This is a genomic window from Streptomyces sp. NPDC057950, assembly GCF_042887295.1.
GTDB lineage: Bacteria > Actinomycetota > Actinomycetes > Streptomycetales > Streptomycetaceae > Streptomyces > Streptomyces kaempferi.
Window position 1 is genome coordinate 56,992 of sequence record NZ_JBHVPP010000030.1, and the last position, 53,297, is coordinate 110,288.

Here is a 53,297-nt window from a genome sequence, read left to right on the forward strand (position 1 = left end):
CCCGCCACACGCGCGTACTGCCGCCACAGGGCCACCATTTCGGCCTTCTCCTCGTCACCCACATGCATGCCGAGGAGCATCGGCAGTCCGCGTTCGGCGGCCAGCCGCACACTCGCCGGTGAGGTGCAGGCGACCACGACCTCGGGACCGGGGGAGCCGCTCAGTGTCTCCGAGGGCCGGGGGACGACGGGGACCTCGCGGAAGGCGAACCGCTCGCCGCGGGCCTCCACGGACGGTTCGCGCAGCCAGCGCATCAGCAGGTCGAGTGATTCGGGGAACCCCTTCTCGTACGCCTCCAGGCCCGAGCCGAAGACCTCCAGGTCGACCCAGGGGCCGCCGCGCCCCACGCCCAGCGAGAAGCGGCCGCCCGAGGTCACGTGCAGCAGCGCGGCCTGCTCGCCGAGTGCCACCGGGTGGACGGTGGGCAGTACGCTCACGGCGGTGCCGACGCGGATGCGGCTGGTGCGGCCGAGCAGCAGGGCGGCGAGGGTGACGGCCGACGGGCACGTCCCGTACGGCACGAAGTGGTGCTCCGCCAGCCACACCGCGTCGAGCCCGGCCGCCTCCGCGACCTCGGCCGTCCGCACCGCCCGGTGCAGGGCCTCTCCCTGGCCCTGTCCGGGGAACTGGGCCGCCAGTACAAAACTTCCAACGTGCATGGTGCTTCCTGCTTCCTCGGCTCCGACACGGAGCTCCCCCGACCGGCATAACCGTCCGACACGTGCCGAAGACACGGCCTGTCGGAGGGATTTCCGGATTGTCTGCAGAATGCTCCGACGGGAGGGCGATCCGAGCGGGTTGTGAGGTACGCCTACCCCTGTGGGTGCCGCGTAGGCTGGACGAGGTCCCTGCCCCCTGTACAGCTCCGTGAGGTGTCCTGTGTCCCCGCGTCGCAACCGTTCCAAGGGTTCCGACCCCTCCGGCCGGAGCGCGGAGGACGACCGCTCCGAGCGGTACGGCGGCTGGCAGTCCACGGAGGACTGGCAGGGCGAGGAGTGGAGCGTGCGTCATGTGGCGGGCGCCAGCGCGCAGGGCAAGACCTACCGCTGTCCCGGCTGCGACCAGATGATCCCCTCCGGGCTCCCGCACGTGGTGGCCTGGCCGGAGCACTCGGGCGTCGACGAGCGCCGTCACTGGCACAAGGCCTGCTGGAACGCGAAGGACCGCCGCACCACGCGGGTGCAGCGGTCCCGTAACGCGCCCAGGTTCTAGGCGACTTCAGGTTCCTGTGGGGCTCGGGGCGTCACACGTCCCGGCGGTCCAGGAGGACGAAGGCACCGACGACGGCGGCCGCCGTCACTCCTGCGAGCAGGCCGAGCTGCGCGCCGCCGTGGCCGCTCTCCCTGTCGAGCTGGAAGATCCGGGCGAGGGCGTTCGGGGCGTTGTACTCCTGCATCTTCTCCCCGAGCGTCCGCATGCTCTCGGACATCATCAGGAACGCCGGCATGATCGCGGGTACCAGCACGACGCCGAGCATCGTGGTGATCGCGCCCGCCGAGTGACGCAGCATCGAGCCCACCGCGAGCGCCAGGACGCCGAGCAGCGACACGTACAGCGCGCCCATCACGACGGTGCCGGCCCACGGTACCGGGGACGGTCCGCTGTGCATCCCCTCGGTGATCAGGCCGACCAGCCCGATCGCGAAGGCGGAGACGACGAAGGCCACCGCGAAGAAGATGATCAGCTTCGCGGCGAGCACCCGGTACCGCTGCGGCGACGCCGTGAACGTCGTACGGATCATGCCGGTGCCGTACTCGGACGAGACGACCAGCACGCCCAGCGTGATCAGGCAGATCTGCCCGAGCATCAGGCCGAAGAACGCCGGGATCGTGTACGGCACGTCCGCGAAGTCCTCGTTCGTGGTCTGCGCGGCGACCAGGAAGCCGATGCCGATCACCAGGAGCAGGAAGATGCCGAGCGTCCACAGCGTGGAGCGCACCGACCTGATCTTCGTCCACTCGGAGGTGAGCGCGTGCCCGAGGTGGGTGCGGGTGATCGGGATCGGCGAGGTGTACGACGTGCCGGGCGCCCCCTGCCAGTGGGGGGCAGCGGCGGTCGGCTGCGGCATCGGCGGCTGGGGCGTGCTCATCGGGCGTCCTCGGGCTTGGTGAGGTCGGGGGCGGCGGGCGCGGCGGGCGGCTGCGCGGGGGCCTGCGGCGCGGGCTGGGCGTACGGGTTGGCGTCAGCGGCGCCGGGAGCGGGCGGAGCGCCGTAGGGACCCTGGCCGGCGGCGGGGGCGCCCGGAGCGCCGTACGGGCCCGTCCGGGGCGCTCCGGGCGGCATCGCGAACGGCTGCCCGCCCTGCTGGGGCGGCGGCGGTGCGTACCAGCCCGGCTGGCCCTGCCCCGGCACCGGTATCTGCGGCGGCGGCATCGCGCCGGGCGGCGGCTCCTGCTGGAATCCGGCCCGCTGGTCGATCGTCGAGCGGTAGTCGACGGCTCCCTGCGTCATCCGCATGTACGCCTCCTCCAGCGAGGCCTGGTGCGGCGACAGCTCCCACAGCCGTACGTCGGCGCCGTGCGCGAGGTCGCTGATGCGGGGCAGCGGCAGCCCGGTGACCCGGAGGCCGCCGTCCTGCTCGGGCATCACCTGGCCGCCGGCCTCGGTCAGGGCGGCCGTCAGCTTCTCGCGCTGCTGCGGCTCCGTGTCCGGGGTGCGGACCCGGGCGAAGTCGGCCGAGTTGTGCGAGATGAAGTCCTTGATGTTCTGGTCGGCGAGCAGCTGGCCGCGGCCGATCACGATCAGGTGGTCGGCGGTCAGCGCCATCTCGCTCATCAGGTGCGAGGAGACGAAGACCGTACGGCCCTCCGCCGCGAGCGCCTTCATGAGGTTGCGGACCCAGAGGATGCCCTCGGGGTCGAGGCCGTTGACCGGCTCGTCGAAGAGCAGCACCTGCGGGTCGCCGAGCAGCGCGGCGGCGATGCCGAGCCGCTGGCCCATACCCAGCGAGAAGCCCTTGGAGCGCTTCCTGGCCACGTCCTGCAGACCGACCACACCGAGCACCTCGTCCACCCGGCGGGCCGGGATGCCCGACAGCTGGGCGAGGCAGAGCAGGTGGTTGCGGGCGTGCCGGCCGCCGTGCACGGCCTTGGCATCGAGGAGCGCGCCGACCTGGCGGGGCGCGTTCGGCAGCTTGCGGTACGGGAAGCCGCCGATCGTCACCTGGCCCGATGAGGGGTTGTCGAGGCCGAGGATCATCCGCATCGTCGTCGACTTGCCGGAGCCGTTGGGCCCGAGGAAGCCGGTGACGGCGCCCGGCCGCACCTGGAAGGAAAGGTTGTACACGGCCGTCTTGGCGCCATAGCGCTTCGTCAGGCCGACTGCCTCGATCATGCTCCGCACCCATCGAAAGGTTCAGGACGTCGGGGCGCACGCCCCCGTAAGGCTTAGGAGGATATCGGGGCGCTGACGGTTCCGCTCAAGAGAAAGTAAAACCGTGCAGGTCACGCGGGGGAGGGGTCGGCGGGGAGGGCGCGTCCCGGCTGCGGCCCTTGTCAGGTACCCGTCGTCCCAGGTCAGGCCGGAAACGGGACCCCGGAGCCGGCCGATCGCACCTCGGCTCCGGCTCGTCCTCAGCCCCGCGAGGGCAGTGAGTCGTCCAGGGGCGGCAGGTCGTCGTACAGCCGCAGTTCGGCCGCGTCGTCGACGTACGGCAGGAAGTCCGTCTGCGGCAGTACCCAGCCCTCCTCGCCGAAGACGAGCGTGCCCCGCTCACGCAGCGCGCGATCGGCCCCGGCCCGCCGCACCCAGGCCGCCGGATCGGGCCCGAGCAGCTCCCGCAGCCTGCCGGAGCCGGCGAGCAGCGCGGCGAGCAGCTCCGCCTGGTCCCCGCCGCCGGGCCGCGGCCGTCCGGTGGCCGGGTCCGCCAGCACCCCGTGCGCGCTGAAGTAGATGTACGCGCCGCCGAGCCGCTCCCCGGACGGCATCGTCATCTCGAACGCGTCGCCGGGCAGTATCGCCCGCCGGTAGTCCGGGAACTCGGTGTCGTCGACCGCCTTCAGCTGCGTCGGGTCCAGCCAGGTGACGACCAGCGTGGTCGCGGCGCCCCGGTCGACGTACGGCGTGCCCGCCACGTAACCCGCCGGACTGATGTGCCCCGAGCATCCCACGCCGATGCCGTGCACCCGCACCGGCACCATCGGCACGGTCGCCGGGATGCCGAGCCGGGTGAGCTTGTGGGCGACCTGGCCGGGAGAGGCGTTCGAACCGACCGCGATCACCGGATGGCGGTTGCCGGTCCCGGCCTGGCCGAGGTCGGCCAGCGCCTCGTCCAGCCGCTGCTGCGCCTGGCGCTCCTCCACGTACCACTCGCCGAGTCGCAGCGGCCGTACGTCGAGCTGGAGCAGCTCGCCGCCGGTCAGCAGGGAGGGTTCGGGGGTGGGCCGGCCGGGATAGGTGAGCGGCTGCTTGGCGGGCACGTCGTCCAGGCCCAGCGCCTGGAGGCTTCGGTCCTTCGTCGTCACGGTGACGCCCTTCGGGGGTGGTCGCGCGATACGGGCACAGCCTTTCACGCGAGATGTACCCGGAGCGGGGCCCGCTCTCGCCCGCCGCGGCAGGGTTGGCCGGAACGGACACCGGGAATCATGCCGTCCCATTCTACGAGTGGGAGCCAAGTCGGTTACGGGGGAAGCAAGTTGAGGCGCACAGGGCAAGGGGTGGACGCCAGGGGAGCGGCGGGGCGGGGCCGGACGCATCCGCGCTTCCGTACGTCCGTTCGCTGGTGGATCGCCGGACGTACCGTGCACGCGCTGCTGCTGATGACACTCGGCGCGCTGGCAGGGCTCTCCGTCGTCATCGCGACGGCCTGGACACTGACCGAGCACTCCGCGCGGTCGATGGCGGAGCGGTTCTCGAACGGGGAGCGGCTGCTCGACCTCAGCCTCGCGGTGCTGCGGGCCAGCGTCGGCACGGACAGCCTGTCGCCCGAGCCGGACAGCACCGCGCACCAGCTGCTCGCCACGGTCGCCTCCGTCACCGGCGCCCTGGTGCCCGCGGTGCTGCTGGGCATCGTGCTGATCAAGATGTTCGCGCTGCGGCCGTTCGTCTGGCGGCAGCGGGCCAGCATCTCGCACGCCTGGACCGCCGACTTCCCGGGCTACTCGCGGCAGCACGCGAACAGCGAGGACGCGATCATCGCCGTCCGCTTCTACAACCGTTTCGACAACCTGTCCGTCGTGGACCTGCGTGCCCGTGCCCACCTGCGCTATCTGGAGCGCTCCCCGCACGACGGCAGCCTGGTCATCTACAAGCAGTGGCTGAAGGTCCTCGACGCACAGGGGGAGCCGGCCGACGAGCGGTACTGGCTCGCGGTCGAGCGCGGGGCGCCGTTCACGGTGTGGATACCGGTCCAGGCGCCGGTGGCCGAGCTGCCGTTCCGGCACATCCAGGGAAAGGACCTCGCGGGTTCGTACGGGGTGAAGCTGCTGGTGCGGCTGACGGCGCGGACCGTGGGCCTGGGCACCGAGGTCGCCGACGAGCGCTGGTTCGACCTGGAGGCCGGTGACTTCGAACTCGGCCGTTTCGTGCCGCTGCAGCCCGACCTCCACAGGGACGTGTGGCGCTGGGAGGGCTGGACGGACTTCGACGGGCTGATCCAGGCGCCGCCGTCCGACGACGACGGCGACGCCACGCGTCCCGTTCCCTGAACGCGCGCACGCCTCTCGGCCGTCCGCCCCCGGCTAGGCGTCCCGCCTCTTGAGCAGCGCGTAGCCGCCCAGGAGTGCCGCGACCACCCACAGCACCATGATCGCGAGGCCGCCCCAGGGCCCGTACGGGGTGTCGTCACCGACCGGGGTCACCACCCGCATGATCTTGCTGCCGGCCTGGTCGGGCAGATAGCGGCCGATCTTCTTGGTCGCGGAGACCGCGCCGAGGATGTTGGAGATCAGGAAGAAGAACGGCATCAGGATGCCCAGCGAGAGCATCGGACTGCGCAGCATCGTCGCCACACCCATCGAGAACACCGCGATGAGCGTCATGTACAGCCCGCCACCGATCACCGCGCGCAGCACCCCGTGGTCGCCGATCGACGCCCGGTGCGTGCCGAGCGTCGCCTGCCCGAGGAAGAACGCGACGAAGCTCGTGATGATGCCGACCACGAAGGCGAGCCCCGTCGCCACCGCGACCTTGCTGAAGAGGAACGTGGCACGCTGCGGGACCGCGGCGAGCGAGGTGCGGATCATGCCGGTGCTGTACTCGTTGCCGACCACGAGCACCCCGAACACGATCATCGCGAGCTGACCGAGACTCATCCCGGCGAAGCTGATGTACGTCGGGTCGAAGGAGAGCCGGTCCTTCGTGTCCAGCTTGTCGAACTCGTTCTTGGACAGCAGTGAGATCAGGATGCCGAGCGCGATCGTGACGACGGCGGCGAGGCCGAGTGTCCAGACCGTGGAGGCAACGGACCGGATCTTGGTCCACTCGGACCTGAGGACCTGGGAGGCCGCCATGCTCAGGAATCCTTCCGCCAGTCGCCGCCCCACTCGTGGGGCGGGGTGTCGGAGTGGGCGTGGTATTCCACCGACTCCGCGGTCAGCTGCATGAAAGCCTCCTCGAGGGAGGCCTGCTGGGGACTCAGCTCGTGCAGGACGAGCTGGTGACGCGCGGCCAGCTCACCGATCTGCTCGGACTTGCCGCCGTCCACCTCCAGGGCGCCGCTGCCGCTCTCGACGACGGTGATCCCGGCCTCGTGCAGCACATCGAGCAGCCGTTCGCGCTGCGGGGTGCGGATGCGGACGTACGACCGGGAGTTGCGCTGGATGAAGTCGGCCATGGACGTGTCGGCCAGCAACCGGCCCTGTCCGATGACGACGAGGTGGTCGGCGGTCAGCGCCATCTCGCTCATGAGGTGACTGGACACGAACACGGTCCGCCCCTGCGAGGCCAGCGACTTCATCAGATTGCGGATCCAGTGGATGCCCTCGGGGTCGAGGCCGTTGACCGGCTCGTCGAACATCAGGATCCGGGGATCGCCGAGCAGGGCGCCCGCGATGCCGAGCCGTTGGCCCATGCCCAGCGAGAAGCCCTTGGCCTTCTTCCGCGCGACCGCGGTGAGTCCCACCGTGTCGAGGACCTCGTCCACCCGCGCCCTCGGGATGCCGTTGCTCTGCGCGAGGCACAGAAGGTGGTTGAAGGCGCTGCGGCCACCGTGCATCGCCTTGGCGTCCAGCAGGGCACCGATGTACTTCAGCGGGTCCTTGAGGTGGTCGTAGTGCTGTCCGTCGATCCGTACGTCACCCGCGGTGGGCCGGTCGAGCCCGAGCATCATCCGCATGGTGGTGGACTTGCCGGCGCCGTTGGGCCCGAGGAACCCCGTCACGATTCCGGGTCTGACGGCGAAGGACAGCTGATCGACCGCCACCTTCTCGCCGTACCGCTTGGTCAGCCCCTCGAGCTCGATCATGCGGCCACGGTAGGGCGCCCCCCAGGGCCGCGCTACTTGAGCCAGCGGGTCTTTGCCGCTTGTTCACCGGGGTTCACGGCCGCGCCGCCAGGGCTTGTCGCACCGTTCCCGGAGCCCCTGCCGACGCCCACGACCGCGGCCCGCACCCGAGGAGGGTGCGGGCCGCGGCCGTGGACAGGAACCGGTTACCGGGACTGCTGGGCCGGAACCCCACGCGAGATGGGCTCGTCCTCGGCCGGCGTGCTCGCGGCGGCCACCGCGGCACCCGTGAGCGTCGCGAGCATCTCACGGACGTTCGTGAGCTGGGCGTTGATGGAGTCGCGACGGTTCGTCAGCGCCGCCAGCTCGCGCTCGGACTCCGAGCGGATGCGGTCGGCCTTGGCGTTCGCGTCGGCCACGATGTCCTCGGCCTGGCGCTGGGCCGTCTCCACCGTCTGGCGGGCGCGGCGCTCGGCGTCCGTGCGCAGCTTCTCGGCCTCCAGGCGGAGCTGCTCCGCGCGGTGCTCGATCTCCGCGAGGCGCTTCTCGGCCTTGGCCTGACGCGAGGCCAGGTCGCGCTCGGACTGCTCGCGGCGCTTGGCGAGGTTCGTCTCGAAGTCGGCGGCGGCCTGCGCGGCCTTGGCACGGGTCTCCTCGAAGAGGGCGTCCGCCTCCTCGCGCTTGGACTGGGCGTCCTTCTGCGCCTCCTGGCGCAGCTGAGAGGCGTCGCTCTTGGCCTTCTCGACGATCCGGACGCCCTCGTCCTCCGCCTTGGACTTGCGGTCCGACGCGAACGATTCTGCATCGTTGCGGACCTGCTGCGCGGCCGACTCGGCGAGCTCACGGTGCTGCTCGGACGCGCGACGCGCCTCGTCACGCAGATCCTTCGCCTCCTCCTCGGCGAGGCGGAGGATCTTCTCGACCCGCGCGCCGAGACCCGCGTACGACGGTTCGGCGTCGGTGACCTGGGCCTGGGCGTTCTGCGTTTCGAGGTGGAGTTCCTCGATGCGCTTCTCGAGAGCAGTGATACGGGCCAGAGCGCTGTCACGGTCGGAGACGAGCTTCGAAATGCGTTCGTCCACCTGAGCGCGGTCGTACCCACGCCGCACAAGCTCGAAGCCGTAGGGGGAAGTGTCGCTCATGGGGTTCCTGTCGAATGAGACCGGTGAGGTGATAGGGGGAATCCTAGGGGCCAAAGCGGTGTGTCATCGAGCGGATACGTGTTTGATCTGGAGAATGACACTCCTTTTGGGTGGCTGGCTGTCAGAGCGCTTGCCAGAGTCCGCACCAATGGTCCGGAAAGGTGCGGAATGGGAGCTTCTGGCTAGCCCTCCGACGACTTGCCACCCGAACGGGTCGCGCCGGCTGCGGCGCCCGCCTTGACCCCACCGTCCTTGTTGCCCGACGGGGCCTCAAAGGATTCCAACGCCTCCAGGACGTCCTGGACACGGGAGATCTCGGCGTTGATGTCCGAGCGCCGGCGCACCAGCACCTCCAGCTCGTGCTTGCCCTCCTCGACCGCCTGCCGCGCCTCCCGGATCGCCTCGGCCTTGATCTCCGTCGCCTCGGCGACGAGCGAGGACTTCTTCTGCTCGGCCTCCTTGAGGAGCCCCTCGGCCTTCTTGACCGCGGCGATACGCACCTTGCTCGCCTCGGAGTTGGCCTCCGCGACCAGGTCCTTCGCCTTGGCCTCGGCCTCGGCGAGCTGGTCCTCGGCCGCCTTCACGAGCGCGTCGCAGCGCTCGCCGGCGTTCTTCATCGTCTCGGCCGACTCGCGGCGGGCCCGCTCGTGCAGCTCCTCGATCTCCGAGGTGACGCGGTCGCGCAGTTCCTCCGCCCGCTCCCTTATGGCGGTCGCGTCCCGGCGCGCGCCGACCAGCAGCTCGTCCGCGTCCGTACGGGAGCGCTCCACAAGGGAGTTGCCCTCCACGGTCGCCTCGGAGACAAGCCGCTCGGCCTCGTTGCGGGCCGCGCCCACCATCGTGTCGGCCTGGCCCTCGGCGTCCGCCGTGGCTTTCTGCGCGCTCTGCTGAGCCTCCGCCAGCAGCTTGTCGGCCTCCGACGCCGTCTCCGAGATGAGGGTGTCGACCTGCTCGGCCGCCTCGGAGCGCCGCTTGTTGGCCTCCTGGCGCGCCGCGTCCAGCGTCCGGTCGGCCTCCTCGCGCGCGGCCGAGGTGAGCCGCTCCGCCTCCGCCTCCGCCTCGGACTTGACCCGCGCCGCCTCGCTGCGGATCCGCTCGGAGTGCTGCTGCGCGGAACCGACCGTGTCGGCGGCCTCGGCGCGCAGCCGCTCCGCGTCCCCGGTCGCCTCCGAGACCAGCTGATCGGCCTTGGCGGTGGATTCGGCGCGGACCCGCTCGGCCTCCGCGTTCGTCTCGTTCGTCAGCCGCTCCGCCTCGGAGCGCGCCTCGTTGATGAGGGTGTCCGCCTGCGTGGCCGCGTCCGAACGGATCCGGTTCGCGTCCTCCCGGGCCTCCGCGCGGGTGCGCGAGGCGTCCTGGTCGGCGCCCGCGATGGCGTCCGACACCTCGGTGCGCACCCGCTGGGCGTGTTCCGAGGCTTCCGAGCGCAGCCGCTCGGACTCGGCGATCGCCTCCGAGACCGTGCGCTCCGCGAGGGACTTGGCGGCGTCCGTCTCCTCGGCCGCCTCGCGCCGCACCCGGCCGGCGTCCTCGGAGGCGCGCTCCCGCTCGGCGTACGCGTCGGCGCGGACCCGGTCCGCCTCCTCCTGCGCCTCGGTGCGGGTACGGTCCGCCGCGTGCTCGGCGGCGGAGCGCAGGCCCGAGATCTCCTCCTGGGCCTGTTCGTGCAGCCCGGTCACGGAGTCGCGCACCTGCTGTGCGGTCTGCTCGGCGTTCGAGACCATCTCGGTCGCGCGCCGGTCGGCCTCCTCGACCAGCCGTACGGCCTCGGCCTGGGCCTCCTCCACGCGGTTGCGCGCGGAGGCGAGGAGCTCCTCGCTCTGGTCGCGGGCCCGCTCGCGCTCCTGGTCGGCCTCCTGGCGTGCCGAACCGAGCAGTTCCTCGGCCTCGCGGCGACGCCGTACGGCCTCCTCCTGGGCGGCGGCCAGCGTCTCGGCGCCCTCCGTCGCCAGCCGCTCGGCCGCGGCCTGGGCCTCGGCCCGTACCCGGTCGGCGCTGTCCTGGGCCTCCGACTTCAGCCGCTCGGCCTCCGCCGCGGCCTCCGAACGCAGCCGTACGGCGATGTTCTCGCCCTCGGCCCGCGACGCCGAGGCGTCCGCGGCGGCCTCGTTGCGCAGCCGGTCCGCCTCCGTCTCGGCCTGTGCCTGCAGCGTACGGATCCGCTCGGCGGCCTCGCCGCGCAGCCGCTCCGTCTCCTCGGCGGCCTCACGGCGGATCCGCTCGGCATCCGCTCGCGCGTCGCTCAGCGCCTGCTCGGCCGAGGCGAGCCGCTGCTCGGCCTCGGTGTGCAGCCGGGTCAGCTCCTCGGCGGCCTCGGTCCGGCGGGCCGCTATGGCGCGCTCGGAGTCCTCGCGCACCGTCTCGGCGGCCCGCTCGGCCTCCGCCTTGATCGTCTCGGCCAGCTCGACGGCCTCGGCGCGGTTGTTCTCGGCCTCCTTGCGCGTGCGCTCCAGCGTCTCCTCGGCCTGCCGGCGCAGCGCCGTGGCGCGCTCGATGGCCTCGGTGCGCACGCGCTCACTGTCGGTCGTCGCGGTCGCCCGGAGCTCGTCCGCGTCCGCCTTGGCCTTCGCGAGCAGTTCCTCGGCGGTCTTGGCCGCCTCCTCGATCTGCTGGACGGCCTCGCGCCGGGCCTCGCCGCGGAGGCGTTCGCCCTCGGCGTTCGCGTCGGCACGCAGCTGCTCGGCCTCGCCGCGCAGCCGGCGGGCCTCCTCCTGCAGCTCGACCGTCTTGGCCCGGTACTCCTTGGTGTCGTCCTTCGCCGTGCCCTTGAGCTGCTCGGCGATGTCGTGCGCCTCGCCGCGCAGCCGGTCCGCCTCGGACTCCGCCTCGGTGCGGATCCGCTCGGCCTCCTCGGCCGCCGCCCTCGTGGTCTTCCTGGCGTCCTCGGACGCCTTGTTGAGCACGTCCTCGGCGGTACGGGCCGCCTTGGACAGCTGGGAGGCGGTCTCCTCGGCGGTGAGACTGCGGGCGTTCTCCTCGGCCTCCGCGACGATCTTCTCGGCCTTGGTACGGGCCTCCGCGACGACCTGCTCGGCCTCGGACCTGGTGGTCTCGGCCTCCTTGGTGGCCTCGCTGACCAGCCGGGCGACCTGCTCCTTCGCCGTGCGGGTGCGCTGCTCGTTCGCCGACTCGGCGCCGGCCAGGGCCTTGGCCGCGACATCCTTCGCCTCGGTGACGACCTTGTCCGCCTCGGCCCGTGCCTCGCGCAGTGCCGTCTCGGCGGCCGTCATCCGCTGCTCGGCGGCCCGGCTCAGCTCGGTGGCCTGACGACGGGCGCTGTCGGACTCGTTCGCCGTGGAGCTGCGCAGCTGCTCGGCGTGCTCGGTGGCCTCCTGGGCCTGGGTGGACGCGGCGTTCAGCAGCCGCTCGGCGTCCGTGCGGGCCCGGCGCAGCAGCGCCTCCGCCTCGGCACGGGCCGACTCGGCGTCGTTCGTCAGCCGCTGGCGGGCTTCGGCCGCGACCCGCTCGGCCTCCGCGCGCGCGGTGCTCAGCGCCTGGTCCGCCTCGACCCGCGACTCGTCCAGGAGGCGGCGGGCCTGCTGCTCGCTGCGGGAGCGCAGCTGCTCGGCCCAGGCCACGTTCTCGTTGACGTGCGACTCGACGGTCTGGCGGCGCTCGGCCAGCTCCTGGTCGAGCTGCTGACGCCGCGCGACCGCCTCGGCGTGCAGCTCGGCCTGCAGGCGGGCGGCCTGCTCGGCGTGCTCCTGGAGGATGCGCTGCGTCTGCGCCCGCGCCTGGCTCATCTCGCGCTCGGCATCGGCGCGCAACTGATCCGCCTGGATCTGGGCATTACGGAGCAACTGCTCGGCCTGGTAGCCGAGGTCGCCGCCGCTGTCGTAGGCAGGCCGGGTCGCCAGACTGCGGCGCGCCTCGTGCAGCTTGGCGCGCAGCACCTCGACCTGATAGCCGAGGTCCTCGGCGTGCTGGACGGCCTTCTCCCGCTCGGTCTTCAGCCGCTCCATCTCGGCCTCGAACCGAGAGAGGTGGTCGACGTCAGCCGCCGGCTCTCGCTCCTGGCGTTCGTAGCCCCGCACTGCGCGGTCCCATCCGTCCCCTGGTCGCAAGTCTCTCCAAACGAGCCCCGTCCATCCGCCGGACGGTGCCCCCGGGGAATGGTGTCAGATCAACAGCGGAGCACGGGCTGCTGCCCCGACGCTCGTCCCCCGAAAACCTGGACCCCGGCCCTCGGTCGCGCCGTCGTCACGGCGGCACGACCTCGGGGCCCGTCGCCGGACAGGCCCCGGGCCGCCCCGAAATGGCGGCGGCCGTCCCCAACCCTACCGGCCCGGATATACGGAGGTCAGTGCTCAGGTGACTCAACAGCCGCCGAAGTGACCAGTTCTGTCAGCACACCGTGGCAATCCTTGGGGTGAAGGAAGGTGATTCGTGACCCCATGGAGCCGCGTCGCGGCTCGTCGTAGAGGACGCGTACGCCTTTGTCCCTGATGTCGCCCGCGTCGGCGTCGACGTCCGCCGTGCCGAACGCGATGTGATGGACACCCTCGCCGTTCTTCGCCAGCCACTTGCCGACGGCCGAGTCCTCGCGGGTCGGCTCAAGGAGCTGGAGGTAGGAGGCGCCGCCGTCGGACGTCTCGTTGATCTTGAGCATGGCCTCGCGCACGCCCTGCTCGTCGTTGACCTCGGAGTGGAAGACTTCGAAGCCGTACGTGGCCCGGTAGAACTCGACGGTCTTGTCGAGGTCGAAGCAGGCGATCCCGATGTGGTCGATTCGCGTCAGCATGGTGCCAGTGCAGCGCTCCCGCGGCGGTTACGCAACGTGCGCGCGATCACACTGACAGCCGGATGACGGGTGGCCTACCGCTCAGTACATTCAAGTAAACCCTCGTTCACTCCTCAGCTGTGCAAGCTGGAAGGGGATCGCACCTCATGTCTGGAACGAACAGCACGACCTCCGTGATCGTCGCGGGTGCCCGCACCCCGATGGGACGGTTGCTCGGATCGCTGAAGTCCTTCTCCGGAGCCGACCTCGGAGGATTCGCGATCAAAGCCGCCCTCGACCGCGCGGGCATCGGCGGTGACCAGGTGCAGTACGTGATCATGGGCCAGGTGCTGCAGGCCGGGGCGGGGCAGATCCCGGCGCGGCAGGCGGCCGTCAAGGCGGGCATCCCGATGAGCGTCCCGGCGCTCACGATCAACAAGGTGTGTCTGTCGGGCCTGGACGCGATCGCCCTCGCGGACCAGTTGATCCGGGCCGGTGAGTTCGACATCGTGGTCGCGGGCGGCCAGGAGTCCATGACGAACGCCCCCCACCTGCTCCCGAAGTCCCGTGAGGGCTTCAAGTACGGCGCCATCGAGATGCTCGACGCCATGGCGCACGACGGGCTGACCGACGCCTTCGAGAACATCGCGATGGGCGAGTCCACGGAGAAGCACAACACGCGGCTCGGCATCGCCCGTCCGGAGCAGGACGAAGTCGCCGCCCTCTCGCACCAGCGCGCGGCGGCCGCCCAGAAGAACGGCGTCTTCGAGGCGGAGATCACGCCGGTGGAGATTCCGCAGCGCAAGGGCGAGCCCGTCGTCTTCAGCAAGGACGAGGGCATCCGCGCCGAGACCACGGCGGAGTCGCTCGGCAAGCTGCGTCCGGCGTTCACCAGGGACGGCACGATCACGGCGGGCTCCTCCTCGCAGATCTCGGACGGCGCCGCGGCGGTCGTCGTGATGAGCAGGACGAAGGCGCAGGAGCTCGGCCTGGAGTGGATCGCCGAGATCGGCGCGCACGGGAACGTGGCCGGACCGGACAACTCTTTGCAGTCGCAGCCGTCGAACGCGATCCTGCACGCCCTGAAGAAGGAGGGCCTGGACGTCTCGGACCTCGACCTGATCGAGATCAACGAGGCGTTCGCGGCGGTCGCCGTGCAGTCGATGAAGGACCTCGGGGTGTCCACGGAGAAGGTGAACGTCAACGGCGGCGCGATCGCCCTGGGTCACCCGATCGGCATGTCCGGCGCCCGTCTCGTACTGCACCTGGCGCTGGAGCTGAAGCGGCGCGGCGGCGGCGTGGGCGCGGCGGCGCTGTGCGGTGGCGGCGGTCAGGGTGACGCGCTGATCGTGCGGGTACCCACGGCGTAGATCCCTCGCCGCGGCGCTGCCGCCGCGTTGTCTCGTACGACTCTGAACGGAGCTGTGATGCAGGACGTCTCCTCGCTGGTGGCCCAGGCCAGGGAAGGCCGGCCGCGGGCCGTCGCCCGGCTGATCTCGCTGGTGGAGGGGGCGTCCCCGCAGTTGCGCGAGGTGATGGCGGCGCTGGCTCCGCTGGCCGGCGGGGCGTACGTGGTCGGGCTCACCGGGTCGCCGGGCGTCGGCAAGTCGACGTCGACCTCGGCACTGGTGAGCGCCTACCGGCGGCAGGGCAGGCGGGTCGGCGTCCTGGCCGTCGACCCGTCGTCCCCGTTCTCCGGGGGCGCGCTGCTCGGCGACCGGGTCCGGATGTCCGAGCACGCCTCGGATCCCGGTGTGTACATCCGCTCGATGGCGACCCGCGGTCACCTCGGCGGCCTGGCCTGGGCGGCCCCCCAGGCGATCCGCGTGCTGGACGCGGCGGGCTGCGACGTGATCCTGGTCGAGACCGTCGGGGTGGGCCAGTCGGAGGTCGAGATCGCGTCCCGGGCGGACACCTCGGTCGTCCTGCTCGCCCCCGGCATGGGTGACGGCATCCAGGCGGCGAAGGCCGGAATCCTGGAGATCGGCGACGTGTACGTGGTCAACAAGGCCGACCGGGACGGCGCCGACGCGACCGCGCGCGAGCTGAACCACATGCTCGGCCTCGGCGAGTCCCGCGGGCCCGGGGACTGGCGGCCGCCGATCGTCAAGACGGTCGCGGCGCGCGGCGAGGGCATCGACGAGGTCGTCGAGGCCCTGGAGAAGCACCGCGCCTGGATGGAGGAGCACGGCGTCCTCGCCGAGCGCCGGCTCGCCCGTGCCTCCCAGGAGGTCGAGACGATCGCGGTCACGGCCCTGCGCCGGCGCATCGGCGACCTGCACGGCGACCGCCGCCTGAGCGCGCTGGCGGAACGGATCGTCGCGGGCGAACTCGACCCCTACCGGGCCGCCGACTCCCTGGTGGAGGGCCTGACCGAGACCTGAGGGGGCCTGACCGGGACCTGAGGGGGGCCTGGACCCCGGGACCCTGGTGGGGGTCGGGACCTGAGGGGGGCCTGGACCCCGGGACTCTGATGGGGCCCGCCGAGGGATGGGGGGCGCTCCTTGTCCCGCCGTCGCCGGGCCGGTCGGGCCTGCGACCCTGTCGTCTCCGGGGCCTGCCCGGAACGGACGGCGATCACCGCCGTGCCCCGAACGCGGGGCCCCCGCGCGGGGCCCTGCCGAGCCGCCGCGCGGGACCCCGCGAGTCAGCCGTCGTGGCCGCCCCGGTGCGCCGGCTCCGTGCGGGCGGAGACGACCTTGCCCGTGCCCGCGTCGACGCGCACCTCGTACCAGGTGCCGCCGGTGGCGAGGATCCCGATCTCCCACGTCGGGGTGGCGCGGTCGTCGTCCAGGTCGGCGGAGGCGGCGGTGCCCGGCGTGTGGCGCAGCGCCGTGGCGAGGGCTTCGGCCGCCGTCACCCGGGCGGACCGCAGCCGTGCGGCGTCGTCGCCGTGATCGTCCGATCCGGCCGCGTGACGGCCCGTTCGGGTGCGGTCGTCCGGGTGAGGGTGATCGTCCGTCCGGGTGGGACCGCCCGCCCGTGTCCGGTCGTCCGTCCCGGCGCGGCCGCCCGTCCGCGTCCGGTCGTCCACCCGGGTGTCGTCGCCATGGCGTACGTGGCCCGCGCGGTCGTCGTCCGCCGTCCGGGACGACGCCCCGGGGACCGCGGCGGTGCTGTCGTCCGTGACGGCCAGGGCCGTCGCCGTGCCGCCCCCGATCAGGGCCGCGGCCGCCACGGCGGCGATGACGATGTTGCGCTTCATATCGGTTCCTCCTGATGTGCCGGACTCTGCCTGGTGATTGGTGCGGGACCGGCCCCAAGTCGTCCGGTGCGTTGCTGCGTTGCCGACGGGAACCACTGTCGGCGAGGGGTGCTGAACGCAGCCTGAAGCCGCCTGAAGACTTCTTCAGGTGCGGTTTGGGACGCTGGGCGCATGCGCCTGTTGATCGTGGAGGACGAGAAGCGGCTGGCTTTGTCGCTCGCCAAGGGACTGAGGGCCGAGGGGTACGCCGTGGACGTCGTCCACGACGGGGCCGAGGGCCTGCACCGGGCGAGCGAGGGCGCCTACGACCTCGTCGTCCTCGACATCATGCTGCCCGGCATGAACGGCTATCGCGTCTGCGCCGCGCTGCGTGCCGCCGGGCACGACGTGCCGATCCTCATGCTCACCGCGAAGGACGGCGAGTACGACGAGGCGGAGGGGCTGGACACCGGCGCCGACGACTACCTGACCAAGCCGTTCTCGTACGTGGTGCTGGTGGCCCGGGTGAAGGCGCTGCTGCGGCGCGGACGGTCCGCCCGCCCGCCGGTGCGGGTCCTGGGCGAGCTGACGGTCGACACCGGCGCCCGGCGCGTCTTCCGGGGCGCGGACGAGGTCGCCCTCACGGCGAAGGAGTTCTCGGTCCTGGAGCAGCTCGTACTGCGGGCCGGACAGGTCGTCTCGAAGGCCGAGATCCTCGAACACGTCTGGGACTTCGCCTACGACGGGGACCCGAACATAGTCGAGGTCTACGTCAGCACCCTGCGGCGCAAGCTCGGGGCGGCGTTCATCCGGACCGTGCGCGGAGCGGGCTACCGGCTGGAAGCCCGATGAGCCGGCTCTTCGGATCCGTCCGGGCCAAGGCCACGCTCGGCGCGACCGTCGTGGTGGCCATCGCGCTCGTGGCCGCGGGCGCCGCCGTCCTGCTGTCCCTCCGTGCCAACCTGAACGGCCAGGCCGGCACGGAGGCGGAGCGCAGCGCCCGCGAGGTCGCGGCCGACCTGTCCGGCGGGGCGTCCTACGACCGGCTGCGGCTGGACGACGACCAGCGTCCCGTCCAGGTGGTCGACGGGACGGGCGTACTGGTCGCCGCCAGCGAGAATCTGCGGCGGATCAGCGGCACGGGGACCGGCGCGGTGAAGCCGCGGGCCAAGCGGACGGCCGCCCCGGGGAGCGGCGGCGACGCGACGGACGACCACGGCGGCGGCAAGGGCGGTGACGACAAGGGTGGCGGTGATGACAGCGGTGGCGGTGACGACAGGGCTGGCGACGGCCGGGGGAAGGCCGGCCGGGGCCGCGGCGCCGGTGCGGACGACGACCACTCTCTCGAGCCCGGCCGGATCGGCGCCGCGGTGAACTTCAGCGAGGGCTCGGCCACGCTCGGCGGGGACACGGCGGACTACCGGTTCGCCGCCGTCGAGGTGAGTGTGAGGAGCAAGGGTGCGCTGACCGTGTACGCGGGCGCACCGCTCTCCGCCGAACAGGGCGCCGTACGCACGGCCCTGACGGTCATGCTGATCGGCCTCCCCCTGCTGCTGACCGTGGTGGCCGCCGTGACCTGGCGGGTCACCCGGCGCGCGCTGCGGCCGGTCGAGGGCATCCGCAGCGAGATGGCCGCGATCACGGCCTCCGAGGACCTCGCACGGCGGGTGCCCGTGCCGGACACCCAGGACGAGGTCGCGGGTCTGGCGCGGACCACCAACGAGACGCTGGCCGCCCTGGAGACGTCCGTCGAGCGGCAGCGCCGGTTCGTCGCCGACGCCTCGCACGAACTGCGCAGCCCCATCGCCTCCCTGCGCACCCAGCTCGAAGTGGGCGCGGCGCACCCGGAGCTGCTGGATGTGACCGGGGCCGTCGCGGACACCGTACGGCTGCAGCGGCTCGCCGCCGATCTGCTGCTGCTCGCCCGGCTGGACGCTGGGGAGCGGCCCGCGGGCACCCGGTTCGACCTGGCGGCGCTGGCCCGGGAGGAGGTGTCCAGGCGTCCGGGGGTGACGGTGGAGGGCGCGAGCGCCGAAGTCGTCGGATCCCGGGGGCAGATGGCGCGGCTGCTCGGCAATCTGCTGGACAACGCCCGCCGGCATGCGCGCAGCCGGGTCGCGGTCACTCTGCGGACCGAGGGCCCGTGGGCCGTTCTGGAGGTCGCCGACGACGGGGCGGGTGTCCCCGCCGCCGAGCGCGAGAGGATCTTCGAGCGGTTCGTGCGGCTCGACGAGGCCCGCGGCCGGGACGACGGCGGGGCCGGTCTGGGCCTCGCCATCGCCCGCGATGTGGCACTGCGGCACGGCGGCACACTCACCGTCGGCGATGCCCGGGGAGGCGGAGCGCTCTTCACGCTCCGGCTGCCCGGCCACGCCTGACGCGGAGCGGATCCGGGAAACGGGGAGAGGCGTTCGTCCTGCCGCTGCCGCTGCCGCTGCCGCTGAGCTGATTCCGGGGTCGTGGTGCCGTGTCCCCGGTCACGCGTGACGCGTGACCGCGGCGCGTGCTCCCGCGTTCCCGCGGCGCGTCACGGCTTGCCGCGTTGCCCCCGCAGGTGTTCCGCGATCGGCTGCAGCGACTTGTGCAGCTCCTCCAGGGCCTCGGGGGACACCAGGTCCATGAAGTGCCTGCGGACGGACGCCACATGGTGCGGGGCGACCTTCTTCATCGTCTCCAGGCCGTGATCGGTGAGGACGGCGTACAGACCCCGGCGGTCGGACTCGCAGTTCTCCCGCCGGACCAGGTCCGCGTTCTCCATGCGGGTGATCTGGTGCGAGAGGCGGCTCTTCGACTGGAGGGTGGCGGCCGCGAGGTCGCTCATCCGCAGCCGGACGCCCTCCGACTCGGAGAGGTTCACCAGGATCTCGTAGTCGTTCATCGTCAGCCCGAACGGCTGCAGGTCCCTCTCGAGCTGGTACGTCAACAGCCTGTTGACCTCCAGGTGGGTGCGCCAGGCGCACTGCTCCGCATCGGTCAGCCAGCGCGTGGCCGTCTCGGTCTCCATGAATGAAGTCTACCTAAAATGTTGAAAGGCGAACTAGTGAGGGTGGTGTGACGGTGCGCACGCGTTCGATGTCACACTCCGCAGACTACCGCTCACAGCCCGAAGCGACGCTGGAGGTCTCCGAGCTGTCCGGGAAGGCGCGGTGTCGCGGCCTGCTGACCGTACTGGCCCTGGTGACCGGGTGTGCCGCCGGCGCCGGGCACTCCCGGCTCGTGCGGAACGGCCCCGGTGGCCTGCTCGGCCATCAGGATCTCCGTGGACTGGAGCAGCACGGTGCCGGCTCCCACGAACTCGAACTGATGCTCCTCCCCGGAGGCCCCGCCCAGGCCCGTCAGTGCACGTAGGCCGCCCATGACGCCCGTCATGTACCCGTGGTCGTAGTGATGACACGGGGACGGGCAGTCGGCCCAGCCCACCAGCGCCTGCGGGTCCACCCGGATCGGGGGTTCCATGAACACCACCGGACCGTTCGACGCCGCCACGAACTTGCCGGTTCCGATGAGTGTCAGAAAGCCCGGCACGATCGACTGCTTGAGCGCGAGACTTGGCTGAAAAGCGAGCAGGTTGCCCGAGCGAATGGTCAGGTTGCCGTCGTCCAGGTCATACGAATTCACGTCGAAGGCCCGGTCGGCGAGGAGCATCTTGCCCGAACCGTCCGCCACGACCCAGTCGCTCGCGTGCAGAGGCGAATGGAACGACGTACGGACAAGTCGGTCGAGTCGGCCGTGTCCGATGCCGTTGAACTCCATCGACCCGTAGTAGGCGATCATCTTGCCCTTCTGCAGGAACCACTGGCTCCCTTTGAGCTCCACGCAGAAGGTGTACTTGTTGACGTTGTCGTCGACGGGCAACGTCATGGGGTCGTGGACCGTGGGGCCACCGGGAGTCCCGTACGCGCTCACAGCTTCTCCTCCGAGGCCTGGACGTACACCGCACCACTGCCGCTCAGCTCCAGCTGGAACGCCTCGCCCGAGCCGCGGCCCACCATGTCGCGCCAGCCGAGCGCCGTGGACAGCTTGTTGCGTACGTCGCCGTGGTGCGCCACGTACGCCTGGGGGTCGACGTGGACCGGGCGCTGCGGGGTGATCGGCACCTCGATGACCCCGCCGTGCGCCATCACGGCGACCGAGCCGTGCCCCTTGAGGGTCGTGGTGAACAGGCCCTGGCCCGTCACCTGGCCGCGGACCATGCCCATGACCCCGCCCTGCGAGCCCAGGAACACCGTGCCCTGCTGGAGCGTGCCGTCGAAGGCCAGTAGCCGGTCCGCCTCGACGTAGAGCGTGTCGCCCGTCAGGCTGATCACCTGGATGTGATGGCCGCCGTGCCCGAACAGGACCGTGCCGCTGCCCTCGACGGTCATCAGCGGGGTGGCCTCGCCCGCGACCCGGCGGCCGAGCATCGACATGACCCCGCCCTGGCCGCCCTGGATGTTGGGCGTGAAGGACACCTCGCCCTTGTAGGCGAGCATCGCGCCGCGCTGACTGAACAGGCGCTGGCCCGGCAGGACCGTCGCCTCGATCATCTTGGAGTTCACTTCGCGGAACGGCATGTCACAGGTCCCCCGCGATCGTGTTGCGCTCACTGGGCTGTACGTAGACCAGACCGTCGCCCTCGAAGCGGATCTGGAATGCCTCGCCGCCGCCCTCGCCCATGAACGTGCGGAACGTCACACCGGCGTGGAAGGACTGCCTGACATCGCCCTGGTGGGCGATGTACGCCCCGGGGTCCACCGTCAGCGGGTACTGGGAGCTGACGCGCAGCACCACCGCCGGCCCGTCGGACATGATCGCGGCCTGCCCGTGGCCCTCGACGGTGGTCGTGAACAGACCGTTGCCCTGGGAGGCGCCGCGCAGTCCCGTGAAGGACGTGCCCGTGCGCAGCCCGGCGTCCGTCGCGAGGAGATTGCTGGACTCGACGTACAGCTTGTCGCCCCGCAGGCTCACCAGGTTGATCTCGCTGGCCCGGTCCGCGAACCAGCAGGTCCCGTGCCCCTTCACCTCCATCACCGTCATCTGCTCGCCGGTCAGGCGCCGCGTCACCATCCCGCGGATCCCGTCACCGCCGCCGCTCAGCTTCTTGAAGGCCATCTGACCGTCGTACGCCACCATCGAGCCGTTCTTCGCCTTCACGGCGTCCCCGGTCATGTCGACGGCCAGCACCTTGCTGCCTTGAAGTCGGAACATCGCCACAGTCGTGACGGTAGCCGCCGGTCGCGGAGGGGGACAGGGTCCACGGGTGGATGTCATCCCTGAGCGGACCCTCAGGGGGCCGACGGGACGACCGGGGCGGCGAGCCGGGCGGGACGCGGGCGCCCGCCCGGGGCACGCCGTCCGCGACCCCCGGACCGGGACGCGCTGTCCCGGGTGCCACAATGGCCGGGGCCTTGTGCTTGCGTTCACAAAGCTCTGAGCCCGGACGACCGACGACTCTCCCCCGACCCCACCGAAGGTGACCCGTGGACATAAAGACCGCCACCGCCCTCCGCCGCCTCCGCCTGGTCTCGGCCCCCGAGGCCGTCTCCTTCCTGCTGCTGCTCGTCTGCTCGGTGCTGAAACGGACCACGGACTTCAACGCGGTGCCCGTCATGGGCGCGATCCACGGTGTGCTCTTCATCCTCTACGTGATCTTCTGGGCGGACGCCTGGAACCGCGCCCGGTGGAGCGCCGGGACCGGAATCCTCTACTTCGTCCTGTCCGTGCTGCCCACGGGCGGGTTCTTCGCCGAGCGCAAGCTGCGGCGCGAGACCGAGGACGCGGTCATCGCCTCCCGCGCCCGCCGCGAGGGAGTCGTGGGGTCGTCGTGATCGTCGCCTTCTCCGTGACGCCGCTCGGTGTCGGCGAGGACGTGGGGGAGTACGTCGCCGACGCCGTCCGGGTCGTCCGCGCGTCCGGACTGCCGAACCGCACCGACGCCATGTTCACCTCCATCGAGGGGGAGTGGGACGAGGTGATGGACGTGGTCAAGCGTGCCGTCGCCGCCGTCGAGGCGCGGGCGCCGCGCGTCTCCGTCGTCCTCAAGGCGGACATCCGCCCCGGGGTCACGGACGGTCTGACCTCGAAGGTCGAGACGGTCGAACGGCACCTGTCCGACTGACCTCCGGTCCCGAGCGGCGCCGGCACCCCCGAACCCCGGTCCAGTGGGCCGGGGTTCCGCGCGTCCGGCGGGGTTCGGGCGGCCGCCGCCGCCCCTCTCCGCGTCGAACGGGAACGTATGAGCGACCGAAAGGCGAGACGGGGCAGACCACGATATGACCGGCGGGTAAGGTCTCATGCCGTGCCGAAGCCGCTCAGCCTTGCCTTCGATCCCATCGCCCGCGCCGACGAACTGTGGCAACAGCGCTGGGGAGCAGTGCCGTCCATGGCCGCGATCACCTCGATCATGCGCGCGCACCAGATCCTCCTCGCCGAGGTCGACGCGGTCGTCAAGCCGTACGGACTGACCTTCGCGCGCTACGAGGCACTGGTGCTGCTGACCTTCTCCAAGGCCGGCGAGCTGCCGATGTCCAAGATCGGCGAGCGGCTGATGGTGCACCCCACCTCCGTCACGAACACCGTGGACCGTCTGGTGCGGTCCGGACTCGTCGACAAGCGTCCCAACCCCAACGACGGGCGCGGCACGCTCGCCTCCATCACCGACAAGGGCCGCGAGGTCTGCGACGCGGCGACCCGCGACCTGATGGAGATGGATTTCGGGCTCGGGGTGTACGACCCGGAGGAGTGCGGGGAGATCTTCGCGATGCTGCGGCCGCTGAGGGTCTCGGCGCACGACTTCGACGACGAGTAGACGGGGCAGGGGCGCGCGAAGATCGCGCAAAAGGGGCCGTTACGCTCGTACGCATGAAGAAGAGCGTGCTGACCCGCTACCGCGTGATGGCCTACGTCACCGGTGTGCTGCTGGTCCTGCTGACCCTCGGTGTGATCGCCAAGTACGTGCTCGACATGAACGGTGCCGTGGACTTCACCCGCGTCGTCGCCATCGCGCACGGCTGGCTCTACGTCGTCTACCTCGTGTTCGCCTTCGACCTCGGGGCCAAGGCGAAGTGGCCGGTCGGCAAGCAGCTGTGGGTGCTGCTGGCCGGGACGATCCCGACGGCGGCGTTCTTCGTGGAGCGCAAGGTCAGCCGTGAGCTGGAGTCGAGGATCACAGACGGCTCCCCCGTGGTCGCCAAGGCCTAGCCCGGCCCGTCCCACCAGCCGTGACGCCGCGGGACTCCTGCCGCCACCGGACCCTCCGTACCGCCGTCGGTGTGGTCCGTGGCGGTTTCCCATCGACATTTACTAGGACGTCCTAGTAAATTTGGAGGCATGGACGCTGACGCCATCGAAGAGGGCCGCCGACGCTGGCAGGCCCGGTACGACGCATCGCGCAAGCGCGACGCGGACTTCACCACGCTCTCCGGCGACTCCGTGGAGCCGGTGTACGGGCCTCGGCCCGGGGACACGTACGACGGCTTCGAGCGGATCGGATGGCCCGGCGAGTACCCCTTCACCCGCGGGCTCCACCCGACCGGCTACCGCGGGCGTACCTGGACGATCCGCCAGTTCGCCGGATTCGGTAACGCCGAGCAGACCAACGAGCGCTACAAGATGATCCTCGCCGCGGGCGGCGGCGGTCTCTCGGTCGCCTTCGACATGCCGACCCTCATGGGACGTGACTCCGACGACCCCCGCGCGCTCGGCGAGGTCGGGCACTGCGGGGTCGCGATCGACTCCGCCGCCGACATGGAGGTCCTGTTCAAGGACATCCCGCTCGGTGACGTCACCACGTCGATGACGATCAGCGGACCGGCCGTGCCCGTCTTCTGCATGTACCTGGTCGCGGCCGAGCGCCAGGGCGTGGACCCGGCCGTCCTGAACGGCACGCTCCAGACCGACATCTTCAAGGAGTACATCGCCCAGAAGGAGTGGCTCTTCGAGCCCGAGCCGCACCTGCGCCTCATCGGTGACCTGATGGAGCACTGCGCCGCGAAGATCCCCGCCTACAAGCCGCTGTCCGTCTCCGGGTACCACATCCGGGAGGCGGGCTCCACGGCCGCGCAGGAGCTGGCGTACACGCTGGCGGACGGCTTCGGGTACGTGGAACTGGGCCTCTCGCGCGGCCTGGACGTGGACGTCTTCGCCTCCGGCCTCTCCTTCTTCTTCGACGCGCACCTGGACTTCTTCGAGGAGATCGCCAAGTTCCGGGCGGCCCGGCGGATCTGGGCGCGCTGGATGCGGGACGTGTACGGCGCGAAGTCCGACAAGGCGCAGTGGCTGCGCTTCCACACCCAGACGGCCGGTGTCTCCCTGACGGCCCAGCAGCCGTACAACAACGTCGTCCGTACGGCGGTGGAGGCACTCGCCGCGGTGCTGGGCGGCACGAACTCGCTTCACACCAACGCCCTGGACGAGACGCTCGCGCTGCCGTCCGAGCAGGCCGCCGAGATCGCCCTGCGCACGCAGCAGGTGCTGATGGAGGAGACCGGCGTCGCCAACGTGGCCGACCCGCTGGGCGGTTCCTGGTACGTCGAGCAGCTCACCGACCGGATCGAGGCCGACGCGGAGAAGATCTTCGAGCAGATCAGGGAGCGGGGGCTGCGGGCACATCCCGACGGGCGGCACCCGATCGGGCCGATCACCTCCGGCATCCTGCGGGGGATCGAGGACGGCTGGTTCACCGGGGAGATCGCCGAATCCGCGTTCCAGTACCAGCGGGCGCTGGAGAAGGGCGACAAGCGGGTCGTCGGCGTGAACGTCCACCATGGCTCCGTGACCGGCGACCTGGAGATCCTCCGGGTCAGCCATGAGGTCGAGCGGGAGCAGGTGCGGGAGTTGGGGACGCGGCGGGGTGCGCGGGACGACGCGCGTGTGCGTGCCGCGCTGGGTGCGATGCTCGCTGCCGCGCGGGACGGGTCCAACATGATCGTGCCGATGCTGGAGGCGGTGCGGGCGGAGGCCACGCTGGGCGAGATCTGCGACGCCCTCCGGGAGGAGTGGGGGGTGTACACGGAGCCGGCGGGCTTCTGAACCCCGGGTTTCTTCGCCCCCGCCGCCCCTACCCGTCCCATCTGTTCCTGGGGGCTGCCGCCCCCAGACCCCCGCTTCGGCCTTAAGGGCCTTGTCCTCAATCGCCGGACGGGCTGAACTACCCAGCCCGTCCGGCGATTGAGGACGAGCCCTTCGGGCGAGCGGGGGTCCAGGGGGCGCAGCCCCTTGGTGGGGTCTGGGGCGGAGCCCCAGGTGCGGGATGGGTCGGGTAGGGGCGGCGGGGGCGAAAGAACGTCCGGTCAGGGGGCCTCGGTGGCGCCCGCCAGGCCGAGCAGGAGCACCCGGGTGAACGCCCGCACCCACTCCTCGTCCGCCGCCTCCGCACTGACCAGCGTGCGATGCACCACCGCCCCGGCGACCACGTCGAAGATGAGATCCGCCGTACGCGCGGACGCCTCGGGATCGGACTCCGGCGGCAGCTCCCCCCGGGCGGTGGCCCGCGCCCTCCCCTCCACCACGAGCCGCTTCTGCCGGTCGACGATGGACGTCCGGATCCGCTCCCGCAGGGGCTCGTCACGGGTGGACTCCGCCACCACCGCCATCAGGGCGGTCTTCGTCTCGGGCCGGTCCAGGATCGCCGCGAACTGCAGCACCACACCCTCGATGTCCGCCGCCAGACTGCCGCGGTCGGGCAGCTCCAGTTCGTCGAAGAGCACGGCGACCGCGTCGACCACGAGCTCGTTCTTGCCGGCCCAGCGCCGGTAGAGGGTCGTCTTGGCGACCCCGGCGCGGGTCGCCACGTCCCCCAACGTCAGCTTGGACCAGCCCAGTTCGACCAGTGCCGCCCGCGTCGCCTCCAGGATCGCGGCGTCCGCGGCAGCGCTGCGTGGGCGCCCCGTACGCGGGACGGAAGAGCGACTCTGCATGGCAGGACCATATCCGCCGTTGTGGGCGGGCAAATCCGGCCGTTCCGTGAAGCCGTGAGGGAGATCACCGGGGGAAGTCGGGCGAAGACGCCCCCCTACAGTTACGCTACGACCCGTAGCGAAAGCTGCGGACGACGCTCGTACACCCTGACCCGTGCGCGAGCGGCAACCACAGGCGCCGGGTGGGGACCCGGCGCGAGCACCACACATCAGGACGCCGGGCGCCGCGGACCAGGACGTTGCGGGCCCGGCTTTCACAGCGTTTTTCACACGTGCGCGAGGAAGGGGGAGGATGTACTCATGCAGCCACGGAACATGTCCATGAGCGGAGTCGTCGACCTCGCCGCGGTGAAGGCGGCCCAGGAGGCCAAGGCGAAGGCGGAGCAGGCGCGCGCCGAAGCGGCCAGGCAGGGCGGCGGAGGCGGGGCCGTGTCTCCCGCCAGTCTCGTCATCGATGTCGACGAGGCCGGATTCGAGCGTGATGTCCTTCAGCGGTCCACCGAGGTACCGGTCGTCATCGACTTCTGGGCCGAGTGGTGCGAGCCCTGCAAGCAGTTGAGCCCGGTGCTCGAGCGGCTGGCCGTCGAGTACGGCGGCCGGTTCGTCCTCGCCAAGATCGACGTCGACGCCAACCAGATGCTGATGCAGCAGTTCGGGATCCAGGGGATCCCGGCCGTCTTCGCCGTGGTCGCGGGGCAGGCTCTGCCGCTCTTCCAGGGAGCCGCCGCCGAGGCGCAGATCCGGGGGACCCTGGACCAGCTCGTGCAGGTCGCCGAGGAGCGTTTCGGCCTCACCGGTCTGACCGTCGACCAGGAAGCCGAGCCCGGCGCCGCCCCGGTGGAGCACGAGATGCCGGCCGGACCGTACGACGCGCTCCTCGAAGCGGCCGTACAGGCCCTGGACGCCGGTGACTTCGGCGGTGCCGTACAGGCGTACCGGAACGTGCTGAGCGACGACCCGGGCAACATGGAGGCCAAGCTCGGCCTCGCCCAGGCCGAGTTGCTCCAGCGCGTGCAGGGCGCCGATCCGGGCAAGGTGCGCGAGGACGCCGCGGAGAACCCGAACGACGTGCGGGCGCAGATCGCCGCCGCCGACCTGGACCTCGTGGGCGGCCATGTCGAGGACGCGTTCGGGCGGCTCATCGACACGGTGCAGCGCACGGCGGGCGACGACCGCGACGCCGTACGGGTGCGGTTGCTCGAACTCTTCGAGGTGGTGGGCGCCGACGACCCGCGCGTGATCGCGGCGCGCCGCGCGCTGGCCAGGGCCCTGTTCTGACCTGTTCCTAAACGCCGGGCCTTGTGACGCCCAGGTGAAAGATTCGCCAGGAGGGCCACAAGCGGCCGCGTTTTACCAAAACTTGGTAAACGCGGCCGCTGTTACTGGGAGTAAGTCGGAGGCGTTGGTCTGTCGGATTCCGTCCGGGGATCAACCTTTTTGTCATCCGCCCCAGCGCCACCCTGAGTCGCCAACCGATACCGACGGGTCGTTGTTCGGTTATCCGGCCGTTACTAGCCAGTAACGAACCCCCTTGTGCGGGCGGCCAGAATGCACCACGATCGGCGACGCTCGGTCCATTACCCCTCCTCCGACAACCAATCGGGTCAAGGGGTTTTCTGGGTCCCCACCGGGTAGGGGCGGCGGCAGTGACGCCGCCTCTTGGGCAGGGGGGTCTTCGCCGTCGGGTGGAGCCTGTCCAGCAGGTTGTGCGTGATGTGTGTCAGGCGCGACCAGTGGTTGTCGCTCGGGGGTGATCGCCGGTGTGTTCGGGCGTAATGCGTCCGAGGAGTACGGCGCTCTCCTTCCCGAGGACGTAGCACTTCTCCCATCCCTGCCCGGCTGAGCCGCCGACAAGTGGCAGTCAGGGCCAGGAGATGTACGTCCGAGAAGGAGGAAATATGCAGTCCCAGGTGCGTGGCGGGACCAGATGGAAGCGGTTCGCCGTCGTGATGGTGCCCAGCGTGGCCGCCACGGCAGCGATAGGTGTGGCCCTCGCGCAGGGTGCTCTCGCCGCGTCGTTCAGCGTCTCCGGCCAGTCGTTCAAGGTCTCGGCGGATTCGCTCAACGGCAAGGGTTTCTCGCAGTACGGAGCCATTGACGCGGGTTACACCCTCGATGGCAAGAAGACGGGTCACCCCGTCGCGGTGTCGGCGTTCAAGTCCGCGTCGATCACGAACATGTGTCAGTCCGTGGTCACCCCGAACGTTCCGTTGCTCGGGTCGGTCAGCCTGATCCTCAGGGCGGGCGGGGCGGGTCACGACGCGGTGCAGGCCGAGAACCTGTACATCGACGTCGAGGACCTCCAGGCCAATGCCACGTTCCACGGCATTGACATCGGCGTGGCCGCCGGTGACACGGGTGCCGACAAGGGCGGCAAGGGCCCGGGCATGAAGGGTGGCGGCGAGCAGGCCAACCCCTACGGCTTCGCCCAGCAGGCGGATTCCGCGGAGCTCACGGACGTGAAGCAGACGGCGTGGGCGACCACCGCCGGCACGTTCAAGCTCAGTGGCCTGAAGATGTCGGTGTCGACGGGCACCAAGGAGTGCTACTAGGCACTCAGGGGGCGGGCGGGGGAGCCGGCAGCTGCCCCGCCCGCCCCACCTCTTTCCGCAGTATGTGAACTTTTCACAGCAAGCCGTTCCAGGGAGCCGTTTTCCATGAGCGCCGAGTCACCCGGGCAGAGCGAGCACTATCTCCAAGTCTTCCGGCGGAACTTCCGGTCCTGGAGGGGCGAACGCCCGTTCTGGGCGGGCCTGTACGTCCTGCTCGCGGGTATCCCCATCGTGTACTTCCCGTACGCACACCTCCAGATCGGCCATCTGACGATGGCCATGGGCACCCCCGGCGGCGCCGGTTCCCTGATCATCGGCGTGCTGCTCTTCGTGCTGGGCTTCAGCCTCTGGTTCCAGAAGCACGTACGGACCTTCGCCGGAGTCGCGGCGATCCTGCTGGGGCTGGTGTCCATTCCGGTGGCCAACCTCGGCGGCTTCCTCGTCGGCTTCCTGCTCGCGATGGTGGGCGGAGCGATGGCGGTCTCCTGGGCGCCGGGTGACTCCGGTGAGGAAAAGCGCAGTTCGACGTACAAGAGCCAGGGCGGCGCCCCGAGCGCCTCCGACACCCCGAACACCCCGCAAGCGCCGCAGGCGCCGGAATCCCCCGGCACTCCGGACGGCGCGGACGGCGCGGGTCCCGCGGACGCCGGCGAGACGGGCGGCGAGCCGAGGGACCTGTCAGGAATGAGCTCCGCCCACGGGGCGAACGGGAGGCACAGTGTCGGCTGACGAGGCGACCCGCGGGACGGAAGTCGACGAGTCCCGGGTGAGAACCGGACCGCGCCACGCGGCCCCCAGGAAGCCCCTGTTCACCAGATTCCATGTTCCCGCGGGCAAAGCCGTGGCCATCGCGGCGATGCCGACGGCCGTCCTGATGGGTATGGGCTTCACCCCGACGCTCGCGCAGGCGGACGACCACTCGTCGTCCAAGAGCTTGACGATCGACGAATACCAGAAGTGCGTCGAGGCCATGACCGGCGCCAAGGACGGCAAGGACGCCTCGGCCACGCCGACGCCCTCCGCCTCCACCTCGGCGAGCTCCACCGCGTCACCCGGCACGGCGAAGCCGACCCCCTCGGCCAGCGCGTCCCCGGACAAGACCTCTTCGTCGGATTCAGGTTCCGACGACAAGGCCGGGTCCGAGCCGACGCCGTCCGCGAGCAAGTCGGCCCAGAGCGGCAGCGGCACCGGTGGTGACGAGAAGCCCGCGGCGACCCCGTCGGCCTCCACGGGCGACGGCGGACTGCTCGGCGCCGTCGGCGACGCCATCACGGGCGTCCTCACCGGCGGCGGCGGTTCCACGGCGAGCTCCACCCCCACGCCGTCCGCCACCCCTTCCGCGTCCACCTCGGCGAGCGCCGGGGACACCCAGGACAAGGGCGCGTCCGGCACCGTCAAGGACACCGCCGGCAAGGTCACCGACACGGTCAAGAAGGCCGTGAAGGACACGACCGACACGGCGACCAAGGCGGCCGAGGACACCACGAAGGCGGTCAAGGACGCCACCGACGCGGCCACCTCGTCCCCGAGCCCGTCCGCGAGTGCCACCACGGACCTGTCGGACTGCCCGGTCGCCACGGACGCCGAGGGCGGTGTCGACAACCGCATACTGCTGCCCGACGACCCGTGGTACCTGAACGCCAGCTCGCTGCTGCTCAAAGGCGCCGACTACCAGGGCGTAGTGAAGGTGAAGACCGCCAGCGGCAAGGTCAAGAGGGTTCTGAAGTACGTGATCTCCGACGGCACGGACATCGGCGACCTGCACCAGACGGTCAACGACGAGCAGTCCGGCAGGACGTACCACGTACAGGCGGGCAAGGGGACGACGTCCACCATCCGCGACGGCAAGACGATCATGTACACGGAGAGCATCTCCGGGAACCTGCTCGGCCTGATACCGATCACGTTCGACCCGGACAACCCGCCGCCGCTGAACATCCCGCTGATCTACTTCACCAAGGTGAAGGTCGTGCAGGCCGGACAGTTCGGCGGGACGCTGACCGTACCCGGGCTGCACCAGTACACCAGCTGACGGGCCCCGGCCCGCGGGTCCTCGACCCGCCCACGGACCTTTCCGGGAGCCGCAACACCCTGAGGGCGCCCCCTGTTCACGCAGGAGGCGCCCTCAGGCATTCCCGACGTCCGGTACCGAGCGGAGAGAAATGGTGATCGCCTTCCGACCGGCGCGGCGGTGAAGGACCGAGGGCGCCCCCTGGAACCAGGAGGCGCCCTCGGTGTCGTGCGGGGAACGCGGGTCAGGCGGTGCGGCCGCTCTCGCCCAGGTGGTGCACCCGGACCATGTTGGTGGTGCCGGGGACGCCGGGGGGCGAGCCGGCGGTCATGACGACGACGTCGCCGTCGTTGAACCGCTTGAGCTTCTGCAGCTCCTGGTCGACCAGGTCGACCATCTCGTCGGTGCTGTTGACGAACGGCACCACGTGGGACTCGACGCCCCAGCTCAGCGTCAGCTGGTTGCGGGTGCCCTCGTCCGTGGTGAAGGCCAGGATCGGCTGGGACGCGCGGTAGCGGGACAGCCGGCGCGCGGTGTCACCGGACTTGGTGAAGGCGACCAGACCCTTGCCGCCGAGGAAGTCGGCGATCTCGCAGGCGGCGCGGGCGACCGAACCACCCTGCGTGCGCGGCTTCTTGCCGGGGACCAGGGGCTGCAGTCCCTTGGAGAGCAGCTCCTCCTCCGCGGCCACGACGATCTTCGACATCGTCTTGACCGTCTCGATCGGGTACGCGCCCACGGACGACTCGGCGGACAGCATGACCGCGTCGGCGCCGTCGAGGATCGCGTTGGCCACGTCCGACGCCTCGGCGCGGGTCGGGCGCGAGTTGGTGATCATCGACTCCATCATCTGGGTCGCGACGATCACCGGCTTGGCGTTGCGGCGGCAGAGTTCCACGAGGCGCTTCTGCACCATCGGGACCTTCTCCAGCGGGTACTCGACGGCCAGGTCGCCACGGGCCACCATGACGGCGTCGAACGCCGCGACGACGGCGTCCATGTTGGCGACCGCCTGCGGCTTCTCGACCTTGGCGATGACGGGGACGCGGCGGCCCTCCTCGTCCATCACCTTGTGGACGTCGTTCACGTCGTCCGCGTCGCGCACGAAGGAGAGGGCGACCATGTCGCAGCCCATCCGCAGGGCGAAGCGCAGGTCCTCGACGTCTTTCTCGGACAGCGCCGGCACGTTCACGGCGGTGCCGGGCAGGTTGATGCCCTTGTGGTCCGAGATCACGCCGCCCTCGATGACGACCGTCTTGACCTGGGGGCCCACGACCTCGACGACCTTCAGCTCGACGTTGCCGTCGTTGATGAGGACCTGGTCGCCCTTGGAGACGTCGCCCGGCAGACCCTTGTAGGTCGTGCCGCAGATCTGCTTGTCGCCCGGCACGTCCTCGGTGGTGATGGTGAACTCGTCACCGCGCACCAGCTCGACGGGTCCCTCGGCGAAGGTCTCCAGGCGGATCTTCGGGCCCTGCAGGTCGGCGAGGACACCGATCGCCTTGCCGGTCTCGGCCGAGGCGGCCCGGACGCGGTCGTAGCGCCCCTGGTGCTCGGCGTGCGAGCCGTGGCTGAAGTTGAAGCGGGCCACGTTCATGCCGGCTTCGATCAGCGCGACGAGCTGCTCGTGGGAGTCGACCGCGGGGCCGAGAGTACAGACGATTTTCGAACGGCGCATGGAGCGATCCTATCGGTTTGTTTCGCTGCGGAATATTCCGTCTGGCGGAAGATACAAAGGGGCGCGATGCCGCTCAGGTGAGGTTGTGGGACGCGCCCACGAGTGCGTAGGTCTGCGTGGCGATCTCCAGTTCCTCGTCGGTCGGCACCACGGCGACCGCGACCCGTGCGCCCTCGGGGGAGACGATTCTGGCCCCCTCCCCTCGAGCCGCGTTCAGGCCGGCGTCGACCGCGAGGCCGAGCCCCTCCAGACCGGCGACCGCGGCCTCGCGCACCGCGGCGGCGTTCTCGCCGACCCCCGCGGTGAAGGCGATCGCGTCCACCCGGCCCAGTACCGCGTAATAGGCGCCGATGTACTTCTTCAGGCGGTGGATGTAGATGTCGAAGGCGAGCCGCGCCTGCTCGTCACCCTCGTCGACACGGCTTCGGATCTCCCGCATGTCGTTGTCGCCGCACAGACCGATCAGGCCGCTCTTCTTGTTGAGCAAAGTGTCGATCTCGTCCGTGGACATCCCGCCAACGCGCGTCAAATGGAAGATGACCGCGGGATCCACGTCGCCGGACCGCGTCCCCATGACGAGCCCCTCCAGTGGCGTGAGCCCCATGGAGGTGTCCACGCAACGGCCCCCGCGCACGGCGGACGCGGAGGCGCCGTTGCCGAGGTGCAGCACGATGACGTTCACGTCCTCCGGCGCCCTGCCGAGGAGCTTCGCGGTCTGCCGGGACACGTAGGCGTGCGAGGTGCCGTGGAAGCCGTAGCGCCGGATGCGGTACTCGTCGGCGGTGCTCACGTCGATCGCGTAGCGCGCGGCGGACTCCGGCATGGTGGTGTGGAAGGCGGTGTCGAAGACGGCGACCTGGGGAAGATCGGGGCGCAGCGACCGGGCCGTACGGATACCCGTCAGGTTGGCCGGGTTGTGCAGCGGGGCGAGCGGGACCAGCCGCTCGATCTCCGCGAGCACGGCGTCGTCGACGACCTGGGGCTCGGTGAAGGAACTCCCGCCGTGCACGACCCGGTGGCCGATCGCGGCCAGCTCGGGGGAGTCCACGCCGAGCCCGTCCCGGCCGAGCTCCTCGGCGACGGCCTTGAGGGCGGCGGCGTGGTCGGCGACGGGGCCGGTCGTCTCCCGGGTCTCGCCCGTGGTGAGCGCCGTGTGCTTCAGCCGGGACGTCCGCTCGCCGATGCGTTCGACGAGGCCCGTGGCGAGGCGGCTGCTGTCGCGCATGTCGAGGAGCTGGTACTTCAGCGACGAGGAGCCGGAGTTGAGGACGAGGACTCGGGTGGCGGTCACTGCGGGGATGCCTTCTGGGTCGGTTTCGGTTTCGGGTTCGCGGTCGTCGCCGGGGGCGGACGCCGGGTGGGGGCCGGTGCTCGCGGGCCCGTGCGGCCCGCCCGGTGCGGCGGTCATCCGGCGGCCGGGGTCTGGGCCTGGATGGCCGTGATGGCGACCGTGTTGACGATGTCCTGCACGAGCGCGCCGCGGGAGAGGTCGTTGACGGGCTTGCGCAGGCCCTGGAGGACCGGGCCGACCGCGATCGCGCCGGCCGAGCGCTGCACGGCCTTGTAGGTGTTGTTGCCGGTGTTGAGGTCCGGGAAGATCAGCACGGACGCCTGCCCGGCGACGTCGGAGTCCGGCAGCTTGGTCGCCGCGACGGAGGGTTCGACGGCGGCGTCGTACTGGATCGGCCCCTCGATCTTCAGGTCGTCGCGCCGCAGCCGTACGAGGTCCGTTGCCTCGCGCACCTTGTCGACGTCGGCGCCCGAGCCGGACGTGCCCGTCGAGTACGACAGCATCGCGATCCGCGGCTCGACACCGAACTGCTCGGCGGTGGCCGCCGACTGGATGGCGATGTCGCACAGCTGCTCGGCGTTCGGGTCGGGGTTCACGGCGCAGTCGCCGTAGACGAGGACCTTGTCGGCGAGGCACATGAAGAAGACGGACGACACGATCTTCGTGTCCGCCTTGGTCTTGATGATCTCGAAGGCGGGCCGGATGGTGGCGGCGGTGGAGTGCACGGAGCCGGACACCATGCCGTCGGCCAGCCCCTCCTCCACCATCAGCGTCCCGAAGTAGTTCACGTCGGCGACGACGTCGTAGGCCAGCTCGACCGTGACGCCCCGGTGGGCGCGCAGGGCGGCGTACCTCTCGGCGAAGCGGCCGCGCAGCTCGGAGGTCACCGGGTCGACGAGCCGGCAGCCGGCCAGGTCGATGCCGAGATCGGCGGCCTTCTTGCGGATCTGGTCCACCGGCCCGAGCAGCGTCAGGTCGCACACGCGCCGGCGCAGCAGTACCTCCGCCGCGTGCAGGACGCGTGTCTCGGTCCCCTCGGGAAGCACCACCCGCCGCTTGTCGGAGCGGGCCTGTTCGAGGAGCTTGTGCTCGAACATCATGGGGGTCACGCGGTCGCTGCTCGGCGCGGAGACGCGCCGGAGCAGGTCCGCGGTGTCCACGTACCGCTCGAACAGACCGAGCGCGGTCTCCGCCTTGCGGGGTGTGGCGGCGTTCAGCTTCCCCTCCAGGGAGAAGAGTTCGGCCGCGGTGGGGAAGGAGGTCCCGGCGACCGAGATCACCGGGGTGCCGGGGGCGAGGCGGGCGGCGAGCGTGAGGACCGCGTCGCTGGGCCGCTCGTTCAGGGTGAGCAGGACTCCGGCTATGGGCGGGGTGCCCGCGCTGTGCGCGGCGAGCGCGCCGACGACCAGGTCGGCGCGGTCGCCGGGGGTGACCACCAGGCAGCCCGGGGTGAGGGCGTTGAGGAAGTTCGGCAGCATGGCGCCGCCGAAGACGAAGTCGAGCGCGTCACGGGCGAGTCCGGCGTCGTCGCCGAGGAGCACCGTGCCGTCGAGGGCGTGGGTGATCTGGGCGAGGGTGGGCGCGGAGAGCGCGGGCTCGTCCGGGAGGACGTAACACGGCACGGGGAGGCGGGAGTCGAGCCGCTCGCCGAGTCCGTCGCGGTCGGCCGGGGCGACGCGGTTCACGACCATGGCGAGCACGTCGCAGCCGAGGCCGTCGTAGGCGCGGTACGCGTTGCGGGTCTCGGCGCGCACGGACTCGGCGGTCTGCCCGCGGCCGCCGACGACGGGGATCACGGAGGCGCCGAACTCGTTCGCCAGCCGGGCGTTCAGCGACAGCTCGTCCGGGAACTGGGTGTCGGCGTAGTCGGTGCCCAGGACCAGGACGACGTCGTAGTCGCGTGCGACGAGGTGGAAGCGGTCGACGAGGGTGGAGACCAGTTCGTCCGTGCCCTGCTCGGCCTGGAGGGCGGACGCCTCGTGGTAGTCCATGCCGTAGACGGTCGCCGGGTCCTGGGCGAGCCGGTAGCGGCTCCGCAGCAGTTCGAAGAGCCGGTCGGGGCCGTCGTGGACGAGCGGCCGGAAGACGCCCACCCGGTCGACCTGGCGGGTCAGGAGCTCCATGACGCCCAGCTCGACCACCTGGCGGCCGTCGCCGCGATCGATCCCGGTCACGTAGACACTGCGGGTCACGCGTGCTCTCCATCCTTGGCGTGGGGTGTTCTGGTGACGTGAGGTGTTCTGTCGGGGTCTCGTGCGCGGGCTCGTGGCTCGTGTGCCGTTTTCGGGCTCGGCAAATGGCCCACCGTGGTGAGCGGAACCCTCTTGACAATACCCCCGAGGGTGGATAAGGCGAACTTCCTCGCGAGGTCTGACGGAGGTCTGACAGACGTCTGGCGGAGGTCCGACAGGGGCCTGACCGGGGCCTGACCGGGGTCTGACCGCGAACGGGTCGAGAATGTCACCCGGGGCGCCGCGGCGGAGGGCTTCGGGCGGAATCGGCGACGGTCCTGGGGTCATGAAACAATCGGACCGGCTCACACGAACCAGCAGCGAGCAGGAGACACAGCACGATGCGTATCGGAGTTCTCACCGCAGGCGGCGACTGCCCGGGCCTCAACGCAGTGATCCGGTCGGTCGTGCACCGAGCGGTCACCACCTTCGGGGACGAGGTCATCGGATTCGAGGACGGGTACGCGGGCCTGCTCGACGGCCGCTACCGCACCCTCGACCTGAACGACGTCGGCGGCATCCTCGCCCTCGGCGGCACGATCCTCGGCTCCTCGCGGCTGCAGCGCGACCGGCTCCGTGAGGCCTGCGAGAACGCGCAGGACATGGCACGAGAGTTCGGTATCGACGTACTGATCCCGATCGGCGGCGAGGGCACGCTGACGGCGGCGCGGATGCTGTCGGACGCGGGCCTGCCGGTGGTCGGCGTCCCGAAGACGATCGACAACGACATCTCGTCGACGGACCGCACCTTCGGTTTCGACACCGCGGTGGGCGTGGCCACGGAGGCCATGGACCGCCTGAAGACGACCGCCGAGTCCCACCAGCGTGTGATGGTCGTCGAGGTCATGGGCCGGCACGCGGGCTGGATCGCCCTGGAGTCCGGCATGGCGGCCGGTGCCCACGGCATCTGCCTGCCCGAGCGTCCCTTCGACCCGGCCGACGTCGTCGCGATGGTCGAGGAGCGCTTCGCCCGCGGCAAGAAGTTCGCGGTGATCTGTGTCGCCGAGGGCGCCCACCCCGTCGAGGGCAGCATGGACTACGGCCACGGCGCGATCGACCAGTTCGGCCACGAGCGCTTCCAGGGCATCGGCACGGCACTGGCGTACGAGCTGGAGCGGCGCCTCGGCAAGGAGTCCAAGCCGGTCATCCTCGGTCATGTGCAGCGGGGCGGCACCCCGACCGCGTACGACCGGGTCCTGGCGACGCGGTTCGGGTGGCACGCGGTGGAGGCCGCCCACCGGGGTGACTTCGGCCGGATGACGGCGCTGCGCGGCACCGATGTGCTCATGGTGCCGCTCGCGGAGGCCGTGACGGAGCTGAAGACGGTTCCGAAGGACCGGATGGACGAGGCGGAGTCGGTCTTCTAGCGGTCACACCTCCAGGCGGAGAAGCCGACGTCTTCCGGGCGGCCGGTCCTCAGTACGTGCTTCGCTGGATCGTCGACCAGAAGTGGTCGACGATCCGGTGGAGGAAGTCCTGGCCCGAGTCGTCGGCCTCGGCGGCGGCCGGCCCGGCCGCCCAGCTCAGCGTGGCGACCATCTGGCCCTGGTACTCCTGGTACAGCTCCTGGAGGACGTCCTCCAGGAGGCGCCGGTCCAGCGGGACCATCTTCCCCACCGGGCGGGAGTACGCCTGCCAGCGTGTCGTCACCGCGCTCCGCAGCAGCTCGGCGAGCCTGCCGTCGCGCCCCGTGACGGTGACGAAGTCCCGCAGGGACAGTTCGAGCACGTCGGCGAGGGCGGTGGCCTGCCGCTCGGTGCCGCGCCACTCGTCGCTCTCCTCCATCTTCTGGTAGGCGGGAAGTTCGAGGCCGACGGTGCGGGCTATGTCCTCCTGCGCGAGGCCGCGCGCGACGCGGTGTTCGCGCAGGGTCCGCGGCGCGCCGATGATCTCTCCCGGGGAGCACCACAACACCCCCGCGAGCGCGGTGAGTTCGGGTCCGCTCGGTGCGGTGGTCCCGCGTTCCCAGGCGGCGACGAGATCGGGTGTGACGTAGGGCATCCCGTACGAGGCTCTCATTCCGTAGGCGACGTGCTCGGGCCTCATGCCGAGTGCCGTCCTCAGTCTGCGGGCGGCCTGAGCGTTGAAGGGCGGTGTGGGCTGTTGGGCCTGCGGTCGCTGCACGCGCACAAAATATGGGGTCGGGACAGCGCTGACTACATTCTGTTCAGCCACAATCACAGATCGTAGGAACATACGGTTCCGGTCGGCGCGTCCCGTGAGGCGTCGGCGCGGCAGGCTTCCCGGGTGCTCCGTTCAGCCCTTGACCGCTCCGCCCAGCGCGAACCCTCCTCCCAGCCGCCGCGCCACCAGCACGTACAGCAGGATCACCGGCGTCGAGTAGATGACCGAGAACGCGGCCAGCTGCCCGTAGACCACCGTCCCCCGGTTCCCGAAGAAGTCGTTGATGCTCACCGACGCGGGCATCTGGTCCGGCGTCAGCAGCAGCATGAACGGGACGAAGAAGTTCCCCCACATCATCACGAACGAGAAGACCGTCACCACCGCCACCCCGGGTCCCATCAGCGGCAGCACGATCCGCACCAGGGACTGCAGTGACGACGCGCCGTCCGTCCACGCGGCCTCCTCCAGCTCCCTCGGCACTCCGTCCATGAAGTTCTTCATCAGCCATATGGCGAAGGGGAGTTGGGAGGCGGCGAAGAAGAAGATGGTGCCCTGCACGGTGTCGATGAGGTTCACCCGCACGAACAGCGCGTACACCGGAACCATGATGGCCGTGATCGGCAGGCAGGTCGCGAAGAGGATGGTCAGCAGGAAGGGGCGGTTGAGACGCGAGCGGAACCGTGAGAGCGGATACGCAGCCAGAGCCGCGCACACCACCGTCAGCGCGGTTCCCCCGCCGCACAGGACCAGGCTGTTCAGCAGCGGCGTGAAGGTGATGTCCGGCTTCAGCACCGCCTCGAAGTTGTGCAGCGTGAGGCCGTCCGGGACCCGCACCCGCAGATCGGCGTGCGCGTCCAGCGACGACAGCACCACCCAGGCCAGCGGGAGCACGAACGCCGCGGCCACGAAGAGGAGTCCCGCGTCCGCCGCCAGACGCCTTCCCACCCGGCGGGACCGGAGTGTGGCCCCCGTCAGCGGAGCCATCTCAGACCTCCGTCCGCAGGAGCCGCATGTAGACCACGGAGAACAGCGCCCCGACCACCAGCAGCAGCAACGCGACCGCCGTCCCGTATCCGATCATGCTCTTCTGGAACGCCTGCTCGTACATGAACAGGGGAAGCGTCTGGCTCCTGTTGCCGGGGCCGCCCCGCGTCATCACCCAGATCAGCCCGAACACCGAGAGCGTCTGAAGGGTGTTGAGCATCAGGTTCGTGGCGATCGACCGGCGGATCATCGGCAGCGTGATGTGCCACATCCGGCGCCAGCCGCCCGCCCCGTCCACCTCCGCCGCCTCGGTGATCTCCTTCGGGATCTCGTTCAGCGCCGCCGAGTAGACCAGCATCGAGAAGGCCGTGCCCCGCCACACGTTGGCGAACGACACCGCCAGGATCGGGAGGGTGAACAGCCAGTTCTGGGTGGGGAGATGGAGCCGGTCCAGGATCGCGTTCAGGGTGCCTTCCCGCCGGAAGAACGCGTACAGCAGGAAGCCGGCCACCACCTCCGGCAGCACCCACGCCGTGATCACGATCCCGCCGACCAGCGTCCGTACCGGCTTGGACGCCCGCTGCATCAGCGAGGCCAGCGCCAGCCCGAGCGTGTTCTGGCCGACGAGTGACGACAGGACCGTGAACACCAGCGTCAGCCACACCGCGTTCAGGAACGCCTCGTCCTTGAACGCCGCCCGGAAGTTCTCGAAGCCGACGAACGAGGAGTGTGCCTGACCCGTCAACTGGAGGTCGGTGAAGGCGATGTACGCGCAGTAGGCGATCGGGCCGGCCAGGAAGAGGAGCAGCAGGATCACGGCCGGCGCGAGGGGCAGCGCGCGGGCCAGGACCCGGGGGTGCCCCGGCCGGCGCGGCGACACGGTCTTCGCGGCGGCCGGGGCGGCGGGTGCCGCCCGCGTGCCCACGCTCACTTGCGCACCACCTGGCCGTCGGTGGCCGTCTTCAGCTCCTCGTCGTAGCCGCTCGCCGCCTTGTCCACCGAGCTGTCCCCGGTCGTCACGCCCTCCATGGCCTCCTGGACGGCGGTCGAGACCTTGGGGTAGGCGGGGTACGCAGGGCGGTAGTGCGTGCTCGCGACCAGGTCCGTGAAGAACTTGATGCCGGGCTGCGCCTGTACGTACGCCGGGTCGGACGCCACGTCCTTGCGCACCGCGATACCGGAGTTGGCGATGTACCACTTCTGGGCGTTCGCCTTCGTCTGCATCGTCCGTACGAACTTGAAGGCCAGGTCGGGGTTGCTGGCCTTGGACGGGATCGCCCAGGTCCAGCCGCCGGACATGCTCACCTTGCCGGGTGCCTGGCCGTGCTGGGTCGGCATGTACGCGAGGCCGAGCTTCTGCGACCACTCGGGCCACTCGTGCCCCGCGCCCTTCTGCCAGTCCTGCGGGAGCCAGCTGCCGTCCAGGTTGATGCCGAGCTTGCCCTTGGGCAGCAGTTCACCGCGGACGGTGGTGCCGAAGTTCGGGTCCAGGGCGTCCGAGACATCGGGGCCCAGCTTCTCCTTGTAGACCGTCTCCACGAAGGTGAGCGCGTCCTTGAACGCCTGACTGCCCGCTACCCACTTCTTGGCGGCCGTGTCGTACAGGGGGTCGGTCTTCCCGTCGCCCGTGCCGTAGAGCAGCATCTCGAAGCCCTGCATGGTGGCGGCCTCGCCGGCCGGCTTGCCCGTGTAGACATTGAGCGGGGTGACGCCCGGGACCGTCCGCTTGATGGTGCGGGCGGCGCTCAGCACGTCGTCCCAGCTCTTCGGCTGCCAGTCGGCAGGCAGCCCCGCCTTCTGGAAGACACCCTTGTCGAACCAGAGTCCGCGGGTGTCGGTGCCGTCCGGGACGCCGTACGTCTTCCCGTCCTGCGCCTTGGCCGCGGACTTCGCCGTGTCGATGAACTGGTTCCAGTCCGGCCACTTGTCCAGGTAGGCGTCCAGAGGCTTCAAGTACCCGCTGGTGATGTCGGAGTTGATGAGGAAGGTGTCCTCGTAGACCAGGTCGGGGGCCGTCTTGGGCGATCTGAGCATCTGCTGGAGCTTGGTGTAGTACTCCGAGTCGGGTGCCTTGATCGGGACGAGCTCCACCTTCTTGCCGGGGTTCGCCTTCTCGAACTCCTTCTTCATCCGGCCCAGATAGGTGTCCATGACGCGGATCGAGTTGTCCGTGGACTGCTTGAAGGAGATCTTGACGGTGTCCGGACTGCTGCCGGAGCCCGATCCGCAGGCGCTGAGCGCGGTCGCGGTGAGCAGAGTGGCGAGGAGAAGTGGGGTGGCGGTAGGGCGCACGGGCACGACCTCCTACTGGCCGACGTCGTCGGTGGCCGGGTTGTCTGCCCGGTGAACCTAAGAGCGTGGACTAGTCCAGGTCAATGACCTTGCACTGCCTTGGGACCGAACTCGGCCTGGAAAAAACCCTGTTGAGGACCGCATACGGAACTAGCCCTTCACCCAGCGGTACTGCAGTTCAGGCCGTCCGACCTGCCCGTACTGCGGTGCGCGTGCGGCGCGCCCCGCGTCCACCAGGTGCTCCAGATACCGCCGGGCCGTGATCCGCGAGATACCCACCACCTCGGCGACCCCGGCCGCCGTGAGGCCGTCCGCACAGTCCCGCAGCGTGCGGGTGACGCGCTCCAGGGTCGGTGCGCTCAGCCCCTTGGGCAGTGCCGCCGGGCTCGGGGCGCGCAGGGTGGCCAGGGCGCGGTCCACCTCGTCCTGGCCGCTCGCCTCGCCCGCCGCCGCGCGGAACTCGGCGTACCGGACGAGCCGGTCGCGCAGGGTGGCGAAGGTGAAGGGTTTCAGGACGTACTGGACGACCCCGAGCGAGACCCCCTCCCTGACGACCGTGAGGTCCCGCGCGGAGGTCACCGCTATCACGTCCGCGTGGTGGCCGGCGGCGCGCAGCGAGCGGGCGAGCTGCAGACCGTGCACGTCGGGCAGATGCAGATCGAGGAGCAGCAGGTCCACCGGGGTGCGGTCCAGGGCACGGCGCGCCTCGGCGCCGGTGCGGGCCTTGCCCACCGCCGTGAAACCGGGGACCCGCCCGACGTACATGACGTGCGCGTCGGCGGCCACCGGGTCGTCCTCGACGACGAGGACACGGATGGGCTGGGGGTCGGTCATAGGTCGCCTCCGGGCAGGGCGGGCTGGACGTGCTGGGGGGCGAGGTCCTCCGGGGCGTCGGCCACGGACCCGGCCGCCTCGCCGTCGGCGGCCGGAGCCGTCCTGGGCAACGGCAGCCGCACCTCGAACTCCGCCCCGCCCCCCGCCGCTTCGGCCACCGTCAGGGTGCCGTCGTGACGGTTCACCGCCTGGCGTACGAGGGCGAGGCCCAGCCCGCGGCCGGCCGGCCCCGCCGGTTTCGTCGACCAGCCGCGCCGGAAGACCGCCTCCGCGTGGGCCGGATCCACTCCGGCGCCGGTGTCGGCGACCCGCAGCACCAGACCGGAGCCGTCCGTGAAGGCCGTGACGGTCACCCGCGCCCGTACCGTGCCCTGGGCCGCGTCCATCGCGTTGTCTATCAGGTTGCCGAGGACGGTCACCAGGTCACGGGCCGGCAGGCCGGCCGGCAGCAGAGCGTCGTCGATGCCGCTCTGCTCCGAGATCACCAGCTCCACGCCCCGCTCGTTGGCCTGGGCCGCCTTGCCCAGCAGCAGGGCGGCGAGGACCGGTTCGCTGACGGCCGAGATCACCTCGTCGGTGAGTGTCTGGGCCAGTTCCAGTTCGGCCGTGGCGAAGTCGACGGCCTCCTCGGCGCGGCCCAGCTCGATCAGCGAGACCACCGTGTGGAGACGGTTCGCGGCCTCGTGGGCCTGCGAGCGCAGGGCCTGGGTGAAACCGCGCTCGGAGTCGAGTTCGCCCGTCAGCGCCTGGAGTTCGGTGACATCGCGCAGGGTGACGACCGTGCCGCGGCGCTCACCGCCGGTGACCGGGGAGGTGTTGACGACCAGCACCCGGGACGCCGTCAGGTGCACCTCGTCCACCCGGGGCTCCGCCGACAGCAGCGCGCCGGTCAGGGGTGCGGGCAGGCCGAGTTCGGCCACGGAGCGGCCGACCGCCGCGTCGCCGACGCCCAGCAGCTCCCGGCCGCCGTCGTTCATCAGCGCCACGCGGTACTGCGCGTCCAGCATCAGCAGCCCCTCGCGCACGGCGTGCAGCGCGGCCTGGTGGTAGTCGTGCATGCGGCTCAGCTCGGCCGCGTTCAGGCCGTGCGTGGAGCGGCGCAGCCGGGCGTTGATGACGTAGGTGCCGATGCCGCCGAGGACGAGGGCGCCGCCCGCGACGCCGATCAGGGCGGTCACCTGGTCCTGGACGCGCTTGGTGATCGCCTCCACCTTGATGCCCGCGCTGACCAGGCCGACGAGGTGGCCGTTGTCCAGGACCGGGGTGACGGCGCGTACGGACGGGCCGAGGGTGCCCGTGTAGGTCTCGGTGAAGGACTTGCCGCGCAGGGCTGGGCCGATGTGCCCGAGGAAGTGCCGCCCTATCAGCGTCTCGTCGGGGTGGGTCCAGCGGATGCCCCGCGGGTTCATGATCGTCACGAAGTCCACGTCGGTGTCCCGCTGCACCTGGAGGGCGTACGGCTGCAGGGGCTTCGTCGGGTCCGTGGTGCGGATCGCGTCCCGGACGGAGGGGGCGTCGGCGACCGAACGGGCCACGGCCATCGCCTGGCGGCCCGCCGCCTCCTCGGCCTGGCTGCGGTCACTGACGTACGTGAACAGCGCGTATCCGGCCACGAGCACCGCGATGAGCACGGCCTGCATGGCGAAGAGCTGGCCGGCCAGGCTGCGGGGTCTCGGGACGCGGGGGAGACGCATGGCGTCAGTCTGCCTCCCCTTGTAAGCGTGAACTAAATGAACGGAAGGGTGACCGCCCTCACACACCGGGAGATAGTCACCGCATCCCCCGGGCGCACGCCCCCCGGGTTCTCCCGGAGGCGTGTGTCCCGATTCCCCGGACGTGAGCCGCACGCCGGATGATGCCGACGACGTCGTCAAGGAGGGCAGCCGTGGCCAGCACCCCAACGGCACCTGCCGCACCCGCCGCCAAGCGGGACCGCACCCACTATCTCTACATCGCGGTGATCATCGCGGTCGCCCTCGGCATCGGCGTCGGGTTCGCCGCGCCGGACTTCGCCAAGGAGCTCAAGCCGATCGGTACGGGCTTCGTCGCCCTGATCAAGATGATGATCTCGCCGATCATCTTCTGCACGATCGTGCTCGGGGTCGGCTCGGTGCGGAAGGCCGCCAAGGTCGGCAAGGTCGGCGGTCTCGCGCTCGGCTACTTCATCTGCATGTCGTTCGTGGCCCTGGCCATCGGCCTGGTGGTCGGCAACATCATCCACCCGGGCAGCGGAATGCACCTGACCGAGGCCGTGAAGGGCGTGGGGCACACGCAGGCCGAGGCGGCCGCCGAGGGGCCCGTCGACTTCATCCTCGGGATCATCCCGACCACCTTCGTCTCGGCCTTCACCGAGGGCCAGGTCCTCCAGACGCTGCTGATCGCGCTGCTCGTGGGCTTCGCGCTACAGGCCATGGGCCGGGCCGGACAGCCCGTGCTGCGCGGCGTCGAGCACATCCAGAAGCTGGTCTTCCGCATCCTCGGCATGATCATGTGGGCGGCGCCCGTCGGTGCCTTCGGCGCCATGGCGGCCGTCATCGGCGAGACCGGCATGGACGCGCTGAAGGCACTGGGCACGATCATGCTCGGCTTCTACATCACCTGCGCCCTGTTCGTCGTGATCGTGCTCGGCACGCTGACGAAGCTGGTGGCCGGGATCAACGTCTTCCAGCTGCTGAAGTACCTGGGCCGGGAGTTCCTGCTGATCGTCTCCACCTCGTCCTCCGAGTCCGCGCTGCCGCGGCTGATCGCGAAGATGGAGCATCTGGGTGTCAGCCGTCCGGTCGTCGGCATCACCGTGCCGACCGGCTACTCCTTCAACCTCGACGGCACGATGATCTACCTGACCATGGCCTCGCTGTTCATCGCCGACGCGATGGACCAGCCGATGAGCATCGGCCAGCAGATCGGGCTGCTGCTCTTCATGATGGTCGCCTCGAAGGGCGCGGCGGGTGTCTCCGGCTCCGGTATCGCCGTACTGGCCAGCGGTCTGCAGTCGCACAAGCCGGCGCTGGTGGACGGCGTCGGCCTGATCATCGGCATCGACCGCTTCATGAGCGAGGCGCGCGCCGTCACCAACTTCGCGGGCAACGCGGTGGCCACCCTGCTCATCGGCACCTGGACCGGCGAGGTCGACAAGGAGCGGGTGGACCGGGTACTCGCCGGTGAACTGCCCTTCGACGAGCGGACGCTGCTGGACGACGCCGACGCGGACGAGGACGTCTCCGCCGAACTGCCCGAGCAGGGCGGCGACAAGGAGCTGGCGAAGGCCTGACACCACCCGCCTGCTCCACGCGCCGGCGCCGCTTCCCCCGGACGGGGCGCCCCCCCACGGGGCGCTCCTCCTGACAGGGCGTCCCCCGTGGACAGGGCCGGCGCCCCGGACCACCGAGCGGCCGGGTCCTTCCCCCCGACAGACCTGGCCGCTCGGCGCGTCAGCGAGGCAGCCCGCGGGCTGCCTCGCTCTCGTTCACCCCTCCTCGCTCAGCTTCGCCACCAGAGCGGTGGCGCGGGAGGCGGGTACGCCCGCCGTGGTCAGCATGGTGACCGCGGCGGAGCGGCCAGCCTCCCGCGCCGCGAGCAGACCGTCGTTCACCGCCTCCATCAGCGCGAACAGCACCTGCTCGTGCACGTACGCCAGCGCCGGGGCCGGCAGCGGGGACTCGAACACGCCGCGTTCCAGGCCGCGTCGGAGCACCTCCGCGCAGGCTTCGCGCACCGGGGTGAGCCGCTCGCGGATGCCCTGCACGGTGACGCTGCGCTGGGCCAGCGCGACCAGCAGCCGGTAGCGGTCGGCGATCTCCCAGACCGCGAGCGTCGAGCGGACCAGTGATTCCGCCGGGTCCCCGACGCCCTCCCGGCCCGCCGCGTGCGCTGCGGCCACCGCTTCCACGGCGCCGTCGGTCAGGGTGCTGACGAGCACCTCGCGGCTCGGGAAGTGCCCGTACACGGTGCGCCGTACGACGCCCGCGGCCCGTGCGATCTGGTCCATGGAGGCGTCGGGGTCGCGCAGCAGCTCGGCGAGCGCGACGTCGAGGATGCGGCGGCGGTTCGCGTCCGCGCGGCTGGCACTGCCCGTGGTCATGACTGCCATTCTGCACGCCCCGCGCGGCGCCGGTCCGCTCCTGCGCCATGGGCTCCGCCCCATCGATTTGCACAGTGGTGTGCATCGTCGTAGATTGCACACCGTCGTGCAATTACACGACAGTGTGCAAATCGAGTGAGGAGAGGGCGGCCGTACCCATGCGTCTCGTCATCAACGAACCGGTCGAGCGGATGGACCGGCCCTACGCCCGGCGCTGGTGGGCGCTGCTGGTGCTCTGCCTGAGCCTGCTGATCATCGTGATGGCGAACACCGCCCTCACGGTGGCGGCCCCCGACATGACCCGGGACCTGGGCCTGTCCAGCGCCGACCTGCAGTGGGTCATCGACGGCTACACCGTCCCGTACGCCGCGCTGATGCTGCTGCTCGGCGCGATCGGCGACAAGTACAGCCGGCGCGGCGCGCTCGTGCTGGGGCTGGTGGTCTTCGGCGGCGGCGCGGTGGCGGGCTCGCTCGTGGACAGTTCCGCCGGGGTCATCGCGGCCCGCGCCGTGATGGGGGTCGGCGCCGCGCTGATCATGCCCGCGACGCTCTCCCTGCTCGCCGCGACCTTCCCCCGCGCGGAACGCGCGAAGGCGATCACCCTGTGGACCGCCACGGCCGGACTCGCCATCGCGGCGGGCCCCCTGGTCGCGGGCGCGCTGCTGCAGCACCACGGCTGGTCCTCCACCTTCCTGATCAACGTGCCGATCGCCGCCGTCGCGATCGCAGGCGCCCTCGTCCTCGTACCGCCCTCCAGGGCAGCCCACCGGCACCGCGTCGACCACGTCGGCGGCCTGCTGTCGGTCGTCTGGATCGGCTCACTGGTCTACATGATCATCGAGGGGCCGCACTTCGGCTGGGGCGTCCGGGCCGTCACGGCGGCGGTCGTCGCGGGACTCGGACTGGTGGCCTTCGTGGTGTGGGAGCTGCGCCACCCGCGCCCGGTCGTCGACGTACGGCGGTTCGCCCAGCGCCGGTTCGCCGGCTCCAACCTCGCCGTCGCGCTCTTCTTCCTGGCCGTCTTCGGCGCCTTCTACTACCTCACCCAGCACCTGCAGTTCGTGCTCGGATACGACGCGCTCGACACCGGCGTGCGGATGCTGCCGCTCGCCGGGGCCGTCTTCGCCGGCTCGGCGCTCACCGGCTACCTCACCCCGCGCGTCGGCATGAGGATCACGGTGACCGCGGGCATGGTCGGCGGTACGGCGGCGCTCGCGCTGCTCACCCGGGTGGACGCGGCATCGTCGTACGGCGACTTCGTCCTGCCCCTCGTCATCCTCGGCCTCGCCATCGGGCTCGCGCTCTCGCCGTGCACGGACGCCATCATGGGCGCGTTCCCCGAGTCCGAGCTCGGTGTCGGCGGCGCGGTCAACGACACCTCGCTGGAGCTCGGCGGTTCGCTCGGCATCGCCCTCCTCGGCTCGGTGCTGGCGAGTTCGTACTCCTCGCACCTCTCGGACGCGACCAGGGGCGGCAAGCTCCCGGCGGACGCGCTGGCCACGGCCCAGGACTCGGTCGGCGCGGGCTACGCGGTGGCCCAGGGCATCGGTGACAAGGCCCGGCAGCTCGGCGAGCAGGCGGCGCGGGCCGGGCACGCCGGGAACACCGAGAAGGCCGCGCAGCTGAAGGCGCAGTCCGACCAACTCGCCCACGGGGCACGTCAGATGGCGGACGCCGTCGGCTCGTCCTTCTCGGACGCGGTGGCGCACACCAGTCTGATCGGGGCGGTGATCCTGGGAGTGGGGACGGTGCTGGTGGCGGTGCTGCTGCCGTGGAAGGAGCGCGCGGCGGGGATGCGGGCGGCCGAGGGGGCCGAGGGGGCCGAGGGAGACGTCCGGGACGCCGGTGACGCGAGCGCCGACGGTGGCGCCGGGGTCGCCGGAGCCGCGACCGGAGCCGAAGCCGCGACCGGAGCCGGGGTGGAGACCGAGGCCGGGGAGAGTGCCGCGGCGCGCTGACCGTGTCCCGCGACGGTGTTCCCGGAACCGTGGGCCCCGGGCCTCCGTCTCGAAGAACATGCACTACCGTGCCGTGCCGGACCTACCGGCACGGCACGTGATGTTCTGCATGTTCTGCATGTTCTGCGGAGGGCACCGAGTATGAAGATCGACTGGGACCGGCGGACGTGCGCGCGTCGCGGCCACGCGACCTACGCCCCGGACGAACCGGGGCTGCGCGAGCGTCTGCGCGCCGCGACCAGCCTCGGCGAGGCCTGGCGCTGTCTGCGCTGCGGCGACTTCGTGCTCGGCGAACCGCACGGCGCGGGGCCCGCGGAGGAGGCACCGCTCGTGCCGCGCGGCAAGGTGCTGCGGGATCTGTTCATCCTGCGCTTCCTGGCGATCGAGCGGGCCGTACGCGGGGTGTTCATCGTGCTGGTCGCGGCCGCGGTGTGGAGGTTCAGCAACAGTCAGGACTCCGTGCGCCGCCTCTTCGACGAGTACCTGAACGTCTTCCGGCCGGTCTTCAGGCACTTCCACTACGACCTCGACCACTCGCCGGTCGTCGGCACCATCCAGAAATCCTTCGGCTACAAGCACTCCACGCTCGTCCTGGTGGCCGCGCTGCTGCTGGCGTACGCGCTGATCGAACTCGTCGAGGCGGGCGGCCTCTGGTACGCGAAGCGCTGGGCGGAGTACCTGACGGTGGTCGCCACGGCCGCCTTCCTGCCTCTGGAGATCTACGAGCTGACCGAGCACGTCAGCTGGCTGAAGATCGCCACCCTGGTCCTGAACATCCTCGCCGTCCTCTACATCGCCCTCGCCAAACGGCTCTTCGGGCTGCGCGGCGGACGCGCGGCGTTCGACGAGGAGCGGCAGAGCGCGTCGCTGCTCGAGGTCGAGGAGTCGGCGGGCGTGGCGGCCCACGCCTGACCACGCCGCCGCCACCTGCCTTGCCCTGACGCCGACGTCAAGGATTACGTTCGGGGCATGCGAATCGGCGAGCTGGCGACGAGGGCCGGGACCACCACGCGCACTCTGCGCTACTACGAGTCGCGGGGGCTGCTGCCCGCGCGGCGCACCGGCAACGGCTACCGCTCCTACGACGAGGACGACCTGAGGCTGCTGCGGCAGATCAGGACGCTGCAGGACTTCGGGTTCGACCTGGAGGAGACGCGGCCGTTCGTGGAGTGTCTGCGGGCCGGGCATCCGGAGGGGGACTCGTGTCCCGCCTCGCTCGCGGTCTACCGCCGCAAGCTGGATGAACTCGACGCGCTGATCGGTGAGTTGCGGGCGGTTCGGAGCGAGGTCGGCGCGCAGTTGGCGCGGGCCGAGCGGGCCCGGGACGAGCTGGCCGCCGACGCGGCGGTTCCGGGGGGTCCGGAGCCGGTGTGCGAACTGGGAGGGCGGACACGGTGATCGGTTCGACCGGCGTGGCTTCGGTGACGGACGCGGACTTCGAGGCGGAGGTGATCGGCGCGGAGCTGCCCGTGCTGGTGGAGTTCACCGCAGACTGGTGTCCGCCGTGCCGGCAGATGGGGCCGGTGCTGAGCGCTCTCGCGGCCGAGGAGGAGGGGCGGCTCAAGGTCGTCCAGCTGGACGTCGACACGAATCCGGAGACGACCAACGCCTACCGGGTGCTGTCGATGCCCACGTTCATGGTGTTCCGCGGCGGTGAGCCGGTGAAGTCGATGGTGGGCGCCCGGCCCGGACGGCGGCTGCTGGAGGAGCTGTCCGACGTGCTCTGAGCAGGCGCGCCGGACGCGGCCGGCACAAGGAAAACCCCCGGGGGAATTGCACCCGGGGGTTTTCCTTGCGTATATTGAATGGTTCGCGACTTGAATTTATCAAGTCGTGGAGAAGTTCACTGGCCACAGTATATCCGGGCGGGAGCGGAATTGTCAAACAGGGGCTCAAACGCAGAATTTCCCGATGTTGAATTGCAGCAGGAGCAGGAATTCATCGACGGGCTGTACGCGCGCGTCGACGTGCTGCGGGGCGACACCGAGGCCTCCGTCGGCGACGCGCTCGCGCAGGGCAACACGCCGATGCAGGCCAGACTCGAACGCGATGTGCTCGTCGCCGAGCGCTCGGGGCTGCTGGCCGCGCTGAACGCCGTGGACGGCTCGCTCTGCTTCGGCCGGATCGACCTCACCTCCGGCGTCAGCCACCACATCGGCCGTATCGGTGTCCGCGCCGACGACACCGAGCACACCCCCATCCTCATCGACTGGCGGGCCCCGGTCGCCCGCCCCTTCTACCTCGCCACCGGGCACACCCCGATGGACCTGCGCCGCCGCCGGCACATCAGTACCGAGGGCCGCCGGGTGACCGACGTGCACGACGAGATCCTCGACCTCGGCGACCACCGGCGCACCGGCCACGAGGACCCCACCGGCGACGCCGTCCTGCTCGCCGCGCTCAACTCGGCGCGCACCGGACGCATGAGCGACATCGTGCAGACCATCCAGGCCGAGCAGGACCGCATCATCCGCGCCCCGCACCGGGGTGTGCTGGTGGTGGAGGGCGGCCCCGGTACCGGCAAGACGGCCGTGGCGCTGCACCGGGCCGCGTTCCTGCTGTACGAGTACCGCGAGCTGCTGGCCAAGCGCGCCGTCCTGATCGTCGGCCCGAACCCGGCGTTCCTCGGCTACATCGGCGAGGTGCTGCCCTCGCTCGGCGAGACGGGAGTCCTGCTCGCGACCGTCGGCGAGCTGTTCCCCGGGGTGAAGGCCAAGGCCGCCGACACCCCGCGGGCCGCGGCGGTCAAGGGCCGCGCCGACATGGCCGAGGTACTGGTCTCGGTGGTCCGCGACCGGCAGGCGCTGCCCGACCCGGTGATCGCGATCGAGCACGACCGTGACGTCCTGATGCTCGACGCCGGGCTCGTACGGGTCGCCCGCGATCGCACCCGTGAGGCCGGTCTGCCGCACAACGTGGCCCGCGAGTACTTCGAGGGCCACATCCTCAACACGCTCACCGACATGCTCGCCGAACGCATCGGCACCGACCCCTTCGACGGGTCCAACCTCCTCGACGCGAGCGACATCACCCAGATCCGTGACGACCTCGCCGAGAACCCCGAGGTCTGGTCGGCCATCGACCAGCTGTGGCCGCGGCTGACCCCGCAGCGGCTGGTCGCGGACTTCCTCGCCGAACCGGAGGGCTACGTCGGCGAGGAGGACGCCGAGGCGATCCGCCGTCCGGTCACCGGTGCGTGGACCGTCGCCGACGTCCCCCTCCTCGACGAGGCCGCCGAACTGCTGGGCGAGGACGACCGGGTCGCGCGGGCCCTGGCCGACCAGGAGCGCCGCGCGCAGGTCGCCTACGCGCAGGGCGTGCTCGACGTGTCCTACGCCTCTCGTACGTACGAGTTCGAGGACAAGGAGGAGGAGGACTCCGAGGTCCTGTCCGCCCACAACATCATCGACGCCGAGCGGATGGCCGAGCGGCACGAGGAGGACGACCACCGCAGCGCGGCCGAGCGGGCGGCGGCCGACCGGACCTGGGCGTTCGGCCACATCATCGTCGACGAGGCGCAGGAGCTCTCGCCGATGGCCTGGCGGCTGCTGATGCGGCGCAGTCCCACCCGGTCGATGACGCTGGTCGGCGACCCGGCGCAGACGGCCGAGGCGGCCGGGGTCGGGTCGTGGGAGCGGATCCTCGCCCCCTATGTCGAGGACCGCTGGGAGCACACCCGGCTCGCGGTCAACTACCGCACCCCGTCCGAGATCATGGAGGTGGCGGCGGCGGTGGTCCGCGCGGAGCACCCCGGCTTCGAACCGCCGAGTTCGGTGCGGACGACGGGCGTGCGTCCGTGGGCCCGCGCGACCGACGACCTGCCCGGCGCGGTGGCGAAGGCGGTGGCGGAACTGACCCCGGCGGAGGGCCGCCTCGCGGTCGTCGCCCCGCGCGACCTGCACCCGGAGCTGGCCGCTCGGCTGGACGGCGTGACGGCGGGCGGCGAGCCCGACCTGACCCGGGCGGTGGTCCTGCTCGACCCCCGCCAGTCCAAGGGCCTGGAGTTCGACTCCGTGCTGGTGGTGGAGCCGGGACGGTACGGCACGAGCGATCTGTACGTGGCCCTGACCCGGGCCACGCAGCGGCTGGGCGTCCTGTACACGGGGGAGCTGCCGGAGGCGCTGGCCGGAGCGTTCGAGTAGGAGCGGTGCGGGCACGACGACGCACCGGAGCCGTCACCGCGGACGGCGCCGACAGCGGGGCGGGGAGCTCTGCCGTCGGCGCCGCGGAGGCCGCTGTCCCGCGGAGGCCGGGTCTCAGGCCGGCCGGAGCCAGACCGTCGACAGCGGGGGCAGGGTCAGGCGGATGCTGGCCGGGCGGCCGTGCCAGGACTGGAGTTCCGGCTTGACGACGTCCGGGTTGGTGACGTCGCTCCCGCCGTACCGGGCGCTGTCGGTGTTGAGGGTCTCCTGCCAGGCGGGGACGGAGTCGGGGACGCCGAGGCGGTAGGCGTGACGGACGACCGGGGAGAGGTTGGAGACCGCGAGCAGCGGGACGCCCTCGGCGTCGAGACGCAGGAACGCGAAGACGTTGTCCTCCGCCGCGTCGCCGACCACCCACTGGAAGCCGGACGGGTCGGTGTCCTGCTGCCAGAGCGCGGGCGTGTGGCGGTAGACGGTGTTGAGGTCGCGGACCAGGTCACGGACGCCCCGGTGGTCGGCCTCCGCGGGGTAGGCTGGATCGAGGAGCCACCAGTCCGGTCCGTGGGTCTCCGACCATTCGGCGCCCTGGGCGAACTCCTGTCCCATGAAGAGGAGTTGTTTGCCGGGGTGGGCCCACATGTAGCCGAGGTAGGCGCGGGTGGTGGCGCGTTGCTGCCACCAGTCGCCCGGCATCTTGGAGACGAGTGACTTCTTGCCGTGGACGACCTCGTCGTGGGAGATGGGCAGGACGTAGTTCTCGCTGTAGGCGTAGACCATCGAGAACGTCATCTCGTGG

General features: G+C 70.9%; 48 protein-coding genes (1 of these 48 running past the window's edge). 22 read left to right on the forward strand and 26 right to left on the reverse strand.

The window, feature by feature from the left end:
* Window positions 1-659 carry the 5' portion of an LLM class flavin-dependent oxidoreductase gene (locus ACFVTC_RS37580; protein WP_390133468.1) on the reverse strand. 370 nt of this gene lie to the left of the window's left edge, so 659 of the gene's 1,029 nt are visible here — the first part of the coding sequence; the start codon lies at window positions 657-659; its stop codon lies beyond the left edge, outside the window.
* Window positions 660-879: 220 nt separating this feature from the next.
* On the opposite strand from ACFVTC_RS37580, the gene ACFVTC_RS37585 reads away from it, so the two are divergent.
* A complete protein-coding gene (locus tag ACFVTC_RS37585; RefSeq protein WP_390133470.1) occupies window positions 880-1,212 on the forward strand; it encodes an ATP/GTP-binding protein in 333 nt (110 codons plus the stop codon).
* Window positions 1,213-1,243: 31 nt separating this feature from the next.
* On the opposite strand, the gene ACFVTC_RS37590 is transcribed toward ACFVTC_RS37585, so the two are convergent.
* From ACFVTC_RS37590 to ACFVTC_RS37600, 3 genes are all read right to left on the reverse strand, one after another.
* Entirely contained in the window at window positions 1,244-2,089 is an 846-nt protein-coding gene (locus ACFVTC_RS37590) for an ABC transporter permease (RefSeq protein ID WP_390133473.1), read from the reverse strand.
* The gene (locus ACFVTC_RS37595) at window positions 2,086-3,333 is read right to left on the reverse strand and encodes an ABC transporter ATP-binding protein (RefSeq protein WP_390133475.1); all 1,248 of its coding nucleotides are present in this window, start codon (window positions 3,331-3,333) and stop codon (window positions 2,086-2,088) included. The genes ACFVTC_RS37590 and ACFVTC_RS37595 overlap by 4 nt, the downstream gene beginning before the upstream one ends.
* A 239-nt stretch (window positions 3,334-3,572) precedes the next feature.
* Complete coding sequence (locus ACFVTC_RS37600; RefSeq protein ID WP_390133477.1) at window positions 3,573-4,463, reverse strand: hypothetical protein; 891 nt, start codon at window positions 4,461-4,463, stop codon at window positions 3,573-3,575.
* Window positions 4,464-4,655: 192 nt separating this feature from the next.
* Here ACFVTC_RS37600 and ACFVTC_RS37605 point away from each other — a divergent pair, with 192 nt between their 5' ends.
* Complete coding sequence (locus ACFVTC_RS37605; protein ID WP_390133479.1) at window positions 4,656-5,645, forward strand: hypothetical protein; 990 nt, start codon at window positions 4,656-4,658, stop codon at window positions 5,643-5,645.
* Between the two features lie 33 nt (window positions 5,646-5,678).
* Here the strand turns inward: ACFVTC_RS37605 and ACFVTC_RS37610 are convergent, their stop codons facing one another.
* From ACFVTC_RS37610 to mce, 5 genes are all read right to left on the reverse strand, one after another.
* Complete coding sequence (locus ACFVTC_RS37610; RefSeq protein ID WP_356270221.1) at window positions 5,679-6,449, reverse strand: ABC transporter permease; 771 nt, start codon at window positions 6,447-6,449, stop codon at window positions 5,679-5,681.
* 2 nt (window positions 6,450-6,451) lie between these two features.
* Window positions 6,452-7,402: an ABC transporter ATP-binding protein gene (locus ACFVTC_RS37615; protein ID WP_390133481.1), complete on the reverse strand. Its 951-nt coding sequence runs from the start codon at window positions 7,400-7,402 to the stop codon at window positions 6,452-6,454.
* A gap of 185 nt (window positions 7,403-7,587) precedes the next feature.
* Window positions 7,588-8,523, reverse strand: a complete 936-nt coding sequence (locus ACFVTC_RS37620; protein ID WP_168530281.1) for a cellulose-binding protein — start codon at window positions 8,521-8,523, stop codon at window positions 7,588-7,590.
* 182 nt (window positions 8,524-8,705) lie between these two features.
* Window positions 8,706-12,557, reverse strand: coding sequence for a polarized growth protein Scy (gene scy, locus ACFVTC_RS37625; protein ID WP_390133484.1), 3,852 nt, complete (start codon window positions 12,555-12,557; stop codon window positions 8,706-8,708).
* Window positions 12,558-12,823: 266 nt separating this feature from the next.
* On the reverse strand, window positions 12,824-13,264 hold the full coding sequence (gene mce, locus ACFVTC_RS37630) for a methylmalonyl-CoA epimerase (protein WP_168530283.1): 441 nt from the start codon (window positions 13,262-13,264) through the stop codon (window positions 12,824-12,826).
* Window positions 13,265-13,410: 146 nt separating this feature from the next.
* Between mce and ACFVTC_RS37635 the strand changes: the two genes are divergently transcribed.
* Together ACFVTC_RS37635 and meaB are read left to right on the forward strand one after the other, a co-directional pair.
* Window positions 13,411-14,613, forward strand: coding sequence for an acetyl-CoA C-acetyltransferase (locus tag ACFVTC_RS37635; protein ID WP_390133486.1), 1,203 nt, complete (start codon window positions 13,411-13,413; stop codon window positions 14,611-14,613).
* A gap of 57 nt (window positions 14,614-14,670) precedes the next feature.
* Window positions 14,671-15,627: a methylmalonyl Co-A mutase-associated GTPase MeaB gene (meaB, locus tag ACFVTC_RS37640; RefSeq protein ID WP_390133488.1), complete on the forward strand. Its 957-nt coding sequence runs from the start codon at window positions 14,671-14,673 to the stop codon at window positions 15,625-15,627.
* 263 nt (window positions 15,628-15,890) lie between these two features.
* On the opposite strand, the gene ACFVTC_RS37645 is transcribed toward meaB, so the two are convergent.
* Complete coding sequence (locus ACFVTC_RS37645) at window positions 15,891-16,448, reverse strand: PepSY domain-containing protein (protein ID WP_390133490.1); 558 nt, start codon at window positions 16,446-16,448, stop codon at window positions 15,891-15,893.
* Window positions 16,449-16,619: 171 nt separating this feature from the next.
* Between ACFVTC_RS37645 and ACFVTC_RS37650 the strand changes: the two genes are divergently transcribed.
* Both ACFVTC_RS37650 and ACFVTC_RS37655 read left to right on the forward strand, forming a co-directional pair.
* Window positions 16,620-17,279, forward strand: coding sequence for a response regulator transcription factor (locus tag ACFVTC_RS37650; protein ID WP_390133493.1), 660 nt, complete (start codon window positions 16,620-16,622; stop codon window positions 17,277-17,279).
* Window positions 17,276-18,805 (forward strand): ATP-binding protein, encoded by a 1,530-nt coding sequence (locus tag ACFVTC_RS37655; protein WP_390133495.1) that lies wholly within the window; start codon window positions 17,276-17,278, stop codon window positions 18,803-18,805. The genes ACFVTC_RS37650 and ACFVTC_RS37655 overlap by 4 nt, the downstream gene beginning before the upstream one ends.
* Before the next feature lie 149 nt (window positions 18,806-18,954).
* Here ACFVTC_RS37655 and ACFVTC_RS37660 read toward each other — a convergent pair whose 3' ends face one another.
* From ACFVTC_RS37660 to ACFVTC_RS37675, 4 genes are all read right to left on the reverse strand, one after another.
* Window positions 18,955-19,431, reverse strand: a complete 477-nt coding sequence (locus tag ACFVTC_RS37660; protein WP_356270207.1) for a MarR family transcriptional regulator — start codon at window positions 19,429-19,431, stop codon at window positions 18,955-18,957.
* 92 nt (window positions 19,432-19,523) lie between these two features.
* Window positions 19,524-20,333 carry an AIM24 family protein gene (locus ACFVTC_RS37665; RefSeq protein WP_390133497.1) on the reverse strand — a complete coding sequence of 270 codons (810 nt, stop codon included), beginning with the start codon at window positions 20,331-20,333 and terminating at the stop codon, window positions 19,524-19,526.
* Window positions 20,330-20,980 carry an AIM24 family protein gene (locus tag ACFVTC_RS37670; RefSeq protein WP_390133499.1) on the reverse strand — a complete coding sequence of 217 codons (651 nt, stop codon included), beginning with the start codon at window positions 20,978-20,980 and terminating at the stop codon, window positions 20,330-20,332. Before ACFVTC_RS37670 ends, ACFVTC_RS37665 begins: the two co-directional genes overlap by 4 nt.
* A gap of 1 nt (window position 20,981) precedes the next feature.
* On the reverse strand, window positions 20,982-21,614 hold the full coding sequence (locus ACFVTC_RS37675) for an AIM24 family protein (RefSeq protein WP_390133501.1): 633 nt from the start codon (window positions 21,612-21,614) through the stop codon (window positions 20,982-20,984).
* A 272-nt stretch (window positions 21,615-21,886) separates the two neighbouring features.
* Between ACFVTC_RS37675 and ACFVTC_RS37680 the strand changes: the two genes are divergently transcribed.
* The 5 genes from ACFVTC_RS37680 (at window position 21,887) to ACFVTC_RS37700 (ending at window position 25,436) form a co-directional block, all read left to right on the forward strand.
* Window positions 21,887-22,234 (forward strand): DUF3817 domain-containing protein, encoded by a 348-nt coding sequence (locus tag ACFVTC_RS37680; RefSeq protein WP_168530291.1) that lies wholly within the window; start codon window positions 21,887-21,889, stop codon window positions 22,232-22,234.
* The gene (locus ACFVTC_RS37685) at window positions 22,231-22,524 is read left to right on the forward strand and encodes an MTH1187 family thiamine-binding protein (RefSeq protein WP_390133504.1); all 294 of its coding nucleotides are present in this window, start codon (window positions 22,231-22,233) and stop codon (window positions 22,522-22,524) included. The genes ACFVTC_RS37680 and ACFVTC_RS37685 overlap by 4 nt, the downstream gene beginning before the upstream one ends.
* Before the next feature lie 180 nt (window positions 22,525-22,704).
* Window positions 22,705-23,214, forward strand: a complete 510-nt coding sequence (locus tag ACFVTC_RS37690; RefSeq protein WP_390133506.1) for a MarR family winged helix-turn-helix transcriptional regulator — start codon at window positions 22,705-22,707, stop codon at window positions 23,212-23,214.
* A gap of 53 nt (window positions 23,215-23,267) precedes the next feature.
* On the forward strand, window positions 23,268-23,606 hold the full coding sequence (locus tag ACFVTC_RS37695) for a DUF3817 domain-containing protein (protein WP_390133508.1): 339 nt from the start codon (window positions 23,268-23,270) through the stop codon (window positions 23,604-23,606).
* A gap of 129 nt (window positions 23,607-23,735) precedes the next feature.
* The gene (locus ACFVTC_RS37700; RefSeq protein WP_390133510.1) at window positions 23,736-25,436 is read left to right on the forward strand and encodes a methylmalonyl-CoA mutase; all 1,701 of its coding nucleotides are present in this window, start codon (window positions 23,736-23,738) and stop codon (window positions 25,434-25,436) included.
* 260 nt (window positions 25,437-25,696) lie between these two features.
* Here the strand turns inward: ACFVTC_RS37700 and ACFVTC_RS37705 are convergent, their stop codons facing one another.
* A complete protein-coding gene (locus ACFVTC_RS37705) occupies window positions 25,697-26,323 on the reverse strand; it encodes a TetR/AcrR family transcriptional regulator (protein WP_390133512.1) in 627 nt (208 codons plus the stop codon).
* A gap of 300 nt (window positions 26,324-26,623) precedes the next feature.
* Between ACFVTC_RS37705 and ACFVTC_RS37710 the strand changes: the two genes are divergently transcribed.
* The 4 genes from ACFVTC_RS37710 (at window position 26,624) to ACFVTC_RS37725 (ending at window position 30,907) form a co-directional block, all read left to right on the forward strand.
* Window positions 26,624-27,601, forward strand: coding sequence for a tetratricopeptide repeat protein (locus tag ACFVTC_RS37710; protein ID WP_390133514.1), 978 nt, complete (start codon window positions 26,624-26,626; stop codon window positions 27,599-27,601).
* Between the two features lie 620 nt (window positions 27,602-28,221).
* Entirely contained in the window at window positions 28,222-28,875 is a 654-nt protein-coding gene (locus ACFVTC_RS37715; RefSeq protein ID WP_390133516.1) for a DUF6230 family protein, read from the forward strand.
* Window positions 28,876-28,980: 105 nt separating this feature from the next.
* Window positions 28,981-29,604 (forward strand): DUF6114 domain-containing protein, encoded by a 624-nt coding sequence (locus ACFVTC_RS37720; protein ID WP_390133518.1) that lies wholly within the window; start codon window positions 28,981-28,983, stop codon window positions 29,602-29,604.
* Window positions 29,594-30,907 carry a hypothetical protein gene (locus tag ACFVTC_RS37725; RefSeq protein WP_390133520.1) on the forward strand — a complete coding sequence of 438 codons (1,314 nt, stop codon included), beginning with the start codon at window positions 29,594-29,596 and terminating at the stop codon, window positions 30,905-30,907. Before ACFVTC_RS37720 ends, ACFVTC_RS37725 begins: the two co-directional genes overlap by 11 nt.
* A gap of 223 nt (window positions 30,908-31,130) precedes the next feature.
* Here ACFVTC_RS37725 and pyk read toward each other — a convergent pair whose 3' ends face one another.
* The 3 genes from pyk to pta form a co-directional block, all read right to left on the reverse strand.
* Window positions 31,131-32,564, reverse strand: coding sequence for a pyruvate kinase (gene pyk, locus ACFVTC_RS37730; RefSeq protein WP_390133522.1), 1,434 nt, complete (start codon window positions 32,562-32,564; stop codon window positions 31,131-31,133).
* Between the two features lie 73 nt (window positions 32,565-32,637).
* A complete protein-coding gene (locus ACFVTC_RS37735) occupies window positions 32,638-33,855 on the reverse strand; it encodes an acetate kinase (protein ID WP_390133524.1) in 1,218 nt (405 codons plus the stop codon).
* A 113-nt stretch (window positions 33,856-33,968) separates the two neighbouring features.
* The gene (gene pta / locus ACFVTC_RS37740) at window positions 33,969-36,047 is read right to left on the reverse strand and encodes a phosphate acetyltransferase (protein WP_390133526.1); all 2,079 of its coding nucleotides are present in this window, start codon (window positions 36,045-36,047) and stop codon (window positions 33,969-33,971) included.
* Between the two features lie 380 nt (window positions 36,048-36,427).
* On the opposite strand from pta, the gene ACFVTC_RS37745 reads away from it, so the two are divergent.
* On the forward strand, window positions 36,428-37,453 hold the full coding sequence (locus tag ACFVTC_RS37745; RefSeq protein WP_359500100.1) for an ATP-dependent 6-phosphofructokinase: 1,026 nt from the start codon (window positions 36,428-36,430) through the stop codon (window positions 37,451-37,453).
* Window positions 37,454-37,502: 49 nt separating this feature from the next.
* On the opposite strand, the gene ACFVTC_RS37750 is transcribed toward ACFVTC_RS37745, so the two are convergent.
* From ACFVTC_RS37750 to ACFVTC_RS37775, 6 genes are all read right to left on the reverse strand, one after another.
* Window positions 37,503-38,216, reverse strand: a complete 714-nt coding sequence (locus ACFVTC_RS37750) for a helix-turn-helix domain-containing protein (RefSeq protein ID WP_390133528.1) — start codon at window positions 38,214-38,216, stop codon at window positions 37,503-37,505.
* 126 nt (window positions 38,217-38,342) lie between these two features.
* Window positions 38,343-39,194: a carbohydrate ABC transporter permease gene (locus tag ACFVTC_RS37755; protein WP_390133530.1), complete on the reverse strand. Its 852-nt coding sequence runs from the start codon at window positions 39,192-39,194 to the stop codon at window positions 38,343-38,345.
* 1 nt (window position 39,195) lies between these two features.
* A complete protein-coding gene (locus tag ACFVTC_RS37760; protein ID WP_390133561.1) occupies window positions 39,196-40,074 on the reverse strand; it encodes a carbohydrate ABC transporter permease in 879 nt (292 codons plus the stop codon).
* 47 nt (window positions 40,075-40,121) lie between these two features.
* On the reverse strand, window positions 40,122-41,486 hold the full coding sequence (locus ACFVTC_RS37765) for an extracellular solute-binding protein (protein WP_390133532.1): 1,365 nt from the start codon (window positions 41,484-41,486) through the stop codon (window positions 40,122-40,124).
* A 150-nt stretch (window positions 41,487-41,636) separates the two neighbouring features.
* Window positions 41,637-42,320, reverse strand: a complete 684-nt coding sequence (locus ACFVTC_RS37770; protein ID WP_390133534.1) for a response regulator — start codon at window positions 42,318-42,320, stop codon at window positions 41,637-41,639.
* The gene (locus ACFVTC_RS37775) at window positions 42,317-44,014 is read right to left on the reverse strand and encodes an ATP-binding protein (RefSeq protein ID WP_390133536.1); all 1,698 of its coding nucleotides are present in this window, start codon (window positions 44,012-44,014) and stop codon (window positions 42,317-42,319) included. Before ACFVTC_RS37775 ends, ACFVTC_RS37770 begins: the two co-directional genes overlap by 4 nt.
* Window positions 44,015-44,172: 158 nt before the next feature.
* On the opposite strand from ACFVTC_RS37775, the gene ACFVTC_RS37780 reads away from it, so the two are divergent.
* The gene (locus ACFVTC_RS37780; RefSeq protein ID WP_168530310.1) at window positions 44,173-45,591 is read left to right on the forward strand and encodes a cation:dicarboxylate symporter family transporter; all 1,419 of its coding nucleotides are present in this window, start codon (window positions 44,173-44,175) and stop codon (window positions 45,589-45,591) included.
* A gap of 195 nt (window positions 45,592-45,786) precedes the next feature.
* Here the strand turns inward: ACFVTC_RS37780 and ACFVTC_RS37785 are convergent, their stop codons facing one another.
* Window positions 45,787-46,401, reverse strand: coding sequence for a TetR/AcrR family transcriptional regulator (locus ACFVTC_RS37785; RefSeq protein ID WP_390133538.1), 615 nt, complete (start codon window positions 46,399-46,401; stop codon window positions 45,787-45,789).
* A 158-nt stretch (window positions 46,402-46,559) separates the two neighbouring features.
* On the opposite strand from ACFVTC_RS37785, the gene ACFVTC_RS37790 reads away from it, so the two are divergent.
* The 5 genes from ACFVTC_RS37790 (at window position 46,560) to ACFVTC_RS37810 (ending at window position 52,501) form a co-directional block, all read left to right on the forward strand.
* A complete protein-coding gene (locus tag ACFVTC_RS37790) occupies window positions 46,560-48,359 on the forward strand; it encodes an MFS transporter (RefSeq protein ID WP_390133540.1) in 1,800 nt (599 codons plus the stop codon).
* A 141-nt stretch (window positions 48,360-48,500) separates the two neighbouring features.
* Window positions 48,501-49,271 carry a DUF2127 domain-containing protein gene (locus ACFVTC_RS37795; protein WP_390133542.1) on the forward strand — a complete coding sequence of 257 codons (771 nt, stop codon included), beginning with the start codon at window positions 48,501-48,503 and terminating at the stop codon, window positions 49,269-49,271.
* Between the two features lie 57 nt (window positions 49,272-49,328).
* Entirely contained in the window at window positions 49,329-49,757 is a 429-nt protein-coding gene (locus ACFVTC_RS37800; RefSeq protein ID WP_390133544.1) for a MerR family transcriptional regulator, read from the forward strand.
* Window positions 49,754-50,086, forward strand: a complete 333-nt coding sequence (locus tag ACFVTC_RS37805; RefSeq protein ID WP_390133546.1) for a thioredoxin family protein — start codon at window positions 49,754-49,756, stop codon at window positions 50,084-50,086. The genes ACFVTC_RS37800 and ACFVTC_RS37805 overlap by 4 nt, the downstream gene beginning before the upstream one ends.
* A gap of 192 nt (window positions 50,087-50,278) precedes the next feature.
* Window positions 50,279-52,501, forward strand: coding sequence for a HelD family protein (locus ACFVTC_RS37810; RefSeq protein WP_390133548.1), 2,223 nt, complete (start codon window positions 50,279-50,281; stop codon window positions 52,499-52,501).
* Window positions 52,502-52,615: 114 nt separating this feature from the next.
* Here ACFVTC_RS37810 and ACFVTC_RS37815 read toward each other — a convergent pair.
* On the reverse strand, window positions 52,616-53,297 hold a 682-nt coding region (locus ACFVTC_RS37815; RefSeq protein WP_390133550.1), incomplete at its 5' end, for an alpha amylase C-terminal domain-containing protein.

Excerpts from the sequence above, each read along its gene's own strand:
- ACFVTC_RS37770 (WP_390133534.1), bottom strand. The coding sequence starts at position 42,320 with ATGACCGACCCCCAGCCCATCCGTGTCCTCGTCGTCGAGGACGACCCG.
- ACFVTC_RS37755 (WP_390133530.1), bottom strand. The coding sequence starts at position 39,194 with ATGGCTCCGCTGACGGGGGCCACACTCCGGTCCCGCCGGGTGGGAAGG.
- ACFVTC_RS37785 (WP_390133538.1), bottom strand. The coding sequence starts at position 46,401 with ATGACCACGGGCAGTGCCAGCCGCGCGGACGCGAACCGCCGCCGCATC.
- ACFVTC_RS37675 (WP_390133501.1), bottom strand. The coding sequence starts at position 21,614 with ATGTTCCGACTTCAAGGCAGCAAGGTGCTGGCCGTCGACATGACCGGG.
- ACFVTC_RS37660 (WP_356270207.1), bottom strand. The coding sequence starts at position 19,431 with ATGGAGACCGAGACGGCCACGCGCTGGCTGACCGATGCGGAGCAGTGC.
- ACFVTC_RS37800 (WP_390133544.1), top strand. The coding sequence starts at position 49,329 with ATGCGAATCGGCGAGCTGGCGACGAGGGCCGGGACCACCACGCGCACT.
- mce (WP_168530283.1), bottom strand. The coding sequence starts at position 13,264 with ATGCTGACGCGAATCGACCACATCGGGATCGCCTGCTTCGACCTCGAC.
- ACFVTC_RS37720 (WP_390133518.1), top strand. The coding sequence starts at position 28,981 with ATGAGCGCCGAGTCACCCGGGCAGAGCGAGCACTATCTCCAAGTCTTC.
- ACFVTC_RS37655 (WP_390133495.1), top strand. The coding sequence starts at position 17,276 with ATGAGCCGGCTCTTCGGATCCGTCCGGGCCAAGGCCACGCTCGGCGCG.
- ACFVTC_RS37700 (WP_390133510.1), top strand. The coding sequence starts at position 23,736 with ATGGACGCTGACGCCATCGAAGAGGGCCGCCGACGCTGGCAGGCCCGG.
- ACFVTC_RS37650 (WP_390133493.1), top strand. The coding sequence starts at position 16,620 with ATGCGCCTGTTGATCGTGGAGGACGAGAAGCGGCTGGCTTTGTCGCTC.
- ACFVTC_RS37780 (WP_168530310.1), top strand. The coding sequence starts at position 44,173 with ATGATGCCGACGACGTCGTCAAGGAGGGCAGCCGTGGCCAGCACCCCA.
- ACFVTC_RS37595 (WP_390133475.1), bottom strand. The coding sequence starts at position 3,333 with ATGATCGAGGCAGTCGGCCTGACGAAGCGCTATGGCGCCAAGACGGCC.
- ACFVTC_RS37715 (WP_390133516.1), top strand. The coding sequence starts at position 28,222 with ATGCAGTCCCAGGTGCGTGGCGGGACCAGATGGAAGCGGTTCGCCGTC.
- ACFVTC_RS37670 (WP_390133499.1), bottom strand. The coding sequence starts at position 20,980 with ATGCCGTTCCGCGAAGTGAACTCCAAGATGATCGAGGCGACGGTCCTG.
- ACFVTC_RS37635 (WP_390133486.1), top strand. The coding sequence starts at position 13,411 with ATGTCTGGAACGAACAGCACGACCTCCGTGATCGTCGCGGGTGCCCGC.
- ACFVTC_RS37620 (WP_168530281.1), bottom strand. The coding sequence starts at position 8,523 with ATGAGCGACACTTCCCCCTACGGCTTCGAGCTTGTGCGGCGTGGGTAC.
- ACFVTC_RS37790 (WP_390133540.1), top strand. The coding sequence starts at position 46,560 with ATGCGTCTCGTCATCAACGAACCGGTCGAGCGGATGGACCGGCCCTAC.
- meaB (WP_390133488.1), top strand. The coding sequence starts at position 14,671 with ATGCAGGACGTCTCCTCGCTGGTGGCCCAGGCCAGGGAAGGCCGGCCG.
- pyk (WP_390133522.1), bottom strand. The coding sequence starts at position 32,564 with ATGCGCCGTTCGAAAATCGTCTGTACTCTCGGCCCCGCGGTCGACTCC.
- ACFVTC_RS37610 (WP_356270221.1), bottom strand. The coding sequence starts at position 6,449 with ATGGCGGCCTCCCAGGTCCTCAGGTCCGAGTGGACCAAGATCCGGTCC.
- ACFVTC_RS37695 (WP_390133508.1), top strand. The coding sequence starts at position 23,268 with ATGAAGAAGAGCGTGCTGACCCGCTACCGCGTGATGGCCTACGTCACC.
- ACFVTC_RS37645 (WP_390133490.1), bottom strand. The coding sequence starts at position 16,448 with ATGAAGCGCAACATCGTCATCGCCGCCGTGGCGGCCGCGGCCCTGATC.
- ACFVTC_RS37705 (WP_390133512.1), bottom strand. The coding sequence starts at position 26,323 with ATGCAGAGTCGCTCTTCCGTCCCGCGTACGGGGCGCCCACGCAGCGCT.
- ACFVTC_RS37590 (WP_390133473.1), bottom strand. The coding sequence starts at position 2,089 with ATGAGCACGCCCCAGCCGCCGATGCCGCAGCCGACCGCCGCTGCCCCC.
- ACFVTC_RS37745 (WP_359500100.1), top strand. The coding sequence starts at position 36,428 with ATGCGTATCGGAGTTCTCACCGCAGGCGGCGACTGCCCGGGCCTCAAC.
- ACFVTC_RS37775 (WP_390133536.1), bottom strand. The coding sequence starts at position 44,014 with ATGCGTCTCCCCCGCGTCCCGAGACCCCGCAGCCTGGCCGGCCAGCTC.
- ACFVTC_RS37795 (WP_390133542.1), top strand. The coding sequence starts at position 48,501 with ATGAAGATCGACTGGGACCGGCGGACGTGCGCGCGTCGCGGCCACGCG.
- ACFVTC_RS37615 (WP_390133481.1), bottom strand. The coding sequence starts at position 7,402 with ATGATCGAGCTCGAGGGGCTGACCAAGCGGTACGGCGAGAAGGTGGCG.
- ACFVTC_RS37710 (WP_390133514.1), top strand. The coding sequence starts at position 26,624 with ATGCAGCCACGGAACATGTCCATGAGCGGAGTCGTCGACCTCGCCGCG.